The sequence below is a fragment of the Stenotrophomonas sp. Br8 genome, assembly GCF_014763005.1.
GTDB lineage: Bacteria > Pseudomonadota > Gammaproteobacteria > Xanthomonadales > Xanthomonadaceae > Stenotrophomonas > Stenotrophomonas lactitubi.
In genome coordinates this window covers 228,090-275,658 of sequence record NZ_JACGTN010000015.1, presented here as the reverse complement: position 1 = coordinate 275,658, position 47,569 = coordinate 228,090, and the positions used below count along the sequence as shown (strand labels likewise).

The 47,569-nt window shown below is 66.8% G+C and carries 42 protein-coding genes and 1 riboswitch (1 of these 43 running past the window's edge); of the genes, 19 read left to right on the top strand and 23 right to left on the bottom strand.

The window, feature by feature from the left end; translation table 11 throughout:
• Positions 1 to 250 precede the first annotated feature (250 nt).
• The 3 genes from H3005_RS14015 to H3005_RS14005 form a co-directional block, all read right to left on the bottom strand.
• Positions 251 to 1,411 carry an MFS transporter gene (locus H3005_RS14015; RefSeq protein WP_100551595.1) on the bottom strand — a complete coding sequence of 387 codons (1,161 nt, stop codon included), beginning with the start codon at positions 1,409 to 1,411 and terminating at the stop codon, positions 251 to 253.
• Between the two features lie 218 nt (positions 1,412 to 1,629).
• Positions 1,630 to 2,379 carry a TerC family protein gene (locus H3005_RS14010; RefSeq protein WP_099820261.1) on the bottom strand — a complete coding sequence of 250 codons (750 nt, stop codon included), beginning with the start codon at positions 2,377 to 2,379 and terminating at the stop codon, positions 1,630 to 1,632.
• 33 nt (positions 2,380 to 2,412) lie between these two features.
• Entirely contained in the window at positions 2,413 to 2,808 is a 396-nt protein-coding gene (locus H3005_RS14005) for a diacylglycerol kinase (RefSeq protein WP_025877898.1), read from the bottom strand.
• A gap of 224 nt (positions 2,809 to 3,032) precedes the next feature.
• Between H3005_RS14005 and H3005_RS14000 the strand changes: the two genes are divergently transcribed.
• Entirely contained in the window at positions 3,033 to 3,731 is a 699-nt protein-coding gene (locus tag H3005_RS14000) for an SGNH/GDSL hydrolase family protein (protein WP_191078426.1), read from the top strand.
• A gap of 215 nt (positions 3,732 to 3,946) precedes the next feature.
• Here H3005_RS14000 and H3005_RS13995 read toward each other — a convergent pair whose 3' ends face one another.
• The 3 genes from H3005_RS13995 to H3005_RS13985 all read right to left on the bottom strand — a co-directional run bounded on the left by H3005_RS13995 (position 3,947) and on the right by H3005_RS13985 (position 6,820).
• A complete protein-coding gene (locus H3005_RS13995; RefSeq protein ID WP_100551593.1) occupies positions 3,947 to 5,218 on the bottom strand; it encodes a HAMP domain-containing sensor histidine kinase in 1,272 nt (423 codons plus the stop codon).
• Positions 5,219 to 5,368: 150 nt separating this feature from the next.
• Positions 5,369 to 6,082, bottom strand: coding sequence for a response regulator transcription factor (locus tag H3005_RS13990; RefSeq protein WP_002811889.1), 714 nt, complete (start codon positions 6,080 to 6,082; stop codon positions 5,369 to 5,371).
• Between the two features lie 90 nt (positions 6,083 to 6,172).
• Positions 6,173 to 6,820 (bottom strand): arylesterase, encoded by a 648-nt coding sequence (locus H3005_RS13985; protein WP_100551592.1) that lies wholly within the window; start codon positions 6,818 to 6,820, stop codon positions 6,173 to 6,175.
• A 75-nt stretch (positions 6,821 to 6,895) separates the two neighbouring features.
• On the opposite strand from H3005_RS13985, the gene H3005_RS13980 reads away from it, so the two are divergent.
• Complete coding sequence (locus H3005_RS13980) at positions 6,896 to 7,543, top strand: ATP-binding cassette domain-containing protein (protein ID WP_033832045.1); 648 nt, start codon at positions 6,896 to 6,898, stop codon at positions 7,541 to 7,543.
• Positions 7,540 to 10,050: an FtsX-like permease family protein gene (locus H3005_RS13975; protein ID WP_191078425.1), complete on the top strand. Its 2,511-nt coding sequence runs from the start codon at positions 7,540 to 7,542 to the stop codon at positions 10,048 to 10,050. The genes H3005_RS13980 and H3005_RS13975 overlap by 4 nt, the downstream gene beginning before the upstream one ends.
• Positions 10,051 to 10,379: 329 nt before the next feature.
• On the opposite strand, the gene H3005_RS13970 is transcribed toward H3005_RS13975, so the two are convergent.
• The 5 genes from H3005_RS13970 to H3005_RS13950 form a co-directional block, all read right to left on the bottom strand.
• Positions 10,380 to 11,315 (bottom strand): DUF6607 family protein, encoded by a 936-nt coding sequence (locus H3005_RS13970; RefSeq protein WP_100551590.1) that lies wholly within the window; start codon positions 11,313 to 11,315, stop codon positions 10,380 to 10,382.
• A gap of 72 nt (positions 11,316 to 11,387) precedes the next feature.
• Positions 11,388 to 11,987 (bottom strand): Hemin transport protein, encoded by a 600-nt coding sequence (locus H3005_RS13965; protein ID WP_089238839.1) that lies wholly within the window; start codon positions 11,985 to 11,987, stop codon positions 11,388 to 11,390.
• Between the two features lie 4 nt (positions 11,988 to 11,991).
• Positions 11,992 to 14,211 (bottom strand): TonB-dependent hemoglobin/transferrin/lactoferrin family receptor, encoded by a 2,220-nt coding sequence (locus tag H3005_RS13960; RefSeq protein WP_279324067.1) that lies wholly within the window; start codon positions 14,209 to 14,211, stop codon positions 11,992 to 11,994.
• Positions 14,212 to 14,363: 152 nt separating this feature from the next.
• Positions 14,364 to 14,558, bottom strand: coding sequence for a hemin uptake protein HemP (locus tag H3005_RS13955; protein WP_005412278.1), 195 nt, complete (start codon positions 14,556 to 14,558; stop codon positions 14,364 to 14,366).
• A 197-nt stretch (positions 14,559 to 14,755) separates the two neighbouring features.
• Positions 14,756 to 15,727, bottom strand: coding sequence for an aldo/keto reductase (locus tag H3005_RS13950; RefSeq protein ID WP_100551589.1), 972 nt, complete (start codon positions 15,725 to 15,727; stop codon positions 14,756 to 14,758).
• A gap of 193 nt (positions 15,728 to 15,920) precedes the next feature.
• Here H3005_RS13950 and H3005_RS13945 point away from each other — a divergent pair, with 193 nt between their 5' ends.
• The 4 genes from H3005_RS13945 (at position 15,921) to H3005_RS13930 (ending at position 20,383) form a co-directional block, all read left to right on the top strand.
• Positions 15,921 to 17,219 (top strand): nucleoside transporter C-terminal domain-containing protein, encoded by a 1,299-nt coding sequence (locus tag H3005_RS13945; RefSeq protein WP_100551588.1) that lies wholly within the window; start codon positions 15,921 to 15,923, stop codon positions 17,217 to 17,219.
• Between the two features lie 25 nt (positions 17,220 to 17,244).
• Positions 17,245 to 18,210, top strand: a complete 966-nt coding sequence (locus tag H3005_RS13940) for a ribokinase (RefSeq protein ID WP_100551587.1) — start codon at positions 17,245 to 17,247, stop codon at positions 18,208 to 18,210.
• Between the two features lie 339 nt (positions 18,211 to 18,549).
• Positions 18,550 to 19,545, top strand: a complete 996-nt coding sequence (gene dusB / locus H3005_RS13935) for a tRNA dihydrouridine synthase DusB (protein ID WP_099820273.1) — start codon at positions 18,550 to 18,552, stop codon at positions 19,543 to 19,545.
• 10 nt (positions 19,546 to 19,555) lie between these two features.
• On the top strand, positions 19,556 to 20,383 hold the full coding sequence (locus H3005_RS13930; protein ID WP_100551586.1) for a class I SAM-dependent methyltransferase: 828 nt from the start codon (positions 19,556 to 19,558) through the stop codon (positions 20,381 to 20,383).
• An 82-nt stretch (positions 20,384 to 20,465) separates the two neighbouring features.
• Here H3005_RS13930 and H3005_RS13925 read toward each other — a convergent pair whose 3' ends face one another.
• The 3 genes from H3005_RS13925 to H3005_RS13915 form a co-directional block, all read right to left on the bottom strand.
• Positions 20,466 to 21,500, bottom strand: coding sequence for a metal-dependent hydrolase (locus H3005_RS13925; protein WP_191078424.1), 1,035 nt, complete (start codon positions 21,498 to 21,500; stop codon positions 20,466 to 20,468).
• A gap of 153 nt (positions 21,501 to 21,653) precedes the next feature.
• Positions 21,654 to 22,454 carry a UDP-2,3-diacylglucosamine diphosphatase gene (locus H3005_RS13920; RefSeq protein WP_100551584.1) on the bottom strand — a complete coding sequence of 267 codons (801 nt, stop codon included), beginning with the start codon at positions 22,452 to 22,454 and terminating at the stop codon, positions 21,654 to 21,656.
• The gene (locus tag H3005_RS13915; RefSeq protein WP_191078423.1) at positions 22,451 to 24,160 is read right to left on the bottom strand and encodes a lysophospholipid acyltransferase family protein; all 1,710 of its coding nucleotides are present in this window, start codon (positions 24,158 to 24,160) and stop codon (positions 22,451 to 22,453) included. Before H3005_RS13915 ends, H3005_RS13920 begins: the two co-directional genes overlap by 4 nt.
• Positions 24,161 to 24,475: 315 nt before the next feature.
• On the opposite strand from H3005_RS13915, the gene metK reads away from it, so the two are divergent.
• Both metK and H3005_RS13905 read left to right on the top strand, forming a co-directional pair.
• A complete protein-coding gene (gene metK, locus H3005_RS13910; protein ID WP_191078422.1) occupies positions 24,476 to 25,687 on the top strand; it encodes a methionine adenosyltransferase in 1,212 nt (403 codons plus the stop codon).
• A gap of 184 nt (positions 25,688 to 25,871) precedes the next feature.
• Positions 25,872 to 26,378: an acyl-CoA thioesterase gene (locus tag H3005_RS13905; RefSeq protein ID WP_089238821.1), complete on the top strand. Its 507-nt coding sequence runs from the start codon at positions 25,872 to 25,874 to the stop codon at positions 26,376 to 26,378.
• A gap of 126 nt (positions 26,379 to 26,504) precedes the next feature.
• Here H3005_RS13905 and ppc read toward each other — a convergent pair whose 3' ends face one another.
• Both ppc and H3005_RS13895 read right to left on the bottom strand, forming a co-directional pair.
• Positions 26,505 to 29,216, bottom strand: coding sequence for a phosphoenolpyruvate carboxylase (gene ppc, locus H3005_RS13900; RefSeq protein ID WP_100551583.1), 2,712 nt, complete (start codon positions 29,214 to 29,216; stop codon positions 26,505 to 26,507).
• A gap of 235 nt (positions 29,217 to 29,451) precedes the next feature.
• Positions 29,452 to 31,968 carry a prolyl oligopeptidase family serine peptidase gene (locus H3005_RS13895; RefSeq protein ID WP_191078421.1) on the bottom strand — a complete coding sequence of 839 codons (2,517 nt, stop codon included), beginning with the start codon at positions 31,966 to 31,968 and terminating at the stop codon, positions 29,452 to 29,454.
• A gap of 123 nt (positions 31,969 to 32,091) precedes the next feature.
• Positions 32,092 to 32,174, top strand: a riboswitch (S-adenosyl-L-homocysteine riboswitch).
• A 36-nt stretch (positions 32,175 to 32,210) separates the two neighbouring features.
• Here H3005_RS13895 and ahcY point away from each other — a divergent pair.
• The 5 genes from ahcY (at position 32,211) to H3005_RS13870 (ending at position 37,229) form a co-directional block, all read left to right on the top strand.
• Positions 32,211 to 33,656, top strand: a complete 1,446-nt coding sequence (gene ahcY / locus H3005_RS13890; protein WP_089238815.1) for an adenosylhomocysteinase — start codon at positions 32,211 to 32,213, stop codon at positions 33,654 to 33,656.
• 245 nt (positions 33,657 to 33,901) lie between these two features.
• Positions 33,902 to 34,669 (top strand): lysozyme inhibitor LprI family protein, encoded by a 768-nt coding sequence (locus H3005_RS13885; protein ID WP_223880240.1) that lies wholly within the window; start codon positions 33,902 to 33,904, stop codon positions 34,667 to 34,669.
• A gap of 50 nt (positions 34,670 to 34,719) precedes the next feature.
• A complete protein-coding gene (locus tag H3005_RS13880) occupies positions 34,720 to 36,090 on the top strand; it encodes a peptidoglycan-binding domain-containing protein (protein WP_191078419.1) in 1,371 nt (456 codons plus the stop codon).
• 171 nt (positions 36,091 to 36,261) lie between these two features.
• Complete coding sequence (gene ybaK, locus H3005_RS13875; RefSeq protein ID WP_191078418.1) at positions 36,262 to 36,735, top strand: Cys-tRNA(Pro) deacylase; 474 nt, start codon at positions 36,262 to 36,264, stop codon at positions 36,733 to 36,735.
• The gene (locus tag H3005_RS13870) at positions 36,735 to 37,229 is read left to right on the top strand and encodes a hypothetical protein (protein ID WP_191078417.1); all 495 of its coding nucleotides are present in this window, start codon (positions 36,735 to 36,737) and stop codon (positions 37,227 to 37,229) included. The genes ybaK and H3005_RS13870 overlap by 1 nt, the downstream gene beginning before the upstream one ends.
• A 67-nt stretch (positions 37,230 to 37,296) precedes the next feature.
• Here H3005_RS13870 and H3005_RS13865 read toward each other — a convergent pair whose 3' ends face one another.
• Both H3005_RS13865 and H3005_RS13860 read right to left on the bottom strand, forming a co-directional pair.
• Positions 37,297 to 37,932 carry an energy transducer TonB gene (locus tag H3005_RS13865; protein ID WP_191078416.1) on the bottom strand — a complete coding sequence of 212 codons (636 nt, stop codon included), beginning with the start codon at positions 37,930 to 37,932 and terminating at the stop codon, positions 37,297 to 37,299.
• Positions 37,933 to 38,008: 76 nt separating this feature from the next.
• A complete protein-coding gene (locus H3005_RS13860) occupies positions 38,009 to 38,566 on the bottom strand; it encodes a DUF3228 family protein (RefSeq protein WP_191078415.1) in 558 nt (185 codons plus the stop codon).
• A gap of 105 nt (positions 38,567 to 38,671) precedes the next feature.
• Between H3005_RS13860 and H3005_RS13855 the strand changes: the two genes are divergently transcribed.
• From H3005_RS13855 to H3005_RS13845, 3 genes are read left to right on the top strand one after another with little or no spacing between them, the layout of a single operon-like run.
• Positions 38,672 to 39,802, top strand: a complete 1,131-nt coding sequence (locus H3005_RS13855; protein ID WP_191078414.1) for a type 1 glutamine amidotransferase domain-containing protein — start codon at positions 38,672 to 38,674, stop codon at positions 39,800 to 39,802.
• A gap of 2 nt (positions 39,803 to 39,804) precedes the next feature.
• Positions 39,805 to 40,494: a response regulator transcription factor gene (locus H3005_RS13850; protein WP_191078413.1), complete on the top strand. Its 690-nt coding sequence runs from the start codon at positions 39,805 to 39,807 to the stop codon at positions 40,492 to 40,494.
• Positions 40,491 to 41,780, top strand: coding sequence for a HAMP domain-containing sensor histidine kinase (locus H3005_RS13845; RefSeq protein ID WP_191078412.1), 1,290 nt, complete (start codon positions 40,491 to 40,493; stop codon positions 41,778 to 41,780). The genes H3005_RS13850 and H3005_RS13845 overlap by 4 nt, the downstream gene beginning before the upstream one ends.
• Before the next feature lie 21 nt (positions 41,781 to 41,801).
• Here the strand turns inward: H3005_RS13845 and H3005_RS13840 are convergent, their stop codons facing one another.
• From H3005_RS13840 to H3005_RS13830, 3 genes are read right to left on the bottom strand one after another with little or no spacing between them, the layout of a single operon-like run.
• Positions 41,802 to 42,533: a LytTR family DNA-binding domain-containing protein gene (locus tag H3005_RS13840; protein ID WP_100551572.1), complete on the bottom strand. Its 732-nt coding sequence runs from the start codon at positions 42,531 to 42,533 to the stop codon at positions 41,802 to 41,804.
• Positions 42,530 to 43,579 carry a histidine kinase gene (locus tag H3005_RS13835; RefSeq protein ID WP_100551571.1) on the bottom strand — a complete coding sequence of 350 codons (1,050 nt, stop codon included), beginning with the start codon at positions 43,577 to 43,579 and terminating at the stop codon, positions 42,530 to 42,532. Before H3005_RS13835 ends, H3005_RS13840 begins: the two co-directional genes overlap by 4 nt.
• A 37-nt stretch (positions 43,580 to 43,616) precedes the next feature.
• Positions 43,617 to 44,552, bottom strand: coding sequence for an alpha/beta hydrolase (locus tag H3005_RS13830; RefSeq protein WP_191078411.1), 936 nt, complete (start codon positions 44,550 to 44,552; stop codon positions 43,617 to 43,619).
• Positions 44,553 to 44,755: 203 nt separating this feature from the next.
• On the opposite strand from H3005_RS13830, the gene metF reads away from it, so the two are divergent.
• Both metF and H3005_RS13820 read left to right on the top strand, forming a co-directional pair.
• Positions 44,756 to 45,583: a methylenetetrahydrofolate reductase [NAD(P)H] gene (gene metF / locus H3005_RS13825; protein WP_089238795.1), complete on the top strand. Its 828-nt coding sequence runs from the start codon at positions 44,756 to 44,758 to the stop codon at positions 45,581 to 45,583.
• Positions 45,584 to 45,624: 41 nt separating this feature from the next.
• On the top strand, positions 45,625 to 46,203 hold the full coding sequence (locus tag H3005_RS13820; RefSeq protein ID WP_100551569.1) for a DUF4124 domain-containing protein: 579 nt from the start codon (positions 45,625 to 45,627) through the stop codon (positions 46,201 to 46,203).
• Between the two features lie 133 nt (positions 46,204 to 46,336).
• On the opposite strand, the gene H3005_RS13815 is transcribed toward H3005_RS13820, so the two are convergent.
• Together H3005_RS13815 and secA are read right to left on the bottom strand one after the other, a co-directional pair.
• The gene (locus tag H3005_RS13815) at positions 46,337 to 47,290 is read right to left on the bottom strand and encodes a Nudix family hydrolase (RefSeq protein WP_100551568.1); all 954 of its coding nucleotides are present in this window, start codon (positions 47,288 to 47,290) and stop codon (positions 46,337 to 46,339) included.
• A 96-nt stretch (positions 47,291 to 47,386) separates the two neighbouring features.
• Positions 47,387 to 47,569: the end of a preprotein translocase subunit SecA gene (gene secA / locus H3005_RS13810; RefSeq protein WP_099820293.1), read on the bottom strand. It continues 2,535 nt past the right edge of the window; only the last 183 of its 2,718 coding nucleotides appear in the window; the start codon falls outside the window, past its right edge; the stop codon is at positions 47,387 to 47,389.

Here is a 47,569-nt window from a genome sequence, read left to right as displayed (position 1 = left end):
AGCCAGCCATCGGCGTTACGCCCGCGCCGGTTGTCTTGTCGAAGGCGGGGTAGGTCCGGTGGCAGGGGCGTGAGCGCCATGGATGGCGCGACCGAGGCTACAGGGACGTACTTGCGCCGTCCCCTGCCACCGGACCCACCCCGCCATCCCACGGATAGCCAGTTTTTGCCGTTGCTGTTGAGGTTGCCGGCCAGCGGCCGGCACTACCGCTTCGGCGGGTGCAGGGCGCAGCCCTGCCGGAACACATCTCTCAGCAGGCTTCAGCCACCGCAGTGCGGCTGCGCCCCAGCCACGCCAGCAGCAGCGCCGACGCCGCCAGCAGGCCACCGGCCACCGGAATCGCCGCGTAGCCCAGCCCAAGGCTGATCACCGCACCACCCAGCGCCGCGCCCAGTGCATTGCCGAGGTTGAACGCACCGACGTTGATCGACGACGCCAGTCCCGGCGCCTCGCTGGCGGCCTGCATCACCCGGATCTGCAACGGCGGCACGATGGCGAAGGTCGCCGCGCCGAACAGCAACACGCCAAGCGCTGCGGTCGCGTGGCTCATGAAGGCCAGCGGCAGCACGAACATCAGCGCTGCCAGCACCGCCAGCAGAATGCGGGTCGCGCCGTCCAGCGACCAGTCTGCCATGCGTCCGCCGATGCCGTTGCCAACGGTGAAACCAATACCGATCAGTGCCAGCGACAACGCAATGAAAGCGTTCGAGGCGCCGGTCAGCTCGGTCAACACTGGCGCTACGTAGGTGTAGAGAGTGAACATCGCGCCTGCACCCAGCACCGTGGTCGCCATCGCCAGCAGCACCTGCGGCTGCATGATCGATTTCAGTTCACGCCGGACATCCGGGCGTGCACCCGCTGCGGAGGCCGGCAGTGCCATGGCCAAGGCGGTGATCGCCACCACGCCGAGTACGGCAGTGCCGGCAAAAGCCAAACGCCAACCCAGTTGCTGGCCGACCCAGGTCGCCAGCGGCACGCCGCCGATGTTGGCGATGGTCAGGCCCATGAACATCGTTGCCACTGCTGCCGCCTGCTTGTCCTTGGGCACCAGGCTGGCGGCGACCACCGCGCCGATGCCGAAGAACGCGCCGTGATTGAGGCTGGTCACCAGACGCGACAGCAGCAGCAGGCCGTAGTTCGGGGCCAGCGCCGACAGCACGTTGCCGACGATGAAGATCGACATCAGCAGCATCAGCGCGGTGCGCTTGCCGAAGCGTCCCATCAGCAGGGTCATCACCGGCGCGCCCAGCATCACGCCCACCGCGTAGGCGGTGATCAGCATGCCGGCAGTGGGAATGCTGACCCCCACTCCGTTGGCGATGACCGGCAACAGGCCCATCGGGGTGAACTCGGTGGTACCAATGGCGAAGGCGCCGACGGCGAGTGCCAGCAAAGCGGCTCTGGAATTCATGGGAGTTGCCTGCGTGGGGCAGGCCCTGTGGAAAATGAGCGCGTAGCCTGCGCGCTTTGCCGGCCGGGAGTAAGCCTCGGCGCGGGAAAACAGTGTTGATCCCGATTCACAAGTGGCGGGCAGGTCGGCCATCCGGGTAGCGCCGGGCCATGCCCGGCGAGCGCAGCGGCGCCCGGAAAGCAGAACCCCCGGCGCTGGCCGGGGGTTCGGGGTAGTGCTTACCAGTCGCCGGCACCCGGCACGTGGTGTTCGCGTGCGCGGCGGCGCATCAGCAGGTTCAGCCACTCCACCAGCACCGAGAAGCCCATCGCGGCGTAGATGTAGGGCTTGGGCACGTGCACGTCCAGGCCGTCCAGGATCAGCACCGCACCGATCAGCAGGATGAAGGCCAGGGCCAGCATCTTCACGGTCGGGTTGGCATCGATGAAACGGCCCAGCGGGTTGGCGGCCAGCAGCATCACCGCCACCGACAGCAGGATCGCAGCGACCATCACCGGCACGTGGTCGGCGATGCCGACGGCGGTGATCACCGAGTCCAGCGAGAACACGATGTCGATGATCGCGATCTGCGCGATCACGTAGCCGAACACGGCCGAGGTCTTGGTGGTGGTCGGATCCTCGTCCTCGCCACCGGAGATCATTTCCTTGATCTCCATCCAGCCCTTGATGATCAGGAACAGGCCACCGACGATCAGCACCAGGTCGCGGATGGAGATGCCCATGCCGGCCACGGTGAACAGATTCGCCTGCATGTGCGCCAGGTACGCCAGCGACACCAGCAGGCCGATACGGGTGATGCAGGCCACGGCGATGCCGAGGCGGCGCGCGAACGGGCGGCGCTCTTCGGGCAGCTTGCTGACGGCGATGGAGATGAACACCAGATTGTCGATGCCGAGCACGATTTCCAGCGCGCTCAAGGTGAACAGGGTCAACCAGACATTCGGATCGGCGAGAAGCTCAAGGGACATGGGAAGTCTTCAACAAGGGGGGAGGAAGAAGGATCAGCCGACGCTGGCCGGGAACAATCGCGGCACCAGCACCAGGGCCCAGCACAGCAGCACGTTCATCATCAGCACGAACACTGCCGCCGAGCCCATGTCCTTGGCGCGGCCGGCCAGTTCGTGGATTTCCGCGCCATAGCGCTCGATCACCGCCTCGATGGCCGAGTTGGCCAGCTCCATCGCCAGCACCAGCAGCATCGAGCCGATCATCAGCGCGCGCTCCACCGGTGTCTGGCCCAGCCAGATCGCCAGCGGCGTCAGCAGCACCAGCAGGTAGACCTCCAGCCGGAATGAGGACTCATGCAGCCAGGCAGCTCGCAGGCCCTGCCAGGACCAGCGGGCGGCCTGGAAGATACGGCGCGGGCCGCGGGGCATGTGGCCGAACTGATCAGCCACGGGTGAAGCATCCAGCAACAGGGGCGCGGCGCAGCGACCGCTCAGACGCACGGCAGGGAATCATGGGTGCACAGGGATAGGCAGACAGCCCCCATTTTGCCACAAGGGCGGCCACGGCACCCCCGGACGCCGCGCCGCGAGGCCCCGCGAACGGCCCGGCGCGGCCAAGCGTGGGGCCAGGCCAGCTTCTATGATGGATGCCCCCTGCCCTGCCGGAGTGCCTGATGACCCGTCCCCGCACCTGCCTGATCCTGCTTGGCCTGCTGGCCGCGCCGCTGGCCCAGGCCTTGAGCCCGCCGGCGCCGCCGCAGGTACCCGCACAGGTCTCCAACGTGGCCTGGGCCGCCGACATGGCGTCCTTCGCCAGTGCTGACCGGACCAATCCGCCGCCGCGCGGTGGCATTGAATTCATCGGCAGCTCGTCCTTCCGCATGTGGGACAGCCTGGCCCAGGACTTCCCGGGGCAACCGGTGTTCAACCGCGGCTTCGGCGGTTCGGAAGTGCGCGACAGCACCTGGTATGCCGGCCAGGCCATCGTGCCGTACGCGCCGTGCAAGGTGTTCTTCTACGCCGGCGACAACGACCTCAACAGCGGCCGCAGCGCAACCCAGGTACGCGACGACGTGGTGGCCTTCGTGCAGCGCGTGCATCGCGACCTGCCGAAGACGAAGGTGGAGTACGTCTCCATCAAGCCCAGCCCGTCGCGGGCGCATCTGCTGCCGGCGATCAACGACGCCAACGCGAAGATCAAGGCTGCGCTGGCGAAGCTGCCCAACACCGGCTACACCGACATCTACACACCGATGCTCGGGGCCGATGGCCAGCCCGATGCCGCGTTGTTCCGCGAGGACATGCTGCACATGACCCCGGCCGGCTATGCGATCTGGACCAAGGCGCTGGCGCCGAAGGTCAACTGCAACTGAGTGATGCCGGGGTTGCCGGCCAGCGGCCGGCACTACCGGGGACGCTCATCCACGCATGGCGTGGATCTACCGCAGATCGCGGAACCTGTCGAAGGCGGGGCGCTGTGGGTTTGCAGGACCGTTGGCGCCANNGGTTTACGGCGTGTCCTGCAAACCCACAGCGCCCCGCCATCCCACGGAATGTCCGCTGTTGCTGTTGCTTCGCCGCCCGGCCCTCAGCGGAAAACCACCGTCGCCTCGGTGCCCTTGCCCAGCTCGCTGGTCAAACTGACCTTCCAGCCGAAGCGATCACACAGGCGACGCACGATCGACAGGCCCAGGCCCGTACCCTGCGGACGGCTGGGATCGGCACGATAGAACGGCTCGAACGCACGCGACAGTGCGTCGGCGGACATGCCGATGCCGGTATCGCTTACCACCACCCGGTCGTTGTGCACGTGCACGTCGATGCGACCTTCGTCGGTATAACTGCAGGCATTGCGCACCAGGTTGCTGACCACCACCTGCAGCACCCGCGGCGGTGCGTGCAGCTGCACGGCCGCATCGCTGTGCAGGTGCACCGCCAGCGGCCGCCCCACCAGCAGTTCGTTGGCGTTGTCCACTTCGTAGCGGACGATGTCGTTGACGTCGAACAGTTCCACCTGCGGCTCGACGTCGGCCTCGCGGGCCAGGATCAGGAACGCATCGATCACCGCTTCCATGTCCCGCCCGGCACGCTGGATGCGCTGCAGGCTGCGGCGCAGGCGCGGCTCCAGGCTTTCATCGCCCAGCGCCATGTCGCTGGCCACCCGGATGACCGTCAGCGGCGTGCGCAGTTCATGGCTGGCATCACGGGTGAAGTTGCGCTCGCGTGCCACGTGCGCAGTGACCCGGTTGGCCAGCGAATGCAGCGCCGCTGCCAGTTGCCGGGTCTCGCCCTGCATGTCCGCAGGCAGCTTGTTCGGTTCCAGATCGGCCGCTTCCGGATGACCCGGATCCCAGCGCGAGACGCGGCGCGCCAGCCAGTTCACCGGTGATACCAGGCGCTTGGAGGCACGGTAGGTGATCCAGGAGGCGCCATACACCGCCAGCAGGGTCAGCAGCACCGGCACGATGCCGAACCAGAACGCCAGCATCTCCGCGCGCGAGCGCAGGAACACCAGGTACAGGCGCCCCTGTTCGCGGGCGTCGACCAGCACCAGCTGATCATCGTCGGGCAGTTCGTGGAAACCCGGTTCCAACGTGCGCAGGTTGGCGGGCAGTGACAGGCTGGACTGCCCGCGTTCCAGCAGGTAGCCACGGATGTTCTGGGTATTGGGCGGCGGCTGCACGGGCGAGGCCTCGTGCAGCGTCCAGTAGTACGCCGCTTCTTCGCGCAGGGCAGCGCCGACCAGGCTGTGCTTGATCACCAGCGAAACCAGCCAGGCACCCAGCAGGATACCCAGGCTGGCCAGCACGGCTTGCAGGATGAAGGCGATACGGATCTTGCGCGGCAGGCCGTGCGGCATTGCGGTGTCCCGGTCAGAGCGCTGCGATTATAGGCAGCGCGCTGTGCCGTGATCGTGCATGGACGATGACGACCGGGCATCCGGAACGTTCACCCCTTCCCTGCCGACCACGGCCGTGCCGGTTCTGCTGCAACACCGGCACGACGTCGATCAGGCCATCGGCTGGGCAATATCGGCGATGCGATAGCCCGCGCTCTGCACGGTGTGCAGCAGCGGCCGGTCGAACGGCTTGTCGATGATCTTGCGCAGGTTGTACAGATGGCTGCGCAACGTGTCCGAATCAGGCAGGCCGTTGCCCCAGATTTCGCGTTCGATTTCCTGGCGGGTGACCACACGCGGCGATTCGCGCATCAGGATGGTCAGCAGGCGCAGGCCGATCGGCGACAGCTGCAGCTCGGTGCCGGCACGCGTGGCACGCATGCTGACCGGATCGAGCACCAGGTCGGCGACCTTGAGCACTTCCGAACCGACCTGGCGACGTTCACGGCGGATCAGCGCTCGCAGGCGGGCTTCCAGTTCCTGGATCGCAAACGGCTTGGTCAGGTAATCATCGGCACCAAAACCGAGGCCGGTGAGCTTGTCATCCAGCGTGTCGCGCGCGGTCAGCATCAGCACCGGGGTCGACTTGCGCGCATCGTTGCGCAGCCGGCGGCACACTTCGATGCCATCCAGCCGCGGCAGCATCAGGTCCAGCACGACCACGTCGTAGCTGTTCTCGGCAGCCAGACGGTAGCCGTCCAGGCCATCCTGCGCATAGTCCACCTCGAAGCCACGGCCTTCCAGGTATTCACCGATCATCTCGGAGATATTGCGGTTGTCTTCGACCACCAGCACCAAGCCGGAAGTCTCCTTCGTCTGACGCATGAGAATCCCTCTTTCTTCAGCTTTGTGAAACATGCCCGATCGACGGTGCACGCGATGTGAAGTTGCGTCAATGAAAAGAAGATGGCGTGCTCACAGCAGCGGTTTCAGCAGCGGCCATACGTTGTCCAGCACTTTCGGCTGCGCCTGCGCGGTGGGATGCAGGCCATCGGCCTGCATCAATCCCGGCTGCAGGGCCACGCCTTCCAGCAGGAACGGCAGCAACGGCACCTTGTACTGCGTGGCAAGTGCGCGGTACGCCGCCGCCAGGCGCTGGCGGTAGCCCGGCCCATAGTTGGGCGGCACGTCGATGCCCAGCAGCAGCACCTTGGCACCGGCCCTCTGGCTTGCCTGTACCATTTTTTCCAGGTTGCCCTGCACCTGCGCCGGGGTCAGGCCGCGCAGCGCATCGTTGCCACCGAGGGCGATCACCACCACCGTGGGCTTTTCCCGCCCGAGCAGGCCCGGCAGGCGGGTCAGCGCGCCGGCAGTGGTTTCCCCGCTCATGCTGGCGTTGACGATGCGCGGCGGGGTTTTCGACTGCTGCCTGACCCGCTGCTGCAGCAGGCTGACCCAGCCTGCATCGGCCGGGATATTGTGGGCGGCACTGAGGCTGTCACCGAGCACCAGCACGGTACCGGTGGCCGGACCTTTGGCACACGCCAGTGCCGGCAACAGCAGCAACCCTAGCAACAGCACCATCATTGCGCCGGCTTGCCGGCTCCATCCCGTCTTGTGCATTGGAGTCTCCTCATCGACAGCCTGTCCCCCCGCAGCGCGCCCGTCGCCATCGCCGTCGACCACGTCGGCAAATCCGTGCATGGCCCGGAGGGTGAAGTCCACATACTGGACAACATCACCCTGACCGTCCATGAAGGGACCAGCGTGGCCATCGTCGGCGCCTCCGGTTCCGGCAAGACCACCCTGCTCGGCCTGCTGGCCGGGCTGGACCTGCCCAGCCGCGGCCGCATCACGCTGGCGGGCCAGGATCTGACGGCGTTGGACGAAGAAGCCCGTGCACAGCTGCGCGCACGCGACGTCGGCTTCGTGTTCCAGAGCTTCCACCTGCTGCCGGCGCTGACGGCGGCCGAAAACATCGCGCTGCCGCTGGAACTGGCGGGTCGCGAGGACCGCACGCGGGTGGATGAGGTGCTGGCTGCGGTAGGGCTCTCGCACCGCGCCCGCCACTATCCGCGGCAGCTGTCCGGCGGCGAGCAGCAGCGTGTCGCCCTCGCCCGCGCGTTCGTCAGCCGCCCGCGCATCCTGTTCGCCGATGAACCCACCGGCTCGCTGGACCAGGCCACCGGCCAGCACATCAGCGATCTGCTGTTCGAACTCAACGCCGGCAGCGGTACCACGCTGGTGCTGGTCACCCACGACCTGCGCCTGGCACAGCGCTGCCAGTACATCCATCGCATCGACAACGGCCGCCTGCAGCCGGTGGAACATGGAGTGGACGCATGAACCTGCTGCGGCATGCGTGGCGCGCGCTGCGCCGCGAAGCCCTGGCCGGTGACCTGCTGACCGTCTTCGCCGCCCTGGTACTGGGCGTGGCGGTGATGACGGCAGTGGGCACGCTGGTCAACCGGGTCAACCTGGCCCTGACCGGCAGCGCGGCGGAAATGCTCGGCGGCGACCTCGGCGTGGCCGGGCGCGACGACCCGCCTGCCGCGTTCGCCGACGAAGCGCAGCGACGCGGCCTGGCGCACACGCGGCTGGCCAGCTTCGGCAGCGTGCTGTTCCAGGGCGATGCCAGCCAGATGGCCAGCATCAAGGCCGTGGAAGCAGGCTATCCGCTGCGTGGCGCGCTGCGCGTGCGCGCTACGCCGGGCGGCGCGCTGATCGCCGATGCCGGGATGCCGGCCAAGGGCCAGGCCTATGCCGATCCGCGCCTGCTGCAGGCGCTGGGCCTGAAGGCCGGCGACGATCTGGAATTCGGTGCGGGCACGCTGCGCATCGCCGGCATCATCGAATCGGAACCGGATGCCGGCGGCGACCTGCTGACGCTGTCGCCGACCCTGCTGGTCAACCGCGCCGATGTGGAAGGCACGGGCCTGCTCGGCCCCGGCAGCCGCATCAACTACAGGTTGATGTTCGCGGGCACCGCCACCGATATCGCGGCCTTCCGGCAATGGTTGCTGCCGCAGGTGAAAGGCATGCGCCTGCTCAGCGTGAACGATACCCAGCGCGGTGTGCGCCAGGCCTTCGACCTGGCCGGTCGTTTCCTCGGCCTGAGCGCGCTGCTGGCGGTACTGCTGGCTGGCGTGGCCACCGCACTGGCTGCCAACCGGTTCGCCCTGCGTCGCATCGACCAGGTGGCGATCCTGCGTTGCCTGGGCGCACGCCAGCGCGACATCCTCGCTGGCCTGGCCCTGCAGCTGCTGATGCTGGCCGTGCCGGCCTGTGCGATCGGCATCGGCCTGGGCATGGCGGCGCAGGAAGGACTGGTGCAGGTGCTGGGCAGCCTGGTGCCGCAACGCCTGCCGTTGCCCGAAGCGATGCCTGCGCTGACCGGCGCGGGGATCGGCCTGTTGCTGCTGTTCGGCTTCGGACTGCCGCCGCTGCTGCGCCTGCGTGGGGTGCCGCCGATGCGCGTGCTCAACCGCTCGTTTGCCGCCTTGCCGCCGGCCTCGCTGCTGGCCTATGTGGCCGCACTGGCGGCCAGCCTGGTACTGGCGGTGCAGGTCACCGGCGATCTGAAGCTGGCCCTGTGGGTGCTGGGGGGCCTGGCCGGTCTGGCGGTCGCCGCAGGCGTGGTCGGATTCCTGCTGCTGCAGCTGCTGCGAGGCCTGCAGCATCGTCTGCACGGCAACTGGCGATTGGGCCTGGCCGCGCTGACGCGGCGGCGGATGCTGGCAGTGATGCAGCTGGTAGGGCTGTCACTGTCGCTGTGCGCCCTGCTGTTGCTGGCAGTGATCGGCCCCGGCCTGCTGCAGCAGTGGCGCGAGCGCCTGCCCGCGGACACACCGAACTACTTCCTGATCAACATCCAGCCCGAGCAGCGCGACAGCGTGCTGGCCGCACTGCAGGGCCTGGGTGCGGATGATGCCAGCATCGAACCGATGGCCACCGGCCGCTTGATTGCAATCAACGGCAAACCACCGCTGCGGGTGGACCGCACGCCGGACGACAATCAGCCGCAGGGCGAAGGACAGCGCGACGACGATGACGAGAACCGGCCACTGAACTTCAGCTGGCGCAGCACGTTCCCGCCGGCCAATACGCTGGTCAACGGCACGTTCTGGACGCCGGACAGCACCGCTGCCGAGGCCTCGGTGGAGATCGGCTGGGCCAAGCGCTACGGCATGCACCCGGGCGACCGCATCACCATTGCAGTGGGCGAGCAGGAGCGCGAGTTCAGCGTCACCAGCGTGCGCAAGGCCGACTGGAACACTTTCCGGCCGAACTTCTTCGTGCTGCTGAACCCGAACGCAGTGGGCGATACACCGCACAACCTGCTGTCGGCGTTCCATCTGCCGGCGGGACAGGCGGCGGGTCTCGGGGCACTGGTGCGTGCGCAGCCGAACCTGTCGCTGCTGGACGTGGATGCGGTGATCTCGCAGGTGCGCGACGTGATGGAACGGGTGGCGCAGGCGGTGCAGCTGGTGATGGTGTTCAGCCTGCTGGCCGGTGTGCTGGTGCTGCTGGCGGCACTGCAGGCGACGGCTGGCGAGCGGCGCTATGACAGCGCGGTGCTGCGCACGCTGGGTGCAACGCGGCGGCAGCTGCGTGGCGCGGTACTGGTCGAGTTCGGGGCGCTGGGCGCGCTGGCGGCGCTGTTGGCGGTGGGCGCGGCAGCGGTGATCGGCGTGGCGGTGTCGCAGAAGGTGTTCGAACTGCCGCTGCTGCCGCCGTGGCCGGGTCTGCTGCTGGGTGGGCTACTCGGCATTGGCCTGAGCCTGCTGGCCGGCTGGTTGGGCACCCGGCGGATCCTGCACACGCCGCCAGCATTGGCATTGCGCGAGGCCTGACGCTGTTGTGAAAGCAAAGGCATCCACGCATGGCGTGGATCTACCAGCGATAACCCCAGTAGATCCACGCCGCGCATGCCAGTAGATCCACGCCATGCGTGGATGCAGTGCCGATGGCTCCGGTAGATCCACGCCATGCGTGGATGCAGTGCCGATGGCTCCAGTAGATCCACGCCATGCGTGGATGCAGTGCCGATGGCTCCGGTAGATCCACGCCATGCGTGGATGCAGTGCCGATGGCTCCGGTAGATCCACGCCATGCGTGGATGCAGTGCCGAGCAAGCTCGGCACCCACCAGTGCAGTGCACGTCCGACACCCGCCGCAGCGATCACCCTTCCTTCGGCGCCTTTTCCACGTACTTGGCGAAGACGTCGTCGATCTGCTTGTCCTTCACCTTCTTGCCGGCCTGCACGTCCTCGGCCTGGGTGAACAACGGGATGATCATCGCCATGCCGTCGAGCTTGGTCTTCAGGTGCACGCCCGGGGCCTGGGTCAGGAAGCCGTCCCAACGCTGGCGCACTTTGCTCCAGTAACCGGCAGTGGCCTTCCAGTAATCACGCGCCGGGGTGAAGTCGACCTCGGTGGTCTTGATGTAGTCGTTGAAGCCGAATTCGCGGGCGATTTCGACCTGGCTGCCATCAGCGTTGCGCTGCACCTTGGTGTTGAACTGCTCGTGGGTCCAGCCGTTCGGGGTCAAGGTGTGGCGATTGACCACGGCCAGCGCGTTGTAATCGCTGCGCTTGGTGTACTCGCGGCGTGGCAGCGGGCGCCAGCTGATGTCGCTGGTCCAGGTCGGCACGTTGTTGCTGTAGGTCCACGTGCCGGTGCCGCAGTAGCGCGGTGCATCGCTGACTTCATACACGCACTGGGTCCAGGCCCCCTTGTTGGTCGCGGCCGCAATCGTGCGTACCTGCCAGGTCTGGTCGGCGCTGAACTCGAAGCGGTTCGGCGCTTCGTACACCCAGTCCTGGCGCCAGTGCTTGGTCACGTGGCCGCTCTTGCTGTCCACCAGCAGGTGCTGCAGGACGATGCGCTTCGGGCTGTCCTCGACCACGATCACCACTTCGTTGCCGCCGCTGCGCATGGCCGGTGCGCGCTCGTAACCCGGCTTCAGCAGCACGGTCTCATCGAAGGCGAAATCCACCGTGTACTCACCCTGCATGGCCAGGATGCTGTCATGGTCGCGGGCGATGTCGGAGGGCTGCGCGCTGGCGGCGCCACTGGCGGCGAGCAGCACCATCACGCTGGCTGTCTGGAACTTCATCGGGTCTTCCTTCGGGGTTGCAGGTTTCGTGGAGAGGCCATCCTGGCCAGCAGTCGATCCATCGCAATCAGGTCACAGGCGAACCAGCGGCAGGTCGCCGGGAGCGCGCGCGGCAGGGCGGCGTGCGGCATCGGCACAACAACAGTCGTCGATCGCCAGTTCGCCTTCGGCGCCTTCCAGGCGGGCGATGCGTCGCGCGGTGGCCGCGCCGAGCGACGACAACGTGGACAGGCTGGCGGCCAGGGTCCGCCCCTCGTCGGCAGCGTGCAGGCGCAGCGTGCACAGGCGCCAGCGCTGGCCGCCGAGGTGGCCGGCCAGGCGCCGCCACAGTCGCTCGCCGACGCTGGCGTCGCTGTCGTGTTCCGGGCCTGGCGGCAGCGTCGCCACCAGCCGATCCCAGGCCAGGAAATCACTGTCCGGCAACAGGTACAGGCGCCACACGCAGCGGCCGCGTGCATCGAGGAAGCAAAGGCTTTCGCGCAGGCCCTCGCTGTCCACGCCCTGGCAGGCATGCACGCGCACTGCCTGGCGCCAGCCGCCCAGCTCGTTGCCGTCGGCGTGGTACAGGCACAACACGGTGCCGAGCGTGGCCAGCTGTGCCGGGGTCGGCCAGGCCGCGCTGTGTGGCGCGGCGGTGGAGTCATTCCTGCGTGCGGACAGTGCTCGGCTCATGAGGTCACCAGGAAACGGCGAGGCTGGCGGAGAAGGTGCGGCCGGGGCTGCTGAAGCGATCGCTCAGCGCGCGGTCGGTGATCAGGCTCGGGGTGATCGAGGACCATTCGATGTAGCGCTTGTCGGCCAGGTTGAACACGCCGACGTTGAAGGTCGCGCCCGGTGCGAAGTTCCAGTGCGCCATCAGGTCCAGCACGCCATAACCTGCCGGCTGGTAGACGAACGGCGCTGGTGCGTTCGGGTTGGTCTGCGCGGCGGGCGGCGGCAGGCGCTTCTTGCGCTGCACGAAGGTACCGGCCAGTTCAACGCCCCAGCTGTCGGTGTCGTACATCAGGCCCAGCGTGCCGCGCAGCGGGTCGACCGAGGCCAGTGGTTCGTCGTCGGTCTTGTTGTCACCACGTGACCACGCCAGCGCGCTGCGCAGTGCCCAGCCCTTCAGCGCCGGGCTGAGTTCGCCGAACTCGATGCCGGCCTTCATTTCGGCACCGTAGATGCGAGCGTCGGCGATGTTCTGCGACTGGAACACCATCAGACCCTGTGCATTGCGGCCGGTGTTGATGTTGGACTCGATGAAGTTCTTGTAGTCGTTGTAGTAGCCGCTGACGCTGACGTAGGCCGCCGGTGCGATGAAGCGCAGGCCCAGTTCGTAGCCATCGCTGGTTTCCGGCTTGAGATCCGGGTTGGCGATGGCGGTGTAACCGAAGGCGACGTTGGTCAGGCCGATGTTGACGTCGTTGTACGGCGGCGAGCGGAAGCCACGTGCGTAGCCGGCAAACAGCGACCACTGGTCGTCGAAGCGCCAGACCATGCCCAGCTTTGGCGACACGCTGGTCTTCTTCAGCTGCGCCACGGCCGTGGTCGGATTGTCCTCGGCAAAGATGCTGTCCACTTCCGGCTTCAGCTCGTAGCGATCGACGCGCACGCCCGGCACCAGCGACAGCCGGCCATCGGCAAAGCGCATCTCGTCCTGGGCGTACAGACCCAGTTCGGTGGTCTTGCTGATCGGGAAGTCACGCACCGGGAACACATCGGGGACGATGGCCTTGCTGACCACGCCGGCCTTGCTGACCTGGTAGCCGTCGCGCTTCTGGCGGATTTCGGTACGGGTGCCTTCGAGGCCGTACGTCAGCGCGTGCTCGACCGCGCCGGTGCTGAAGGCCTTGTTGAACTGCGCCTGCAGGCCATAGGCATGCTGGTCGAAGGAGAAAACGCGGTGGCGGCGGCTGCCGTCGGTGCGGGTCTCGTCGGTCTGCTGCCGGGTTTCGCTGTTCTGCGCGTACACCTGCCAGTGCATGCTGTCGGCGAACGGCTGGTCCAGCGCATCCATCTCGTGAGCGAACGACACACGACCCCGCTTCTGCGTGTCGTGCGCCTTCATGCCGGTGGCCGAGTTGACGCCGACCGACGACAGTACGTTGGTGTCGGTGGTGTCTTCGTTGCCTTCCACCGTCAAGCGGAAGCGCTGGTCCGCGCTCGGCGCGTAGACCAGCTTGCTGAGCAGACTGCGACCGTCGCGGTCCTGCGGGTTGGCGGCAGTGCGGGTGCGGTCGTCGCTGCGCACCGTGCCCTTGTTGTCCGTTTCCTGGCCTTGGTGGTGGTTGACGTTGACCAGGCCGCTCCAGTGCTCGCCACCAAAGGCAGCAGTGGCACCGCCAAGCAGGCCCTTCCACTCACCGTCGTAGCCGAACTTCAGGCCGAAGTAGCTGTCCTTGCCGTCCTTCAGGTAATCGGCCGGGTCCTTGGTGACGAAGGCGACCACGCCACCCAGTGCGTCCGAGCCGTACAGCGAGCTGGCCGGTCCGCGCACGATCTCCACGCGCTTGAGCGTGTCGAGGTCGGTGAAGTTGCGATTGGCGCTGGAGAACGCGCCGATGTCGAAGCGGGTCGGCATCACGATGCCGTCGGTCTGGATGCGCACGCGGTTGCCGTCCAGGCCACGGATGCGGAAACCGTCGAGGCCGAAGCGGGTGGCATTGCGGGTGACCGACAGGCCCGGCTCGTAGCGCACCAGATCCTTGATGTCCTGCACCAGATGCCGGTCCATCTGCTCGCGGTCGATCACATCGACGGTGGCCGCGACATCGCTCACTGCCCGCTCGGTGCGGGTGGCGGTGACCTGCACCCGATCGAACTCGCGCGCGTCGGGCGCGGCATCGGCAGCAGCATGGGCGGACAGCGGCAGGGCCATCCACAGGGCAATGGAAAGGGCGGTCGGGCGGGTCATCGGCATCATTCGGTCAGGCAGGGGAACCCCCGGCCACCGCCACACCAAGCAGGCATGAACGGTAGACCGAGGGGGAGAGAGCAGGAGCGGACGGGTCGCCCACCCTGTCGGCGCTGCCGACAGGAGGGAGGGAGGCGGGCGACCAGACCGCGTTACTTGGTCAGGATCAGCTTGTCGTTGCTGGTATGACGCAGCCGGTAGAAACGGTCACCGTGCTGGATCAGGATTTCACGACGGCCCTTGAGCAGGGCTTCGCTGTCGATGACCTCTTCCGGCGGCACGACACGAACCGGGCGGTCGCGGAGGGTCAGCGTTTCGGGGCGCAGCAGTACAGGTTGAGCATTCATGAGCATCTGGACTCGTGCGAGGGACGAGTTAAATGATAATGATTCTCAGTTGACAATCAACAATCATTCTCAACTTAATTGATGGAATTAATGATCGAAATTTCAATTTTGATAGCCTTTGCCTATTGCAATAGGTGCAATTGGGCGCGGTAAGGCCGGCCGAGCGTGGGCTCGGCCCTACAACCTGTCCTCGGCCCTCAGGCGAATACGGCTTCCACCTGAGCCCAGCCGGCGTCGTCCACCTGCGCCAGCACGTCCAGCGCCTGCAGGTTCTGCAGCAGCTGGCTGACCCGGCTGGCGCCGAGGATCACACTGGACACGTTCGGATTGCGCAGGCACCAGGCGATGGCCAGGCTGGCCGGGGCGTGGCCCAGGTCGCGCGCCACGGCACTGAAGCGACGCACCCGGGCCAGGCGCGCATCGGCGTTGTCGCCCAGCACCAGGTCCTGCAGCCAGCCCATGCCCTCGCGTCCCAGGCGTGCATCGGCCGGGACGCCGTCGTCGTACTTGCCGCTCAGCAGGCCCGAGGCCAGCGGCGAGAAGATCGTGGTGCCCAGCCCGGCGGTGGCATACAGCGGCGCGTACTCCACTTCCACCCGCTCCCGATGCAGCAGGTTGTACTGCGGCTGCTCCATCGACGGTGCCTGCAGGTTGTGGCGCGCGGCGATGTCCACCGCTTCCTGGATCTGGTTGGCCGACCATTCTGACGTGCCCCAGTACAGCACCTTGCCCTGCCTGACCAGGGTGTCCATGGCATGCACCGTTTCAGCGATCGGAGCGTCCGGATCCGGACGATGACAGTAATAAAGGTCCAGGTACTCCACCCGCAGGCGCTTGAGCGCAGCATGGCAGGCGTCGGTCACATGCTTGCGCGACAGGCCACGCTGGGTCGGCCGCGGGTCCTGGGCACTGCCGAAGAACACCTTGCTCGACACGCAGAAACCATCGCGCGGCAGGCGCAGGTCGGCAATCACATCGCCCATCACCTGCTCGGCGCGGCCGTTGGCATAGCCCTCGGCGTTGTCGAAGAAGTTGATGCCATGGTCCCAGGCCGCCGCCACCAGGTTGCGCGCCTCATCGCGTGGCACCTGGTCGCCGAAGGTCACCCAGGCGCCGAAGGACAGGGCGGACATCGGCAGGCCGGTGGAGCCAAGGCGACGGTAGAGCATGCGATTCTCCTGCTGCGGGCCCGCATACGGGCCGGGATCAAGCCACCATTCTACCTGTCCCGGCAGGCGCAACCCCTTGCTGTTGCTGGCCTGATCGGAGCCGATGGCCGCGCGCAGACCGCTTTTCCTTGCTCCGGCCCCTGCCCTGCACTAGGCTTCCCGTTTTTCGCGACGCCCCAGGGGAGTCACTCAGATGGTCGAAGGTTTGGGCAGGATCGGCTTCGGCCTGTTCGGTTTGGCGGTGCTGATCGGCATCACCTGGCTGTTTTCCAACAACAAGCGCGCGGTGGACTGGAAGCTGGTCGCCACCGGCATCTCCCTGCAGATCGCATTTGCGGCACTGGTGATCCTGGTACCGGGCGGGCGCGACGTGTTCGATGCGCTGGGCCAGGGCTTCGTGAAGGTGCTGAGCTTCGTCAACGAGGGTTCAAGCTTCATCTTCGGCTCGTTGATGGACACCAAGAACTACGGTTTCATCTTCGCCTTCCAGGTGCTGCCGACGATCATCTTCTTCTCGGCGCTGATGGGGGTCATGTACCACCTCAACGTCATGCAGGCGATCGTGCGGGTGATGGCCTGGTCGATCACCAAGGTGATGCGCGTGTCCGGTGCGGAAACCACCAGCGTCTGCGCCAGCGTGTTCATCGGCCAGACCGAGGCACCGCTGACGGTGCGTCCGTACATCGCCAAGATGACCCAGTCCGAGCTGCTGACGATGATGATCGGCGGCATGGCCCATATCGCCGGCGGCGTGCTTGCCGCGTACGTGGGCATGCTCGGCGGCGGCGATCCGGTGCAGCAGGCGTTCTACGCCAAGCATCTGCTGGCGGCCAGCATCATGGCGGCCCCGGCCACCCTGGTCGTGGCCAAGCTGCTGATTCCGGAAACCGGCACCCCGCTGACCCGCGGTACGGTCAAGATGGAAGTGGAGAAGACCTCCAGCAACATCATCGACGCGGCTGCTGCCGGTGCCGGTGATGGCCTGAAGCTGGCACTGAACATCGGTGCGATGCTGCTGGCCTTCATCGCCCTGATCGCGCTGCTCAATGCACCGCTGACCTGGCTCGGTGAAGTCACCGGCCTGGCGGCTGCGATCGGCAAGCCGACCGACCTGTCGACCATCTTCGGCTACGTGCTGGCACCGATCGCCTGGGTGATCGGCACCCCGTGGGCCGACGCCACCACCGTCGGTTCGCTGATCGGCCAGAAGGTCGTGATCAACGAGTTCGTCGCCTACACCGAACTGTCGCGTATCGTGAACGGCCAGGTTCCAGGCATGAGCCTGTCCGAAGAAGGTCGCCTGATCGCCACCTATGCCCTGTGCGGCTTCGCCAATTTCAGTTCGATTGCGATCCAGATCGGCGGCATCGGCGGTCTGGCACCGGAACGTCGCCACGATCTGGCCAAGTTCGGCCTGCGCGCGGTGCTGGGCGGTACCATCGCAACCTTCATGACGGCTACCATCGCCGGCGTGCTGACGCATTTCAGCTGAACCCTTGTTTGAGAAAAGATTCCCTATGAGCAGCAGTGTCGTTGTCGTCGGTTCCTTCAATGTCGATCACGTGTGGCGGTGCGAGTCGCTGCCGGCACCGGGTGCGACCATTGCCGGCCGCTACAGCACCGGTCCGGGTGGCAAGGGCTTCAACCAGGCCGTTGCCGCCTGCCGTGCCGGCGCTGACACCAGCTTCCTGTGTGCGCTGGGCGACGACGCAGGTGGTGCCACTGCCCGTGACCTGGCCGCGCAGGATGGTTTCGCGCTGATCGCCGAAGCCAGCAGCGAGCCGACCGGCACCGCCGGCATCTATGTCGATGCCCGTGGCCGCAACACCATCGTCATCGGCCCGGGTGCCAACGCGGCGCTGAGCACCGACTTCGTGCAGCAACAGCAGGCCCTGCTGACCGGCGCCAAGGTGGTGCTGGTGCAGCTGGAATCGCCGGTGCAGACCATCGAAGCGGCGCTGGCCGTGGCCCGTGAGGCCGGTGTCACCACCGTTCTCAACGCCGCCCCGGCTGATGCCCCGTCGAGCATCGGCCTGCTCAAGCTGGCCGATGTGATCACCCCGAACGAGACCGAGTTCGCTGCCCTGCTCGGCCGTCATGTCGGTGAGCGTGTGGATGCCAACGACGTCGCCGCGCTCGATGGCGCCAGCCTGCATGCGCTGTGCCGCAAGCTGGTCGGCAACGGCACGGTAGTGGTGACCCTGGGTTCGGTGGGCGTGTTCGTGTCGCATGCCGACGAGCACCTGCGTGGTGACACCCAGCCGTACTACCGCGTGGGTGCCGAACAGGTGCAGGCGATCGACACCACCGGTGCCGGCGATGCCTTCAACGGTGCGCTGGTGGCCTCGATCGCCCAGGTGCCGGAGGCTCCGTTCGCCCGCCACGTGCGCTTCGCCAACCAGTTCGCCGGTCGTTCGACCGAGAAGGAAGGCGCGGCCGCGGCAATGCCGCGCTTCACCCCGGCCGACGCCGAAGTGAAGTAACGCCTCATCCCCTCGGGGATGATGATCGGGCCCGAGCATGCAGATGCCCGGGCCTTTTCACATTCGTGGGCAAGGCCCCATCCACCCATGGCGTGGATCTACCGGGACGCGGGGCGCGAAGGCCGCATCCGCGCGGGTCGGGCCCGCAGTAGATCCACGCCATGCGTGAATGCGCGTTGCCGGAACACCCAGCCGACCACCATCGCCTGCCCTTGGGGGCGACGGAAGCAACCGTCAAGCATCTGTTGATGCCCGTCCGGCATGAGGTCGGTCCGGATCGGCCTGAACCGGCAGGCCGGCAACCCCGCCGGGGCGCCGGCCGCGCCCTACAATGGGCGCATGCAGATCGGCCCGTACTCCATTGCCCCCAACGTCGTGCTTGCGCCCATGGCCGGCGTCACCGACAAGCCCTTCCGCCTGCTGTGCAAACGGCTGGGCGCGGGCCTGGCCGCCTCGGAAATGACCATCAGCGACCCGCGCTTCTGGAACACGCGCAAGTCGATCCACCGCATGGACCATGCCGGTGAACCCGCGCCGATCAGCGTGCAGATCGCCGGTACCGAGCCGCAGCAGCTGGCCGAGGCGGCGCGTTACAACGTCGACCATGGCGCGCAGATCATCGACATCAACATGGGCTGCCCGGCCAAGAAGGTGTGCAACGCCTGGGCGGGCTCTGCGCTGATGCGCGATGAGCAGCTGGTCGCGCGCATCCTGGAAGCGGTGGTCAACGCGGTGGACGTGCCGGTGACGCTGAAGATCCGCACCGGCTGGGATTGCGACCACCGCAATGGCCCGGTCATCGCCCGCATCGCCGAGGCCAGTGGCATCGCCGCCCTGGCCGTGCACGGCCGTACCCGCGACCAGCACTACACCGGCCAGGCCGAGTACGCCACGATCGGCGAGATCAAAGCCGCATTGCGCATCCCGGTGATCGCCAACGGCGATATCGATTCGCCGCAGAAGGCCGCCTTCGTACTGCAGCAGACCGGCGTGGACGCGGTGATGATCGGCCGCTCCGCACAGGGCCGGCCGTGGATCTTCCGCGAGGTGGCGCACTACCTGGCCACCGGCGAGGAATTGCCGCCGCCGTCGCTGGCCGAAGTGCGCGACATCCTGCTCGGCCACCTGCACGCACTGCACGATTTCTATGGCGAACCGCAGGGCGTGCGCATCGCACGCAAGCACCTGGGCTGGTACGCCAAGGACCGGCCGGAGAATGCCGCGTTCCGCGCGGTAGTGAACCGTGCTGAAGATCCGGCCAGCCAGATCGCGCTGACCACCGACTATTTCGACCGCCTGATCGCCGGGGAACCGGCGATGTCTTCTGCTGCCTGAGCCCGCCAACATGACCCCGCCGATTTCCTCCCCGACCTACCTGCACGGGTTCTCCGGCACCGAACAGCAGCGCCTGATGACGCAGGCGCGCCTGCTGGAATCGAGCATCTTCGGCCAGATCGATTACAGCGGCGCAAGGCGCCTGCTGGAAGTCGGCAGCGGCGTGGGTGCACAGACCGAGATCCTGCTGCGCCGCTTCCCCGAGCTGCACGTGACCGGCGTGGACCTGAGCGAGACCCAGCTGGAAACCGCACGCGAGAATCTGGCGCGCACGCCGTGGTGCAGCGACCGTTACACGCTGCAGCAGGCCGATGCCGGTGAACTGCCGTTCGAGGCGCGCACCTTCGATGCGGCCTTCCTGTGCTGGGTACTGGAACACGTGCCCTCGCCCGCGCGCGTGCTGAGTGAAGTACGCCGCGTACTCGCCCCGGGCTCGCCGGTGTACATCACCGAGGTGATGAATGCCTCGTTCCTGCTTGATCCGTATTCGCCGCACATCTGGCGCTACTGGATGGCCTTCAATGACTTCCAGTACGACCATGGCGGTGACCCGTTCGTCGGCGCCAAGCTGGGCAATCTGCTGCTGGCCGGCGGCTTCCGCGATGTGCACACCGAGATCAAGACCATCCACCTGGACAACCGCGAACCGGCACGTCGCAAGACGATGATCGCGTTCTGGGAACAGCTGCTGCTGTCGGCGGCCGATCAGCTGCTGCAGGCCGGCACGGTGGACGAAGAAACGGTGGAGGGCATGCGTCGCGAGTTCCGGCTGGTGCAGAACGATCCGAACGCGGTGTTCTTCTATTCGTTCGTGCAGGGCCGCGCAACGGTGTATTGAGCGGCCTGCGGTACAGGCCATCCATGCATGGGGTGGAACCCTCGGGTGCCGATGCATTGCGCCATCCACGCATGGCGTGGATCTACTGTTCGGGTTCGTGCCAGATTCGCTGCCACATGGCCGACAACCGGCGACCGGCATCGGCACGCGCGGCCGGGCTGCTGTAGTCCACCCGCAACTGCTCGGGCACAATCGCGCGCCACTGGCCGTCAACCTGCTCGGCCACCGCGAAGTTGAAGGTGTAGTCCGGCTCCAGGCCCATGCGCAGGTCGCTCAGCACCAGCCGGCCCTCCACCACCTGTGCGCGCATGAAGCCACGGTTGAACCACTGCAGGCGCTGTACTGCCGGAATTCCCGCTGCTTCGCGCAATGCCTGCACGTTGGACGGATGCCCCTCGAAACGCATCGGCGCGTGGTCGGCCACCACCGAGTGGTCACCGACCACATAGCCATTCGGGGTCATCGCCACCACCCGCCAGAGCAGGGTATTGAACGGCATCGGCACCGAGAACCGCGGCGCGTCACCCAGGCCCATCGCGGCCAGGCTCTGCTGCGCGGCACGGTCGACCTGTGCCTTGGCGATCAGCCCCCAGCCCAGGTACGCACTGCTGAGCAGCAAGGCAACGCCGAGCGCTTTGCCCGCCCACGGCCGCGCCCGACCGAACCAAGCCAGCACGCAGCCCAGCAGCAGCCACACCGTGTAGCCGGGATCGATGATGAAGACACTCGAACCCATCGCCGGATGCGGCTGCAACGGCCACCACAGCTGCGTGCCGTAGACGGTGAACGCATCCAGCACGGGGTGGGTGACCAAGGCCAGCTGGATCGCCCAGAACCAGCGCACCGGTGACTGCGCCACCCTGCCGTTGCCGAAGCGCTTGAACAGCCACCAGATCAACGCGGCTACCCACGGCAGCACCAGCAGCGAATGGCTGAAACTGCGGTGGTCGGTCATGTTCGCCACCGGGTCGGCGGCGGCAAAGCCCAGCCACAAGGCGTCCAGGTCCGGCAGGGTACCGAGCGCGGCACCGGCCAGCAGAGCGGCACGGCGGTGTCCGGGCGGGGCGATGGCGGCAGCGACGGCGCCGCCGAGAACGATCTGGGTCAATGAGTCCATCGGCCGATGCTAGCGGGTTGCGCCCGGTGTATGTAGAGCTGTGCCCATGCTCGGCTGCTCTTCGTTCGGCGCCACGACAGCCGAGCATGGGCTCGGCTCTACAGGGGGGACCATGCACGCCCGTCGAGCATGGCTCGACGCTACAGGAGCGGTTTACGCCGCCTGCGACAACCGCGCGCCCGCCAGCTCGACCAGTGTCTGCCCGTTGTGGTCCAGCAGCCGCAACGCGCCGTCGTGGTCCTCGGCCAGGGCGGTCAGGCTCTCCACCCAGTCACCGTCATTGGCATAGACCAGACCGTCACGCTCGATCAGCGCGGCGCGGTGGATGTGTCCGCAGACGATGCCATCCAGGCCACGCCGGCGCACATCATCCAGACCGGCCTGCACGAAGCGCTCGATGTAGCGTTCGGCCGCACTGCTCTGCCGTTTCAGGAATTCGGACAGCGACCAGTAGCGCATTCCGAGTCGACGCCGCACCGCGTTCAACAGATGGTTGCCGGTGAGGATGCGGTAGTACAGCCAGTCACCGAACCGCTCCTGCAGGCCACCGAAGTGGGTGACGCCGTCATAGTCGTCGCCATGCGCCACCAGCAGCCGGCGGCCATCGGCCGTGGTGTGGATCGCGCGGCGGCGCACCTGCATCGCCGGCAGCATCAGGCCGCACACCTGGCGCAACGAAGCGTCGTGGTTGCCGGGGATGTAGATGATCTCGGTACCGGCGCGCCGCAGCGCGTGCAGGGCCAGAATGACGTCGCTGTGCGACTGCCGCCAGTTGGCGCGCCGGTGTGCCATCCACCACAGGTCGATGATGTCGCCGACCAGATACAGGCGTTCGCAGCGCAGCGTGCCGAGAAAACGCGCAAGCTCGGTGGCGTGGCAATGCCGCGACCCCAGATGCACATCGGAGACGAACACGGCGCGACGATGCGGTGCCAGGTTCGCCAGCGTGCTCATGCCGGCATCCCCGCATCGCGCAGGTAGCGTTTGCGCTTGTGTGGCCGGATCGCGTGCAGGTCGACTTCGATCAGGCCATCGATCGAGTCGCTGAAATCCGGGTCGACGCCGAACGCCAGGAACCGTGCACCGCCGGGTTCGCACAGGTCGGTGTACTGCCGGTACAAGGTGGGCACGCCGGTGCCGAGCGCGGCAAGGTTGGCTTTGAGCACGTCGAAGGCGGCCGCCGCATCCAGTTCGCCGAAGCACGGTGGCGCGGCGAAGTACTGGAACGGCCGGTTCGATTGCACCCGACCATCGGCCGCGCCGTAGTAACGCTGGTAATAGGCCACCAGCTGCTCGCGCGCGTCGCGGGGCAAGGCGGCGCTGATCGACACCGCACCGAACAGATAACGGATGCCGGGCTGGCATTGCAGATAGGCGCCGATGCCCTGCCACAGGTAATCCAGGCTGCGGCTGCCCCAGTAATCGGGCACCACGAAGCTGCGGCCCAGTTCCAGGCCTTCGGCAATGCGTGGAATGGCATCGTCGGAATAGCGGAACAGGGAGGCACTGTAGAGTCCGGCCAGGCCCCGACGCGCCAACGCCTGCGCGCCACGCATGATCCGGTAGGCACCGGCGATGCGCTGGGCGGTGCCGTCCCAGATCACGATGTGCTGGTAGTGCAGGTCGAAGTCGTCCAGGTCGCGACTGCGCCCCGTGCCCTCGCCCACCTGGCGGAAGGTCAGTTCGCGCAGCCGCCCCAGCTCGTGCAGCAACGGCGAATCAGCCGCGCAGCTGGCCAGCAGGATCTGTTTGCCATCGGCGGTCTGCCCCAGCACGGAGGCAGCGGCAATGCCAGCGGCGACCTGTGCAGGCGGCACCGGTGCGGCCAGCGGCTCGGGCCCTGCAGGGCAACCTTCGGCAATCGGCGTAGTGCGCCCCAGCGCGTACACCGCGCGGCGCACCGCCAGCAGCTGCGCGCCGGGGTCACCCTGCCCCAGCTGCATCGGTTCGCCGATGCGCAGCCGCAGCGGCCGGCCACGGCGGGCGAACATCTCGCGTGCCAGCAGTGCCGTACCGGCCGGCTTGAACAGCGTGGAAGCGCCGTAGAACAGCGCAGAGTTGCGCGCTTCCACCCGCACCGGCAGCACCGGTGCGGCGGCGGCACGGGCAAAGCGGACAAAACCCCGCTGCCAGCGACCATCGCGGATGCCGAGCAGCGACAACCTCGAGACCTCGCCGGCCGGGAACACGATCACGCACTGCTCGGCCGCCAGCGCCTGCTCCACCGCCTGCAGGCTGGTGCGCTGGACCTTGCCACCGAGGATGCGCACCGGCAGCAGCAGGTCCTGCAGCGGCCCGATCGCGCCCAGCAGATCGTTGGCCACGATGCGTACGTCGCGGCGGATGCGGCCGACGGCATCCAGCAGGGCCAAGGCATCCAGCGCGCCGGAAGGATGGTTGGCCACGATCAACAGGCGGCCGGTGGCCGGAATCCGCGCCAGTGCGGCGGAGTCCACGTGGTAGCGGCCCTCGATGAAATCCAGTCCGGCGGCGACAAAGTCGAAACCGCGCACGTTGGCATTGCGGCGCAGGAACTCCTCGATCCGGTCCAGCCGCGACCAGCGTCCGACGCTGCGCAGCAGGGGCCGGGCCAGTTGGCCGCGACGGCCATGGAACCAGTCGGGATAGCGTTGCTGCAGACGCTGTTCGAGTTCCTGCATGGCGTGTCCACTCCTGCCCGGCGGCCGGGTTGGCCGAGAGCCTGCGCCCAGGACGCGGCAGCCAGATGGCGGTTTGGCGGCAGAATGATGACGGCGCCTGCACCGGCCCATCCGGGCCCGGCGGGGGGGCGGCAATGGTCACGCCAGTGGAACACTGCCTGTGCACGATGCCCCCGCAATGCCCGCCAGGCCTTGCCCTGCCGGGCACAACACCTTAACCACCGGCAACCCATACGGGTTCACAATGCACAGGCGGCGCACCCCGTGTATCATTCGCGCCCATCTTTCCATCCGAATCAAAGGATATTAAGCCTGATGTCCAGCTACCTCTTCACCTCCGAGTCGGTCTCTGAAGGCCATCCGGACAAGGTTGCCGACCAGATCTCCGATGCGGTGCTGGACGCGATCCTGACCCAGGACCAGCGCGCCCGTGTGGCCTGCGAGACCATGGTCAAGACCGGCGTTGCCATCGTTGCCGGCGAGATCACCACCAGCGCCTGGATCGACCTGGAAGCGCTGACCCGCAAGGTCATCGTGGACATCGGCTATGACAGCTCCGAAGTCGGCTTCGACGGCGCCACCTGCGGCGTGCTGAACCTGATCGGCAAGCAGTCCCCGCACATCGCCCAGGGCGTTGACCGCAAGAAGCCGGAAGAAATGGGCGCTGGCGACCAGGGCCTGATGTTCGGCTATGCCACCAACGAAACCGACAGCTACATGCCGGCGGCGATCCACCTGTCGCACCGCCTGGTCGAGCAGCAGGCCAAGATCCGCAAGAAGCGCAACTCGCCGCTGTCCTGGCTGCGTCCGGACGCCAAGAGCCAGGTCACCCTGCGCTATGAAAACGGCGTGGTCTCGGCCATCGATGCGGTGGTCCTGTCGACCCAGCATGCCCCGGGCATCAAGCAGAAGGACCTCATCGAGGCCGTCCGCGAAGAGATCATCAGGCCGGTGCTGCCGGCCAAGTGGCTGCACAAGGGCACCAAGTTCCACATCAACCCGACCGGCAAGTTCGAGATCGGCGGCCCGGTGGGCGACTGCGGCCTGACCGGCCGCAAGATCATCGTCGACACCTACGGCGGCTGGGCCCGTCACGGTGGTGGCGCGTTCTCCGGCAAGGATCCGTCCAAGGTCGACCGTTCGGCTGCCTACGCTGCCCGCTACGTCGCCAAGAACGTGGTTGCCGCCGGCCTGGCCGACCGTTGCGAAGTGCAGGTCTCCTACGCCATCGGCGTGGCTGAGCCGACCTCGATCTCGGTCACCACCTTCGGCACCGGCAAGATCAGCGATGACAAGATCGAGAAGCTGATCCGCAAGCACTTCGACCTGCGCCCGTACGGCATCATCAAGATGCTGGACCTGATCCACCCGATGTACCAGCAGACCGCGGCCTACGGCCACTTCGGCCGCAAGCCGAAGGAGTTCAGCTACATCAACGGCGAAGGCGAGACCGTCAACGCCACGGCCTTCTCCTGGGAGAAGACCGATCGCGCCGCCGCCCTGCGCGCCGATGCGAAGCTGAAGTAAGACAGACGAAGGGCCGCTGTAGAGCCGACTGTTAGTCGGCTGACCTTCAAGAAGGGCCGCGCAAGCGGCCCTTCCGCTTCCTGTAGAGCCGAGCCCGTGCTCGGCTTTCTTTTTGTCTGCGCCAAGAGCAGCCGAGCATGGGCTCGGCTCCACAAGGGCGATGCATGCCCGATACAATCCCTCCATGTCGACCGAACTCAAATCCCACCAGCTGTCCATGACCGTGCTGATGTCGCCGGAAATGGCCAACTTCTCCGGCAAGGTCCACGGCGGCGCGATCCTGCGCCTGCTCGACCAGGTGGCCTATGCCTGCGCCAGCCGCTATGCCGGCCGCTACGTGGTCACCCTGTCGGTGGACCAGGTGGTGTTCCGCCAGCCGATCGCGGTCGGCGAACTGGTCACCTTCCTGGCCTCGGTGAACTACACCGGCACCTCGTCGATGGAAATCGGCGTCAAGGTGGTGGCCGAGGACATCCTCAAGCGCAGCGTGCGCCACGCCAACAGCTGCTTCTTCACCATGGTGGCGGTGGACGAGGAAGGCCGGCCGACGCCGGTTCCATCACTGCAGCCGGCCAGTTCGGACGAGAAGCGCCGCCAGGCAGCAGCATTGATCCGCCGCCAGCTACGCCAGGAAATGGAGCAGCGGCATCTGGAACTGCTGGCGTCGAATCCGCCGTCGCCGGAAGAATGATCTCAAACCCGGTAGTGCCGGCCGCTGGCCGGCAAACTTGCGCGCGCTGCCAAACATCATGAGATTGCCGGCCAGCGGCCGGCACTACCATTTCGAATTCGCCGGGCCATGCCCGGCGGATACGGCTCACCCGGTGTTCTGCACGCCCTGCGAAACACCATTCACGCAGGCCACCAGCGCACGCAGCAGGTCATCGTCCTCGCGCCCGCTTCCGCGCCAGCGCTGCAGCAGGTCCACCTGCAGCACGCTGATCGGGTCCACATAGGGATTGCGCAGGCGGATCGACAGCGCCAGCCGCGCGTCGTGGTCCAACAGGGTCTGCTGCTCCATCAGCGCCAGCAGCCAGTGCCGGGTCAGTTCCAGTTCGCGTTCAACCTGCGGGAAGAACGCGTCGTGCAGCTCGCCTGACAGGCGCGAGAACTGTTCGGCGATGGTGATATCGCCCTTGGACAGCACCATCGCGATGTCATCCAGGAACGTGCGGAAGAACGGCCAGTCCCGCGCCATTTCACGCAGCGTGGCTTCATGGCCGGCGTCCACCGCCGCCTGCAGGCCGCTGCCGACGCCATACCAGCCCGGAATCACCGCGCGCGCCTGGCTCCAGGCGAACACCCACGGAATCGCACGCAGGTTGGTCAATGCCGCATCCTGGCCGAGCCGGCGCGAAGGCCGCGACCCCAGTGTCATCCGTTCGATCACATCGATCGGCGTAGCGGTGCGGAAGTAATCCATGAAACGTGGCTGGCCGACGAACGCCCGATAGACTTCGCTGCTGGAACCGGCGACCACGTCCATCACCGGCCGCCATGCGTCCTCGCGCGGCTCGGCGGCGCGCGGGCGCAGGCTGGCGCGCAGTACCGCACCGGTGGCCTGCTCCAGCGAACGCAGCGCCAGCGCGCGGATGCCGTACTTGCGGTGGATCACTTCGCCCTGTTCGGTCACTCGCAGGCGGCCATCGATGCTGCCGCGTGGCGAGGCATCGACCGCATGCGTGGTCTTGCCGCCACCACGGCTGATCGAACCGCCGCGGCCATGGAAGAAGGTCAGGCGCAGGCCCGCTTCGGCAGCCACCTCCAGCAGCTCAACCTGCGCGCGTTGCAGGCCCCAGCGCGAGGCGGCAATGCCACCGTCCTTGCTGCTGTCCGAATAACCCAGCATCACCATCTGCACATCATCACGTGCACGCAGATGCGCGCGGTACACCGGATCGGCCAGCAGGTCACGCAGCGTCGCGGTGCCGCGCTTGAGATCGTCCACTGTCTCGAACAGCGGCGCGATATCCAGCGGCACGCTGCCGGCGTCATCGACCAACCCACCACGGCGCGCCAGCGCGAGCACTGCCAGCACATCGCCACGGTCGTGCGCCATCGAGATGATGTAGCTGCCCAGCGCGTCGCCACCATGCCGCGCACGCGCATCGGCCAATGCGGCAAACACCGCATCCAAGCGCTGGCTGCCCTCATCATCGCCAGCGGGCAAGGGTGTTTCACCACTGGCATGTGGCGCCAGCAGGCGCGCGCGTCCAGCTGCATCCAACGCATCCCATGCTGCGTCGCCGCCCAGCACCGCCGCCAGCGCGCGCGCATGCACGCTCGATTCCTGGCGCACATCCAGCCGCGCCAGATGGAAGCCGAAGGTCTTCACCCGCCACAGCAGGCGCTGCACGGCGAAGCCGCCGGCATGTTCGCCACGGTTCGCGCGCAGGCTGTCGAGGATCAGCTGCAGGTCATCGATCAGCTCGTCGGGGCCGGCATAAGCGCCGTCGGCATCATCCAGCGTGGCCTGCAGGCGCGCGCGCATGCGGTCGTTGAGCAACCGATACGGCATGTCGGCATGGCGTGGCCGCGACTGCACCTGCGGCAGCAACTGTTGGTAATGCGCGACACGCGCCTGCAGTGCATCGCTCACCCCCACCCGTTCGGTGGATTGGCTGAGCAGGCTGGCCAGCTGCAGCAGTTCCTTCTGGTACTGGCCCAGCACGGCAACGCGCTGTGCATCCAGCGTGTTGCGGATGGTGTGCGCATCCACATTGGGATTGCCGTCCATGTCGCCGCCCACCCACGTGCCAAAACGCAGCAGGCGTGGCAGCGGCAGTTCCTCGCCATAGGTATCGCGCAGTGCCTGCTGCAGCGATTCGTACAGCACCGGAATCACCCGGTACAGCACCTGCACCAGATAGAAGCCGACGTGCTCGCGCTCGTCATCCACGGTCGGACGCACCGGTGAGGAATCGGTGGTCTGCCACGATGCGGTCAACGCCATGCGGAAGCGCGCGGCGTCGGCGGCGGCCTCACCGGGGGTGCGTTGGCCGTCGAGGTTGTCGACCAGGCTGGCCACCATCAGCTGCTCTTTTTCCAGCAGCGCGCGGCGCACGGCCTCGGTCGGGTGCGCGGTGAACACCGGCTCGATATCGATGCGTGGCAGCCACTGCGCCAGCTCGTCCAGGCCAACGCCCTGCGCCTTCAGGTGCTGCAGGGCATCCTGCAGGCCATCGGGTTGCGGTGCGGCGGCAACGGCGCGCTGGTAGTCGCGACGGCGGCGGATGCGATGCACGCGCTCGGCGATATTGACCACCTGGAAATAGGTGCTGAACGCACGCACCATGGTCTCGGCCTGCTGCGGCGCACGCCCGGCCAGGCCATCGGCCAGTTCGGACAGCGGCGCCTGGTTCTCGCGGCGGGCGATCGCACGCGTACGCACGTCCTCGACGTCATCGAGAAAAGCGGCCGACACCTGCTCGACCAGCAGGTCGCCGACCAGTGCACCGAGACGGCGCACATCGTCACGCAGGGGAAGATCAGGGGAAGCAAACTCGATACTGCTGCGGTACTCGTTCATCGGCGACGCACAGGCCTCGGTCAACGGATCCAGACCCCAAGCCTAAACCAGATTACGCACGATGCTGCGATGCGGAAATGGTTTCATCTGCACGTATCCGCAGCAGAAGCAGCCGAGCGTGGGCTCGGCTCTACAGACGTCATCACGCGCCATACCGTGTAGCGCCCGAGCCCGTGCTCGGGTGGCGGCGCAGCCGAACAGGCGGCCCCCGCAGCGAGGGCCGCCGTCATGCGCGTCAGCGCGTCTTCTTGGCCTTGCCCTGCTGCACCGGGCCCAGGGTCTGCTCCAGCCAGCGCTCGCTCTCGGCCAGCATGGTCATGATCGATTCGCGTGCGCGGTAGGCATGCGATTCGTTCGGCAGCATCACCAGGCGGGCAGTGCCGCCCAAGCCCTTCACCGCAGCGAACATGCGCTCGCTCTGCAGCGGGAACGTGCCCGAATTGTTGTCGTCCACGCCATGGATGAAGAGGATCGGATCCTTGATCCTGTCGGCGTAGTTGAACGGCGCCATCTTCTGGTACACGTCCTGCGCCTGCCAGTAGTTGCGCTCTTCAGCCTGGAAACCAAACGGGGTCAGCGTGCGGTTGTAGGCGCCGCTGCGGGCGATGCCGGCCTTGAACAGGCGGGTGTGCGCGAGCAGGTTGGCGGTCATGAACGCACCATAGGAATGACCGCCGATGGCGATGTGCTCGCGATCGGTCACGCCACGGCGCACCACCTCGTCCACCGCAGCCTGCGCATTGGCCACCAGCTGTTCGATGTAGGTGTCGTTGGGTTCCTTGTCGCCTTCGCCGATGATCGGCATCGACGGGCTGGCCAGCACCACGTAGCCCTTGGCCAGGAACGCCTGCGGGCCCCAGTAGCTGATCGCGTTGAAGCGGTACGGCGAATCGGTCACCTGGCTGGCGGCCGCCGCGCTCTTGAACTCACCCGGGTAGGCCCACATCAGCAGCGGCCGCGGACCATCGCGCTTGGGGTCATAGCCCGGCGGCAGCAGCAGGGTCGCGGTCAGGTCCACGCCGTCCTTGCGCTTGTAGCGGATCTGCTCCTTCTGCACACCCTTCAACTGAGGCAGCGGATGGGCGAAGTGGGTCAGCGCACGCGGTGCAGCGTTGGTGTCGGCCAGCGACTGCACGTAGAAGTTGGTCGGTTCATCCGGGCTTTCGCGGCTGATCAGCAGCGAACTGGCCTGCGCATCCAGCAACGTCACCGGCGCGGCGTAGGTTGGTGCCTGCGAATGGAACAGGCGCGTCGCCTTGCCGCTGGCCACCTCGAAGCGATCAACGAACGGACGGTCGCCTTCCGGCGATGCACCGGCACCGGCCAGGTACAGGCTGCCACCATCGGCGGTGGTCTGCAGCAACGAGCGGCCGCGGTCATCGCTGGTCATCAGCGGGCGACCCGGATCGGCATAGCGGTCCTGCGCATCGCGGTCCCACAGCAGCCTGGCATCGGCACTGGCGTTGTCCGGTGCGATCAGCCAGGTCTTGCTGCGGCGGGTCTTCCACCACGATTCATTGAGCAGGGCCAGGTCGCCACGGCCCCAGCTGATGCCGGCGTAACGGCTGCCGAGCTGGGCCAGGGTCACCGGCGGCGTGTCGAACGGTGCGGCCTGCATGAACACCGCATCGCGCACCTTGGCCTCCCTGTTCGGGTCGCCGCCGTCCTGCGCTTCGGCCCACACCAGGGTGGCATCGGCGTCGCCGCGCCAGCTGATGTCACGCACGCCGGTCACTTCGGCATCGTTGCCGGTCGGCAAGCCTTCCACCAACGGACGCACGGCCACGGTGTGCACCAGCTTGCCGGTGCTGCGGTCGAGCACTTCGATGCGGCGCGGGAAGCTGCCCAGCGGCACCACGTAGGAGTACGGGCGCTGCACCGGCTGGCTGAGCACGAAGCGGCCATCGGGCGACACCGCAAAGCCCATGAAGATGCCGGCCGCACCGATGGCACGGCTCTGCCCGTCCAGGCTGACCTCCACCGGCTGGGTGGTGGCGTAGTAATCGAACTGGCGCGCGTCGGCCTCGTTCTTCAGCAGGTCCTGGTAGGTGCGGATGGACACCACGCCGCCGCCCTGGCTGGTCTGCTGCACGGCCGGGCCGGTCGGAATGCCATCCGCGGCCGGCGCGGCGCCCAGGTTGGCCGGGCGGGTGAACACCACCAGCCCACGGCTGTCCGGCAACCACTGGTAGCCACTGCCCAGGACAGTGTTCAGGCCGGCGACCAGACGCCGGGCGCTGCCGCCGGCAACGTCCACCAGCCACAGCTCATTGGCGCCGGTAGCGGCATCGACCTGGTTGAAGGCCAGCCACTTCTGGTCCGGCGACCACGTCAGGCTGGCAATCGACAACGAGGCCGGCAACCCGCTGATCTGCCGCTCCTTGCCGTCGGCCACGTTCATCAGCCACAGCTTCTGGCCGAAGCTGAAGCGGCTGTCGGAGAAGGTGCGCGGGTTGATGCGCAGGCCGGCAAGCTTCAGTTCCGGCTGCGCCACCACCTGGATCGACGGCAGCGACGGCATCTGCATCAGCGCGGCCACGTCGCGGCGTGGCGACAGGTACAGCGACGGTGCCCGCGGCGCGTCGACCACCGCCTGCAGTGCGGCCGAGGGCAGCTCATAGCCGGTCACGCCCTGCGCTTGGGTCTGTGCCGCCTGCGGGGCCGCAGCCAAGGCCTGCGGGACCACCGCCAGCAGGGCCATCGACAGGACCAGGCCAGTCAAGCGCCGGTTGCGGCGTGCGTGCGTGCTCATCATTGTTCCACCTGTTCGCTGCGTGAAGCCCCCGACCTTAACAGGCCATGCACATCCGCCCATCTGCCGATGGTTGGGTCATCGCTGTGTCACAGCGGAGGCGCGATATAATGGGCATCCTCCCCTGCCGAGGGGCGCTGCGACCGGATCCCCTGAGACCGGCCAGGCTCGGCCAGGTGGCTTTGCAACAACGGCGCCCGGCTAGATGCGAGCATCCGCTCGCCCACAACCGGAGCTACTGCATGAATGCTGTTGCCAAGACCTTCTCCACCGAAGGTGATTACAAGATCCGCGACATCACCCTGGCCGACTGGGGCCGCAAGGAACTGGACATCGCCGAGCACGAGATGCCGGGCCTGATGTCGATCCGTCGCAAGCACGCCGCCACCCTGCCGCTGAAGGGCGTGCGCGTGACCGGTTCGCTGCACATGACCATCCAGACCGCGGTGCTGATCGAGACCCTGAAGGACATCGGCGCCGACGTGCGTTGGGCCTCGTGCAACATCTTCTCGACCCAGGACCATGCCGCTGCGGCGATCGCCGCCACCGGCACCCCCGTGTTCGCCTGGAAGGGCGAGTCGCTGGAAGAGTACTGGGACTGCACCCTGGACGCGCTGACCTTCACCCTGGCCGACGGCACCCTGACCGGCCCGGAACTGGTGGTCGACGACGGCGGTGATGTGACCCTGCTGATCCACAAGGGTTACGAGCTGGAAAACGGCAGCACCTGGGTGGACGAAAAGGCCGCCTCGCACGAAGAGCAGGTCATCAAGAACCTGCTCAAGCGCGTGGCCAAGGAGCGTCCGGGTTACTGGGGTCGCGTGGTCAAGGACTGGAAGGGCGTTTCCGAAGAAACCACCACCGGCGTGCACCGCCTGTACCAGCTGGCGCAGGCCGGCACCCTGCTGATCCCGGCGATCAACGTCAACGACTCGGTCACCAAGAGCAAGTTTGACAACCTGTACGGCTGCCGCGAGTCGCTGGCCGACGGTCTCAAGCGCGCGATGGACGTGATGCTGGCCGGCAAGGTCGCCGTGGTCTGCGGCTACGGTGACGTGGGCAAGGGCTGCGCCGCCTCGCTGCGTGCCTACGGCGCGCGCGTGGTGGTTACCGAGATCGACCCGATCTGCGCCCTGCAGGCGGCGATGGAAGGCTTCGAGGTCAACACCATCGAGTCGACCCTGGGCCGTGCCGACTTGTACGTCACCACCACCGGCAACAAGGACATCATCCGCATCGAGCACCTGAGCGCGATGAAGGACCAGGCCATCGTCTGCAACATCGGCCACTTCGACAACGAGATCCAGGTCGATGCGCTGGTCGCCTTCCCGGGCGTGAAGCACGTCAACATCAAGCCGCAGGTGGACAAGTACATCTTCCCGAACGGAAACGCGATCTTCCTGCTGGCCGAAGGCCGCCTGGTCAACCTGGGCTGCGCCACCGGCCACCCGAGCTTCGTGATGTCCAACTCGTTCGCCAACCAGACCCTGGCCCAGATCGACCTGTGGGCCAACAAGGGCAGCTACGAGAACAAGGTGTACCTGCTGCCGAAGAAGCTGGACGAAGAAGTGGCCCGCCTGCACCTGGAGAAGATCGGCGTGAAGCTGACCACCCTGAGCCAGGAACAAGCCGACTACATCGGCGTGCCGGTGGAAGGTCCGTTCAAGCCGGATCATTACCGCTACTGATGCCGTGCGCGGGGTCGGATCCCTTTCCGCAGGAAAGGGCTCTGGCCCCAGCAACGGATGCACACGGACGGGCGCCTTCGGGCGCCCGTTCTGCATTCCGGCACCCGCCAGCCCGATCCGCGCGCCCTGTCACAGAGCCCTAAGAAGCCGCTTGCTACGATTTTCGCCCCATGCCCCCGCCGCCCGCAGGCCATGCGCCAGGACGCAGACATCAAAGGACAGACATGCAGCGCAGCAGTGAACGTATGACCCGAACCATCAAGCCCCTGATGACCCTGTGCTGCGTGGCCCTGCTGGCCGCCTGCACCCCGCCTTCCGGCGATGCCCAGGCCACGACGCCTGCAGCAGCCACCGGACAGGCCAACACCGACGGCAAGGCGGCCAGCGCCGCGGCAGCGGCCGCCGGCAGCAGCGCCGCCTGCGCCGATTCGGCATCACCGGTGCAGACCCTGATCTGCAACGACCCCGCCCTGTTGAAGCAGGAAGGCGAGCTGGCCAAGGCCGAAGCCACCGCAAGCCAGACCCTCGATACCGCCGGCAAGGCCAAGCTGCAGGCCGAGCAGCAGCGCTGGATCCAGCACACGCGCGATCTGTGCAGCGACGCGCACTGCCTGCAACAGGTATTTACCGACCGCCTCAAGGTGCTGTCGGCCACGCGCGACGGCCTGGTCGACCAAGACGCCTGCGAAGTACCCGACGGCCAGCAGCAGTGCGTGGACATGCTGGTGCTGCGCGACCCCAACAGCCAGCTGGCGACCTTCAACACGCTGCTGGGTGAAAACGGCCAGGAAGGTCGCCTGCTGGGCTGCACGGCGGCTACCAACATCGGCGGCGGGCAGAACGCCCAGCTTGCGGCCAACTGCACCCAGGAAACAGCCAGCGGCAAGCGCAACGTTCAGCTGTGCAGCAACCAGATGGTCGGCCAGTTCGCCATCGAACCGGCGCCGGCCGCCTACGGCACCGAGGCCACCCGCCTGCTGCTCGGCTTCACCCAGCAGCACTGCGCCGGCTGATATCCGCCGGGCAGGCCCGGCTCCTTTTTCCTCAGTGAAGGACGATCATCATGGCAACGGATTCCACCCTCACCCGCGAGCAGCTGTCCACGCTGTTCCTCAATACCGAGCTGGGCGGCAACACCCGCCATCTGGACCATTTCGCGTACGCCAAGGAAGGCACCAGCACCTACTCGTTCGGCCTGGTGCAGTTCGACGTCGGCGGCAACCCCCAGGCCAGGCGCTTCCTGCGCGACAACGGCTTCACCAATGGTGACATCGAACTGCTGTCCCAGCAGGGGGGGCTGAGCACGCAGCAGCTGGCCGCGCTCGACGCCAAGCTGCAGGCCATCCCGCAGGCCAACATCGATCAGCTCACCAACGCCAAGCTGGACAGCGCCATCGGGCGCGTCGACGAGGCCATCGCCAAGGTGCGTGCGACCAACCCGGCCGCCGCCGATGCCATCGTGGCAAACCCGGAACTGCAGCTGGCCATGGCCGACTATGACAACCAGTTCGGCAGCATGGGCCCGCAGTTCATCAACTATCTGTCCGGCAATGCGGAAAAGCTGCAGGGCGGTACCATCCAGGCCGGCGATCCACCCACCCGGGCCGACGTACAGACCTTCGTCGATGCAACCAAGTACGGCATCCAGTCGCCTGCAGCCGTGACCAGCCGCGATGAGCGCTTCGACACGGCCATGAGCCAGCTGGGCATCGCCCAGACCCATGCCCCCTCGCACGGCTCGCCCACCACACCCGGTGCGCAGGCTGGTAGTGGCGTGCTGGTAAACGGCGCAAAGGGTGATGAAGTGCAGGCCATGCAGCAGAAGCTGGCCGACCTCGGCTACACGGGCAAGGACGGTGCACCGCTGGTGGCCGACGGTCACTTTGGCCCGGGCACGCTGCAGGCAGTCCAGCAGTTCCAGCGCGATCATCAGCTGACCGTGGACGGCAAAGCCGGCAACGGCACCCTGGGGGCGCTGGACGCGGCAAGCCTGCAGCATCAGCAGCAGGCCGAACCTGCGGCGCCCGCAGCAGCACCGAGCATGGCCACGCCCGGGCACGCCGACAATCCGCGCTACCAGCAGGTGGTGGAGAAACTGGAGGCGCTTGAACAGCAGCGCAGCCAGGGTGGGCTGTCGCCGCTGTTCCATGACCGCAACCAACTGGAAAACGCGGCTGGACAGGTCGCCTACGAGTCCAAGGTCGTCGGCATGTCACAGGTGGACACCGTGGTAGCGCGTCCGGATGGTCAGGGGGTGTTCGCGGTGCAGGGCCAACTGGGTGATCCTGCAGCGCACCGCACCTACATCGACCTTGCGCAGGCGGTCGGCCAGGACCTGCCGTCCAGCACACGCCAGAGCGAAGCGTTGAACGCCGAACAGACACAACGGCAGGCGCAGGAACAGGCACAAGCGCAGCAGCCGATGTCGCGCTGATCTGCGATGGATCGGATGGATCCACGCATGGCGTGGATCCATCTACAGCTGGGCATCGTGGAAGTGATGAGCTTCCCGCCCCGGGATGCCGGAAAGCCGATTCGCATCACCAGCCGATGCAGCAGTAGCCTCGGTCAAGTCAGCAGGGAAAGGCCGCGCTACGATTCCCCCATGACCCCGGCCATCAACCTGCTCAAGCGCGAGAAGATCGCCCATACCGTGCACAGCTACGTGCACGACGCCCATGCCGAATCCTATGGCGGCGAAGCCGTCGAAAAGCTGGGCCTGGACCCGGCACAGGTATTCAAGACGCTGCTGGCCTGCACCGAAACGCATGAACTGCTGGTAGCGATCGTGCCGGTGGCCGGCCAGCTCGACCTGAAAGCACTGGCCGAAGCCGCCGGCTGCAAGAAATGCGAGATGGCCGCCGTCGATGCCGCGCAGCGCGCAACCGGCTATCTGGTCGGCGGCATCAGTCCGCTTGGGCAGAAGAAGCGCCTGCGCAGTTTCCTTGATGACAGCGCGCGGTCGCTGCCAACCCTGCACGTCAGCGCGGGGCGGCGTGGCCTGGAAGTGGAGCTGGCACCGGCCGACCTGCTGCGCCTGACCGGCGGCCATTACGCCGCGATCGGCAGGGCCCGTTGATGCGCTGGCCATGGTCCGCATCGCCGCCACCGCGGCTGGATGATCCGCAGGCCGACGTGCTGCTGCTGGATCTGCTGTCGCGCGATGCTAGTCGTATCCATGCCGCCAGCAGCCGCCTGGCTCGGTTGTTCAGCGCCGCTACGCTTGATGCACTGGCGCCACATGCCGAACGGATCGAGCAGGCCTGCCAGGGCATGCAGCTCGGCGGTGCGCTGGTGAGCAACGACGTGCACCTGAAAGCCGCACTGCGCCGCCTGCGCTATTGGCGCGAACGCAGCGGCTGCCTGTGCGCGCTGTATCCGGACTATCTGTTCTTCGACCCACGCCGACTGATTGAACAGGGGCATGTACAGCTGCTGCAACTGGGCGTGGCCGAGGACGGCTGGGGTGACCGGCATCGAGTGGCCTGCACAAACTGCAGCCAGCACTGGGATGCCACTGACCGCGAGTACCACTACCCGTGGTGGGAGTGGATCGTTGTGACCGATGATTGAAGCCACGCATGGCGTGGCTCTACTGCGGTAGCGCACGGGGCAGATCCATGCCATGCGTGTATGGCCGCTACTCCACCAGTTCATAGCGCATCGGTACGCGCACGATGCTCAATTCCGGCACTGCACTCTTCGCGTCGGTGCGGGTGAAGCGCCAGCCGCGCAGTTCCTCAACCGCCGCTTCATCCAGCACCGCGTGGCCACTGGATCTTTCGACAACCACTGCAGCGACGGCTCCCTGCGCATCCACCATAGCCTTGAGCAGGCTGCGACCGGAAAGCCCTTCCTGCATGGCCTCCCTCGGGTAGCGCGGTGACACACCGCGGGGTGGCATCCAGGCCGTCTCGTCGCCCGCGAACAGATCCTGGCTGCTGCGAGCCACGCAATGCTTCGGCAGGCGCAGCTGCAGTGACACCTGCGTGTCATCCACGGTTGCTTCCGCCGGTGCGGCACAGGCCTTCTGCGCAAGCACCATCAGCATCTGCTGCTGGCGAAACAGCGCCTTGCCATCGACCGCCGTCACCTCCACCAAGCAACGGCCTTCGCGGACCTGCATCGACAACGCGGTCACCCCCGCATCGCGCAGCCAGGACGTGGGGGGCAGTGGCGAACACGCGGCCTTCGTGTCAGGCGTTGCCGCCAGCACCCCGGCAGCCGGCAGCATGCCTGCCAGCAGCAGCGCAACAATCCTTGCCCCGATACCCATGCCCCGCCCTCCGTGCGTTTGCCTGCCCGATCATAGGGCAGTCGCGCATGGCATGGCGCTACGGGCCCTTATGCATTCATGGGCGCCAATTGGCGTTGCTCTCCCAGAATGCCACCGCGCGCTGGTACGCCTCGCGATCCAGCGGCACGCCCGAACCACCTTCCTCCACACCCAGCGCATTGCGCATCATGGTGATCGGCGCCATCGGCACTTCTTCCGGTTCGGCGGTGTAGATGCAGCCGACGATGCCCCACTCCGCATCAATGGGCGAGCCCTCCTTGGCCAACTGCTCGGCGCTGTACAGGATCACCACCAGGTAGTTGGCACGCGGCGATTCCACGCCCTCGAACCAGCGCACCAGCACCGGTAGTTCCTCGCGGTTGCGCGCTTCGTAGCCGCTGCGCAGCTGGTGGCGGTTGGCCTCGGTGATCGGCACCGTCAGGCAGCGCGTGCTGGTCCAGTTCTCGTACACGAACAGTTTGCAGAACGGCGCGTAGCCATCGAGCATCTTCAACGGCGGATGCGCGTTGAGATGCGCCTCGAACTGCTCGGCGCTGCAATCCTGGATGGTGTTGCCGCGCGGCACGCGGGGGAACAGGCGGGGGCGGGCGAAATCGGTGAGGACGATGGACATGGTGATGTGATGCGGGAACAGGGACTCAGGTTAACCGCCGGCGTGCTTGAAGTCTGCTTCACATCTGCCGCGCAGACTGCGCCGCACACCCAAGGAGAGACGAGCATGTTCCGATTCAACCCGAGCCACGTGCTGGCGCTGGCGCTGGTCCTGCTGCCATCGGCCGTTGTTGCGGCCCCCGCTCCCCCGGAGCCGCCGCGCGTGCTGCTGGTGGTCAGCAGCGAGGGCCGCGACCAGGGCAAGAGCCGTCCCGGCTTCGAGATGGACGAGTTCGCCCAAGCCTGGTTGATCCTCAAGCGCAACGGCTTTGCCATCGACGTGGCAAGCCCCCGCGGCGGCGCCGTGGAAGCAGACAAGTACAACCCCGCCGAAGCATTCAATGCCGCGCTGCTTGCCGATCAACAGGCCGTTGCCAAGCTGGCTGCCACGCTTCCCACAGAACAGCTTCGTGCCGCCGACTACCAGGGCGTGCTGGTGATCGGCGGCAAGGGCGCGATGTTCGACCTGCCACGCGATATCGCCCTGCAGAAGACCATCGCCAGCATCTGGGAACAGGGCGGCGTCGTTGCGGCCGTCTGCCACGGCCCCGCCGCGTTGGCGGAGGTACGCCTGGACAATGGACGCCCGCTTGTGCAGGGCCGGACGATGACCGGTTTCACCGAGGAAGAGGAAACCCAGTTCGGCAAGCGCTGGGCGAAGGAGTTCAGCTTCCAGCTGGAGCCGCGCATGCGCGAACTGGGGGCACACTGGCAGGAGGCACCACTGATGATGCCCAAGGTGGTGGTTGATGGCCGGCTGCTGACCGGGCAGAACCCGTTCTCGACCGCGGCCCTCGCCGATGCCTTCGTGCGTGCCAGCGGTCGCACTCCTGCAGCGCGCGAGCCCTGGCGTGACGAACGCAGCATGGTCCTGGTCGAGCAGCACCTGCAGCGGCGCGATGACAGCGCAGCGCGGCAGCTGGCAGAGCGCAGCACCGATTTCCATGTGGAGCTGATCGGCATGCTGGGGTACGTGCAGCTGCAGGGCGCAGCCGACGGCACTCAGGTGTCCGATGCACTGGCCATCATGCAGCTGGCCCGCCCGCACATGCAGGAACCGCGACTGGACGTGGCCATCGCCGATGCGCACTGGCGCCTTGGCAGGACGACCCAGGCACGCGAGCAGTTGCTGGCACTGCTGGAAAAGCAGCCGCAGCTGGACGAAGCTAAGGCTCTCCTGGCCCGCATGCAGCCCTGATCATGGACGCCGAGCGCCTGCGCCTGCTGTTGATCGAAGACAACCTGCCGCTGGCCTCGGCCATCGTCGACCTGCTGCAGGCCCAGGGCCATCAGGTCGACTTCGCCGCCGATGGCCAGGTCGGCCTGCGGCTGGCACTGGCAACACCACCGGACGTGCTGCTGCTCGATGTGGGACTGCCAGGCATCGACGGCATCACCGTATGCCGGCGGTTGCGTGAATGCAGCGACCGCCATGTGCCGGTGTTGATGCTGACTGCACGCGATGCGATCGACGACAAGCTGCAGGGGTTCGCTGCCGGCGTGGACGACTACCTGGTCAAGCCGTTCGACGACGCAGAGCTGCTGGCCCGTTGCCTTGCCCTCGCCCGGCGCCATCGCGTGGGCCAACCGAACCTGCTGCAGATCGGTGCGTTGAGCATCGACCGGCGCAGTGGCCAGGCCTGGCGCGCGGGCACAGCGCTGGAGCTGCAGCAGGTTCCACAACGCATCCTGCTGGCGCTGGCCGAAGCCTGGCCGCGCACTGTCACCCGCAGCGAACTGGTGCAACGCCTGTGGGGAGATGAAGCGCCCCCCTCCGATCCACTGCGCTCGCATCTGTACCTGCTGCGCCAGGTACTGGACCGGCCATTCGACGGTGAGATGCTGCGCACCGTGCACGGCGTCGGCTTCCGGCTGGAGGCTTCACCATGAAGCGGCGGCCGGTCCAGCGCCTGCGCCGCCGCCTGGTCGTCGCGTTTACGTCCTTCACCCTCTTCATTGCTGCGGTGTTCGGGCTGTATTCGCTGGTCTTCATGTACGCCGTGGAAGACAGCGTTTTCAATGCACAGCTGGCCCGTGAAGCGACGGCGCAGCTTGCCGTCCATGCAGCTACGGGTCGATGGCGGGCGCCGGGTGATGCGGCCATCCGCCTGTATCAGGACACGAGCGCGTTCCCAAGCGATCTGCAGACCGCATTCACCCAGGAGCCGTGGCGTTCTGAATTCAGCGGCAAGGAGGGCCGGCACTACCACGTGCGGCGCATGGATCCGACACCGCCGTCACGGCCTGCCTGGCTGATCGCCGAGGTCAGCTCACAACTGGCGGTACGCCCGATCCGCGATGAAGTAGTGGCCCTGCTGGCCGGCACCGCGTTGGTGATGGTGCTGCTGGCGATCCTGCTGGGCGTGTGGCTTGCGCGCCGTGGCACGCGCCCTCTGTACTCGCTCGTGGCGCACGTGGAGGCGTTGCCACTGCTGCCACGGGAAGACACCGCCCTGGCTGCTCACTTCGACGATGACGAGATCGGCGTGCTGGCGCGTGCCGTGGACCGGCTGTCCGCACGGGTGGCCGCCTTTGTTGCCCGCGAACACGCCTTCACCCGCGATGCCAGCCACGAACTGCGCACACCGTTGGCGGTGATTTCCAGCGCTGCTGGCCAGTTGCTGCACGAACCCGGGCTGTCCGAGCGCGGGCAGCAGCACCTGCAGCATATCCGCCTGTCCGCGCTGCAGCTGCAGCAGGCGGTGGCAGCACTGCTGGCCCTGGCCCGCGAGGACGAGGCGGCACCCGCCGCGCAGGTGCGTCTGGTGCCGCTGCTGGAGCGCGTCATCGTTGAACAGGCACCTTTGCTTGGCGCGCGGCCGGTGGAGGTGCAGATGACGTTGGCCGACGATGCAGCGCTCTGCGCGCCGGAACCGGCGCTGCGCGTGGTGCTGGCCAATCTGATCGGCAATGCCTTCGCCCATACACCGCTGGGACATGTGCGTATCAGCATGGAAGCAGGAGAACTGTCGGTGTACAACAGCACCGGCAGCGACGCATCCCTTGGCCACTGGCCCGATCCACGCCCGTTTGAAAAAGGCGAAGACAGCCAGGGCAACGGTCTCGGCCTGGAGATCATGCGCCGCCTGTGCGATCAGCATGGCCTGCAGCTGCGGATCGAACGACACGCCCTTGGCGTGCGGGCAATCCTGCGCGGCTTGCCGATGCCGGGGTGATCGACAACCGTGTGGTGCCGCCTACAGCGCCATCCGCTCGCGCAGCTCCCGTGCCTGCCGCCGCGATACCTCGACTTCGCTGCCATCATCCAGCGCCAGATCGTAACCATCGCCGATGCTCGGCGTGACCGCACGGATGCGCCGCAGGTTGACCAGCGTGTTGCGGTTGGCACGAAAGAAAAGATCCGGCGGCAAGCGTGCCTCCAACGCACTCAGGCTGCGGGCCAGCAATGCGTTCTGGTCGCGGAACCACAGTCGCGTGTAGTTGCCATCCACCACCAATCGACGGATCTCGGCAACGGCCACGAACCAGCAGCGCTCGCCTTCGCGCACGAACACCTGGTCCTGCGCGCCCAACGTGCCGTGACCGCTTGGTGCTTCGGTATTCATCTCCGCATGCTGGCGTGCACGCTCCAGCGCCTCCAGCAGGCGCGGAGCTTCCACCGGCTTCACCAGGTAGTCCAGCGCGTTGGCCTGGAATGCGCGTACTGCGTAGGTGTCATAGGCAGTGACGAACACCACCGCAGGCACCCTTTCCAGCCCGTCCAGTACATCGAAGCCGCTGCCGGAGGGCATCTGCACGTCCAGCAGCACCAGGTCCGGTGCCAGCGTGGCGATGGCCTCGCGCGCGGCCGGCACGTCGTCGGCCTCGCCCACGCACTGCACCCACGGCAACGACGAGAGCAGCGTACGCAGCTCCTGCCGCGCCAGCCGTGCATCGTCGACAATCAACACACGCAGCACGGCCGTCATTGCGGAATCTCCAGCAGGGCCTGCATACGATCGCCGATCGGCTGCAGGGCGAAACGGCCACGCGTACCCAGTTGCGTACGCAGGTAGGCCAGGCCAACACCATGGCCAAGGGTGGGTTCATTGGCGTTGCCAAGCGGGTTGTCCACCTGCAGGCGCAGCAGGCCATCTTCCAGCGACGCGCGGATATGTACCTCTCCGCCGCCCGCGCGGCTGGCAATGCCATGTTTGATCGCGTTCTCCACCAACAGCTGCAGTGCCATTGCAGGCAGTTGTGCCTGCACAGCTTCTGCGGCGATCTCCCGCCGTACCTGCAGACGCTGTTCGAAGTGGATCGCCTCGATGGCAAGATAGTCATCGACCACCGCCAGTTCCTCGGCCAGGGTCACCTGCTCGCTGCGGTTGTGGGCCAATGCGTGGCGCAGCGTGCGCGACAGGCGGGTGACCATGTCGCGAGCACGCTCGGGGTCCTCCAGGATCAGCGCGCGCAGATTGTTCAATGCGTTGAACATGAAGTGTGGATTCAGCCGCGCACGCAACGCATCGCGCTCCAGCGCGCTGCGCTCCGCCTCCGCGCGCAACCGTGCCAGCTCGCTGTGGCGCGCACGGCGCAGGCCATGCAGGCCCGCCCACAGACCCGTCCACATCAACAGGAACAGGGCGGTGTTCATCCAGTACAGCACGACCGACGACAGCTGGTAATCGGCACGCCCACCGGGCAACTGCACCCAGCCCAGGGCCAGCGCCGGCAGCAGCAACGCCGCCGTCAGCCCCTGTGCAATGCTGGCGCCAACCACCACGCCAGCGGCCAGCTTCAGCGCCAGGCTGCCCAGACTGCCATCCCACCAGCGCTGCCGCAGCGCGACCGAACGCAGCGCGCCGCTGCACAACCACAGGGACACGGCGATGCTGAGGGAGATCAACACCACGCCGCTGAACAGCGTGCCGCCGCCGATACGCACCCCCAGCCACAGGCTGTACGTCGCATAGCCCGCCCACGCCAGCGCGTTGAGGGTCCAGAAGCGGCGGGATGGCGTGGTTGCGTCCATGGGCAGCCTCGGTGGTGGAGGGAAAGGCATGCAGCGATCAGGAATGCGTGGCAAGGAAGCGGCGCACCTGCGCCTGCAGCCAGCGCGGATCATCCCACATCAGGAAGTGGTAGCCCTGTGCGCTCATCTCGATCTGCACACCCGGCAGCTTCGCGTACTGCGCCTGGAACTGCGCACGGGTACTGGCCTCCGTACCACCCATCGACTGATAAGCGGCCCAGCTGCCCAGCACCAGGACCGGCGTGTGGATATCGGCGATGTCATCACGCAGATCGCGCACCAGCATGGAGTGCATCGCATCAGCCATGCTCGTGCGATCACTGTCGCGCCCCCAACGCTGCAGCTCCGGCAGATGCTGCGTGCTGCGGGTCAGGGCCTTGGCGGTCGCGTCGTTGCGTGCATTGAAGCTGGCCTCATCGGCCGCCAGCAGGCCTTCGCGCAGCTGTCCGGCCATCATCCCCACGTTCTGCGCGGTGGCCTGCGGGTTCATCACCGCCGCATAGAACGGCAGCGAATCCACGATTACCAGTGGACCGACGGCATCGGGTGCCTTCAGTGCCAACTGCATCGCCAGCACGCCTCCCAGGCTGTGGCCAATCACGGCAACCTTCGACAGCTGCTGCGCCTGCAGATAGCCCAGCAGTTCATCGCGCATCGCCGGCAGGAAATCCGCCGGGCGTGGGTGCGCTGCCGCAGCACCGGCAAAGCCCGGCAACTGCACCAGGTGACACTGCACATTCTTCAGCGCCAGACAGGTCTCGCGCCAGACCTCGGCACTGCTGTTCAGGCCGGGAATCATCAGCAGCGGACGCCCCTTGCCGACCACCTCGACCTGCACGGTGGCTGGAACGGCGGACTTGTCGACGGCGGTGGCATGGGCCGGGCCGGTGCCAAGCACGGCCATCGCCATGCCGATCATCACCAGCCTGGCCAAGGCCTTCATTGCGTACCAGAGTGCCTGGAAGATCTTCATCGTCTGCTCCTTCATCGGGTGGGTGGTGCCGGGAATGGGGCCAGCGTGGCTCCGCTTCCGGTGCCTCGGTTGCGATTGCGGAGCAACGGTCCGTCAGCGGGGCGAACGGTCGCCCGCACGGGACAGCCGACCTCACGCGCCTATTGCACATCCATCTTGATGAAGCGATATACTGATCCGCACCCGTCGCCGCTGCCCCTGCCATGACCGCCATCAGCTTCGAGTTCTATCCGCCCAAGACCGACGAACAGCGCACCCAGCTGGACCGTGCCGCGGCCAAGCTGAAGGCGTATGCCCCCGAGTACGTGTCCTGTACCTTCGGCGCCGGTGGCTCGACCCTCAGCTACACCTCCGAGACCGTGCGCCATCTCAACCAGCACCACGGCTTCGAGGCGGCACCGCATCTGTCCTGCGTGGGCGGCACCCGCCAGGAGATCCGCGAGCTGCTCAAGCTGTACCGCGCCATCGGCTGCCGGCGCCTGGTCGCGCTGCGCGGTGACCTGCCCTCCGGCATGGGCTTCCCCGGCGACATGCGTTACGCCTCCGAACTGATCGCCTTCATCCGCGCCGAACACGGTGATGCCTTCCGCATCGAAGTGGGCGCGTATCCGGAAACGCACCCGCAGGCGCAGGACGCCTTGCTCGACCTGAAGCACTTCAAGGCCAAGATCGACGCTGGTGCCGATGCGGCCATCACTCAGTACTTCTTCAACCCCGATGCCTACTTCCACTTCGTCGACGAAGTGCAGCGGCTTGGCGTGCAGGTGCCGATCACCCCGGGCATCATGCCGATCTCCAACTTCAGCCAGCTGCGCCGCTTCTCCGAACAGTGCGGTGCGGAAATCCCGCGCTGGATCAGCCGCAAGATGCAGGCCTACGGTGACGATGCCGAATCGGTGCGCGCCTTCGGCGCCGAAGTGGTAGCCAAGCTGTGCCAACGCCTGATCGAAGGGGGCGCACCGGGCCTGCATTTCTACACGTTGAACCTGGCCAAGCCGACGGTCTCGGTACTGACGTTGCTGCGCGGCTGAAAAGTACGCTGCGTTATCGCAATCGGCGCTACGCTGCGTCGATGAAGCTCGTCCTCTCCCTGTTGCTGCTCCTGCTGCTGCCCGGCCTCTGCGCCGTCGCACAGGCGCAACCCACGCGCTTGAACCGCTGCACTGATCCGCAGGGGCAGAGTGTCTACACCGACCGCCCCTGCGACAGCCTGGGTGCGCAGTCCCGGCGTCCGCCGCCGGCGCCTTCCGGCAACACCCTGCAGCGCGACAGCCTCGGCAGCAGCTGCCCACGTCGGCTGAGTGAACTGGTGCAGGCGTTGCACACGGCGGTCGCCATCGGTGATGTGAACCGGCTCTCTTCGCTGTACCTGTGGGGCGCGGTGTCCGATGCGGGCGCACAGCGGATTCTTGGCCAGCTGGAATCGGTGGTGCGGCGGCCGCTGGTGGATGTGGTGCCGGTGTATCCGCGGCAGGATCTGGATGAAGGCGCGGGCACTGCTGCGCAGGTACCGGAATTGGAATCGGAACCGACTGCGCGGCGCCATCCGGTCGGGTTGCGGTTGGAGCAGACCCTGCCGGGCAGCGCCACGCGCGCGGCGACCGTGCTTGGGCTGCGGCGGCAATATGGGTGTTTTTGGATTACGTTGTGAATGGGTTGAGCTGAGCGCCATCCACGCATGGCGTGGATCTACTGGTCCCTGCGCGGTTTGGATCTGCTCATCCACGCATGGCGTGGATCTACTCGTCCCTGTATGGCGTCGGATCGGCACCCGTGTCAGGGCATCAGGCCGGCCACAGTCCGCGGATGGCGGCGATGCCCTGCCCGCCGTGACGGCGTGCCTCGATCACGTGCTGCGGCGTCATGCCGCCGAGCGCGTAGATCGGCAGCGAGACCTGCGCGCGCATCGCGGCGAAGGCTTCCCACCCCAACGGCACTGCATCGGGATGGCTCGCAGTAGCCTGCACCGGGCCCAGCACAGCGAAGTCGCAGCCCAGCCGTTGCGCGTGCAACAGCTGTTCAAGGTCGTGGCAGGAGGCGGCGACCAGCTGCCCGGCCGGCAGCGGCCGTTCCTGCAGTGACTGCAGCTGCTCGCTGCCCAGGTGCACGCCGACGCCCAGGGTGCGCGCCAGTTCGATATCGCGGTTGAGCAACCACTGCACACCACGTCGATGCGCGCGCACGGCCTGCTCGATCATGCCCTGCCGCTGCGGATGCTCGGCCGGCAGGCGCAGCTGGATGCGTTGCTGACCCGATGCGACCGCCTGCTGCAGCTGGCCGTGCCAGCGCTGCAGGGCACCTTCATCCGTGTCCGGCGCTGGGGTGATCAGGTAGCAGTCCGGCTGGCGCAGTACGGCCACCACCGGCAGGTCGGCCGGTGGCATGGAATAGCGGACCAGCTTGTCCGGCGCCACCCAGGTGATGGCCTGGCCCTCGCGTCCGCGCGGGGTGCCCTTCCAACTGCGTACGTGCCGCACTTCCAGGGTCAGGTCCTTGTCCGGGTAGCGCTGCGGCACGTCCATGACCCACTCGCCCACCTCGGCCTCGATGCCCAGTTCCTCGTGCAGTTCACGCGCCAGCGCCTGCTCGGAGGTCTCACCGGGCTCGCGCTTGCCGCCCGGGAATTCCCAGAGGCCGGCCATGTCGCGGCTTTCGGTACGGCGGTTGAGCAGGATGCGGCCGCGGGCGTCAGTGATGACGGCGGCTACGACGTGGATCGATCGTTTCGGGGAAGGCATGGGGGGAGCATGCCGAAAACCGGGGCACCGGCGCAATCGCCGAACGCTTCAAGGCCCATAACAGGAAAGCCCCGCTTTCGCGGGGCTCTCCGGGGGTCAGCTCAGCTGGCCGTGGCAGTGCTTGTACTTCTTGCCGCTGCCGCACGGGCACGGATCGTTGCGACCGATCTTCGGCTCGTCACGCTGCAGCTGGGCGGCCTCTACCTGCGCCGCTTCCTCGTCGGCGCTGTAGCCGCCTGCGTCCTGATGCTGGAACTGCGACTGCTTCAGGCGGGCTTC

What these genes read in the sequence shown, in the direction of transcription:
- H3005_RS13920 (WP_100551584.1), bottom strand. Translation starts at nt 22,454, where the DNA reads ATGAGCACGCTGGCGAACCTGGCACCGCATCGTCGCGCCGTGTTCGTC.
- H3005_RS13945 (WP_100551588.1), top strand. Translation starts at nt 15,921, where the DNA reads ATGGTCGAAGGTTTGGGCAGGATCGGCTTCGGCCTGTTCGGTTTGGCG.
- H3005_RS13885 (WP_223880240.1), top strand. Translation starts at nt 33,902, where the DNA reads ATGACCCGAACCATCAAGCCCCTGATGACCCTGTGCTGCGTGGCCCTG.
- H3005_RS13915 (WP_191078423.1), bottom strand. Translation starts at nt 24,160, where the DNA reads ATGCAGGAACTCGAACAGCGTCTGCAGCAACGCTATCCCGACTGGTTC.
- H3005_RS13905 (WP_089238821.1), top strand. Translation starts at nt 25,872, where the DNA reads ATGTCGACCGAACTCAAATCCCACCAGCTGTCCATGACCGTGCTGATG.
- H3005_RS13895 (WP_191078421.1), bottom strand. Translation starts at nt 31,968, where the DNA reads ATGAGCACGCACGCACGCCGCAACCGGCGCTTGACTGGCCTGGTCCTG.
- H3005_RS14015 (WP_100551595.1), bottom strand. Translation starts at nt 1,411, where the DNA reads ATGAATTCCAGAGCCGCTTTGCTGGCACTCGCCGTCGGCGCCTTCGCC.
- metK (WP_191078422.1), top strand. Translation starts at nt 24,476, where the DNA reads ATGTCCAGCTACCTCTTCACCTCCGAGTCGGTCTCTGAAGGCCATCCG.
- H3005_RS13940 (WP_100551587.1), top strand. Translation starts at nt 17,245, where the DNA reads ATGAGCAGCAGTGTCGTTGTCGTCGGTTCCTTCAATGTCGATCACGTG.
- ahcY (WP_089238815.1), top strand. Translation starts at nt 32,211, where the DNA reads ATGAATGCTGTTGCCAAGACCTTCTCCACCGAAGGTGATTACAAGATC.
- H3005_RS13835 (WP_100551571.1), bottom strand. Translation starts at nt 43,579, where the DNA reads ATGGACGCAACCACGCCATCCCGCCGCTTCTGGACCCTCAACGCGCTG.
- H3005_RS14000 (WP_191078426.1), top strand. Translation starts at nt 3,033, where the DNA reads ATGACCCGTCCCCGCACCTGCCTGATCCTGCTTGGCCTGCTGGCCGCG.
- ybaK (WP_191078418.1), top strand. Translation starts at nt 36,262, where the DNA reads ATGACCCCGGCCATCAACCTGCTCAAGCGCGAGAAGATCGCCCATACC.
- H3005_RS13820 (WP_100551569.1), top strand. Translation starts at nt 45,625, where the DNA reads ATGAAGCTCGTCCTCTCCCTGTTGCTGCTCCTGCTGCTGCCCGGCCTC.
- H3005_RS13865 (WP_191078416.1), bottom strand. Translation starts at nt 37,932, where the DNA reads ATGGGTATCGGGGCAAGGATTGTTGCGCTGCTGCTGGCAGGCATGCTG.
- H3005_RS13930 (WP_100551586.1), top strand. Translation starts at nt 19,556, where the DNA reads ATGACCCCGCCGATTTCCTCCCCGACCTACCTGCACGGGTTCTCCGGC.
- H3005_RS13880 (WP_191078419.1), top strand. Translation starts at nt 34,720, where the DNA reads ATGGCAACGGATTCCACCCTCACCCGCGAGCAGCTGTCCACGCTGTTC.
- H3005_RS13965 (WP_089238839.1), bottom strand. Translation starts at nt 11,987, where the DNA reads ATGAGCCGAGCACTGTCCGCACGCAGGAATGACTCCACCGCCGCGCCA.
- H3005_RS14010 (WP_099820261.1), bottom strand. Translation starts at nt 2,379, where the DNA reads ATGTCCCTTGAGCTTCTCGCCGATCCGAATGTCTGGTTGACCCTGTTC.
- H3005_RS13925 (WP_191078424.1), bottom strand. Translation starts at nt 21,500, where the DNA reads ATGGACTCATTGACCCAGATCGTTCTCGGCGGCGCCGTCGCTGCCGCC.
- H3005_RS13985 (WP_100551592.1), bottom strand. Translation starts at nt 6,820, where the DNA reads ATGCACAAGACGGGATGGAGCCGGCAAGCCGGCGCAATGATGGTGCTG.
- ppc (WP_100551583.1), bottom strand. Translation starts at nt 29,216, where the DNA reads ATGAACGAGTACCGCAGCAGTATCGAGTTTGCTTCCCCTGATCTTCCC.
- H3005_RS13870 (WP_191078417.1), top strand. Translation starts at nt 36,735, where the DNA reads ATGCGCTGGCCATGGTCCGCATCGCCGCCACCGCGGCTGGATGATCCG.
- H3005_RS13845 (WP_191078412.1), top strand. Translation starts at nt 40,491, where the DNA reads ATGAAGCGGCGGCCGGTCCAGCGCCTGCGCCGCCGCCTGGTCGTCGCG.
- H3005_RS13860 (WP_191078415.1), bottom strand. Translation starts at nt 38,566, where the DNA reads ATGTCCATCGTCCTCACCGATTTCGCCCGCCCCCGCCTGTTCCCCCGC.
- H3005_RS13970 (WP_100551590.1), bottom strand. Translation starts at nt 11,315, where the DNA reads ATGAAGTTCCAGACAGCCAGCGTGATGGTGCTGCTCGCCGCCAGTGGC.
- H3005_RS13955 (WP_005412278.1), bottom strand. Translation starts at nt 14,558, where the DNA reads ATGAATGCTCAACCTGTACTGCTGCGCCCCGAAACGCTGACCCTCCGC.
- H3005_RS13855 (WP_191078414.1), top strand. Translation starts at nt 38,672, where the DNA reads ATGTTCCGATTCAACCCGAGCCACGTGCTGGCGCTGGCGCTGGTCCTG.
- metF (WP_089238795.1), top strand. Translation starts at nt 44,756, where the DNA reads ATGACCGCCATCAGCTTCGAGTTCTATCCGCCCAAGACCGACGAACAG.
- H3005_RS13975 (WP_191078425.1), top strand. Translation starts at nt 7,540, where the DNA reads ATGAACCTGCTGCGGCATGCGTGGCGCGCGCTGCGCCGCGAAGCCCTG.
- H3005_RS13995 (WP_100551593.1), bottom strand. Translation starts at nt 5,218, where the DNA reads ATGCCGCACGGCCTGCCGCGCAAGATCCGTATCGCCTTCATCCTGCAA.
- H3005_RS13960 (WP_279324067.1), bottom strand. Translation starts at nt 14,211, where the DNA reads ATGACCCGCCCGACCGCCCTTTCCATTGCCCTGTGGATGGCCCTGCCG.
- H3005_RS13950 (WP_100551589.1), bottom strand. Translation starts at nt 15,727, where the DNA reads ATGCTCTACCGTCGCCTTGGCTCCACCGGCCTGCCGATGTCCGCCCTG.
- H3005_RS13850 (WP_191078413.1), top strand. Translation starts at nt 39,805, where the DNA reads ATGGACGCCGAGCGCCTGCGCCTGCTGTTGATCGAAGACAACCTGCCG.
- H3005_RS13990 (WP_002811889.1), bottom strand. Translation starts at nt 6,082, where the DNA reads ATGCGTCAGACGAAGGAGACTTCCGGCTTGGTGCTGGTGGTCGAAGAC.
- H3005_RS13840 (WP_100551572.1), bottom strand. Translation starts at nt 42,533, where the DNA reads ATGACGGCCGTGCTGCGTGTGTTGATTGTCGACGATGCACGGCTGGCG.
- H3005_RS13830 (WP_191078411.1), bottom strand. Translation starts at nt 44,552, where the DNA reads ATGAAGATCTTCCAGGCACTCTGGTACGCAATGAAGGCCTTGGCCAGG.
- dusB (WP_099820273.1), top strand. Translation starts at nt 18,550, where the DNA reads ATGCAGATCGGCCCGTACTCCATTGCCCCCAACGTCGTGCTTGCGCCC.
- H3005_RS13815 (WP_100551568.1), bottom strand. Translation starts at nt 47,290, where the DNA reads ATGCCTTCCCCGAAACGATCGATCCACGTCGTAGCCGCCGTCATCACT.